Here is a 54,694-nt window from a genome sequence, read left to right as displayed (position 1 = left end):
CGAGCCAGTCGCACCAGTAGAGCCGGTTGCTCCGGTCGAGCCGGTGGCGCCGGTCGCTCCCGTATCGCCGGTCGAACCTGTGGCGCCCGTTGCACCGGTCGAACCAGAAGCACCCGTCGCGCCAGTCCCACCTGAAGCGCCCGTGGCGCCGGTCGCGCCTGTGTCACCAGTTGCGCCAGTGGCGCCCGTTGCACCGGTTCCGCCTGAAGCACCCGTGGCGCCGGTCGCGCCAGTTGCGCCCGTTGCACCGGTTCCACCCGAAGCACCTGTCGCGCCAGTCGCACCGGTCCCGCCTGAAGCACCCGTGGCGCCGGTCGCGCCAGTTGCGCCAGCACCGGTGGCGCCCGTCGCGCCTGTAGCGCCCGTCGCACCTGCGCCGGTCGCTCCCGTGGCGCCTGTCGCACCCGTGGCGCCGGTCGCACCCGTGGGGCCCGTGGGGCCTACTTGACTCGTGATGTTGAAACTGCCCCCATTGAAATTATTGTTGTTGGTGGGATTGGCAGCACCGGCCGTGAAAATATAAGTGTTACCGGCACCAGGTACAAGTGTACCCATTACACCGAAGTTGGCATTGTAAATGGTATAATTGTGAGTAGTGTCTGGTATCGTTATGGTTGCAGCAAACGCAAATACCAATCCGTTTGTTGCGGATGGAAGTTGGAAGCTACCAACCACTGTATCGGGGTTGAGTGATGTATCCACGAGATAATACGTGTTAACGTTACTGCTGTTGCCCGAACCAGTAATCGTACCCGTGAGTGTCAGGTCACCTGCTACCAGCACCCCGCTGTAACTTGCCACGCCAACTGAGGTCAGCGGAGGTAAGGGCGTGGACGCACTCACGTGTTCCGACATCCCCCAAGAGCCACCTAGCTTGGCTGCGCCAACCAGCGATCTCGATGCGCGGACGTCCGCGCCGACGGCCTGTTCCAGCGCCGCAACGAAGGTCTCGCCAGCATTCCCAAAAGCTGTCTCGCAGCTCCACAGTCGGAGTTCGCCGTCCGCGGCAAGCGCCCTGCCGATTGCGGCAAGATCCTCAGCATCTTCCTTCAGTGTGGCGGCCGACCACTCTCCGGCTGTGAAGCTAACCCGGCCAGGCGCGCCGTGCGCCATAATATGGATCGCGTCGAGCCCTTCGTGCCCTGCGAGCGCCGCAGCGATCTGCTGCGCCGCCGGCCAGCGGCCGTCGAGCACAATCGCTTGAACCTCGGGGCGCACGTTGCCGAAAACTGTCTGAAGGTCGGAGACCGAAGGATCGACAAAAAGAATTTCAGTGGCACGGGCCATGACTGGCTCCTGTTGGCTTCGAACTCAGTTCAAGCTGAAACCGCCCACCGGCCTGGCCGGTGAGCGCTCGGGATCAGCGACTTGAGAGGCCTCATCTTCCGGACGGTCCGACGGCGCTGTCGGGATGTTCGACAGCGGGGCTCTCTACGCGGAGGAAGCTGCAGGCCTGGAAATTCCCGCCATCGTCAAACGTGCCAATCGCCAACGAACCGGCTGCGGCCGGAACCTTGACGGTGACAGCGACGGCGAGGCTTCGCTTGACGGCCTTGGGAAGAATGACCTGACCGACGACGGCGCTCTTGGTCGTGTCCAGGATAAAATATGGCACATTCTCGGTCGTGTCGCCGATGGGCAAGACGCCTCTCACGGCAACTTCCATGACCGCAAACCCCGTTATATAGCTCATGATTTCCTCCTCGGTCGGCAGCGGATGCGCTGCCGTTTGTCTTGTTTCGTGCCTAGGTTTCTATCGCTGCCGGGCGCCCGCGCCCGCTGAGGCCGGTCGCAGCTTCTACCGGCGCTCGAGCCGCGTGCATTGAGCAGCCAGCAGCTCCGTAAACCGGCGGGCGCCGCGCAGAGCGACGAGCCGGGCGCTCAATACTTGAAGGCCTCTTCGTGCCGGCCGATCGAACGGCGCCCCGCTTGTCTTCAATGAGATGAGTGTGGAGTTCGCAACTGGACGGCGGTCCACAGGGCACCGAGCAATACTCATCAATCGCCAGGCAATCTTTGCTGGCGGCCAGGTGCAGATAATTGGGGGATTGATCGAAGCAGAAACCTGCGTTGCGGACGCATCGTTTCGCACTTGGTATCACACCGACCACAGCCAACTCCCAACACGCGTGTCAACTTGCGAGGGAAATCGACTACTTGCGAGGGAACATCAGGTTGGGAAAACGTTGGATGACGTCTTCCTTGCGCCAAACACTTTCTGCGCCCTCACGCACGAAGTGGCACTTGCTCCAGATACTCTCCTGGCTTCGCAGACAGCGCGAACCGACAGGCCTACTGCCCGGTCCACGGAAACCCTCCCATACATAAGACATTAGTAAATTATAAAATTAGCAACTTGTAAATAACCTGTTTACAATTTGTTAATTGCCCAACCACGATTTACTACCTTGGAAAACATCGAGATGGCGCGGATACGGCCAAATGCATCGAAAAATCCGGGGCTTAAGATACACCACCTTCGTTATCGACGAACGCTTGATATCGCGGCGGGGGTGTACGTAGCGATCGAGCCTACAGGGCAATTCGCAAAGCCTCGCCCAAGGTGACCGCGAGACCCTTGCTGCGGCGGAAGGTGCTGGCTAACAATGGATCACGCTGAGGTAGCATCCAGATGGCCGAGGCAGGGGAAAATGTGCATGGGACATGAAGGCCGGATAAGTCCGCACTGGAACGGATCCCTGTCCCCGACGGCACCATGGCACAAATGTAACCGCTTCAGCCCGCAGTCATGGGGGTCGAAAGTCAGCATATGACAAGCGGTAAGCGCCTCTGCCTTAACATGATCGTCAAGAACGAGATGGCGAACCTTCAACGCTGTCTCGGGGCGGTTGTCGACCACATCGACTGCTGGGTCATCGGCGACACCGGCTCGAACGACGGAACCCAGGATTTCATCAAGGCGTTCTTTGCCGTCCACAACCTGCCTGGCGAGCTGCATGAGTTCCCGTTCCACAATTTCGAGCAGGCCCGCAACGCCGCGCTCGATCACGCCTATGCCTCGCCGCTCGCCTATGACTATCTGCTGTTCGACGATGCCGACATGGAGCTGATGGTTGAGGATACGGGGTTCCGCGAGGGGCTCGACGGCCCGGGCTACCGGCTGTTGCAGCGGTCGGATTCCGGCCTGGCCTATTGGAACACGCGCCTTGTCAAACGCGACGCCGGTGCCCGCTACCATGGCGTGACCCACGAATATCTCGACGTGCCCGGTGGCGTGCAGGAACTGAGGGGTGCCTGGTACAAGGACCACGCCAGCGGCTCGAACCGGGTGGACAAGTTCGAGCGTGATGCCAGGCTTTTGCTGGACGCCCTTGAGAACGATCCGGAAAATCAGCGCTACTGGTTCTACCTGGCGCAGTCCTACCGCGACGCTGGGCGGACGGCGGAGGCGGCGGTGGCCTACGCCAAGCGTGCCGCGATGGGCGGCTGGGACGAGGAGGCGTGGAATGCCCGCCTGCAGGAGGCGCGCTGCCTGCGCAAACTCGGCGACGAGGCTGGCTTTGTTCAACAGGCGCTTACCGCCTTCAATCAACGGCCGCAACGCGCCGAGCCACTTTATGACCTGGCACGGTTTTACCGCGAGAAGGGGATGAACGACGCCAGCGTGTTGTTCTCCGAAGCAGGGCTGGCGATCAAGCGGCCGGAGCAGGACATCCTGTTCCTCGAGGATTTCGTGTACACGACAGGCCTGCGCGAAGAGTATGCGATCGCGGCGAATTATGCGCGCGACCCGGTGCGCAAGGATCGCGGTTTCGCGACTTGCAACTGGTTAGCGCTGGACCGCAGTATCGGCGATGGACCCAGGGATCTCGCGTGGTCCAACCTGTTCTTCTATATGCAGCCAGCCAAGACAACGATGCCGTCGTTCAGCGCTCATCCGATCGTTTTCGCTGCGCCCGAGGGCTACAGGCCGTCAAGCCCCTCGGTGGCGCGCCTGGGCAAGGAGATTGTGCTTGCTCAGGCAGCGGTGAACTACACCACAAGCGAAGACGGCGTCCATCTCCGGACGAAAGGCGGCGAGGCGATCCTCGCTCGGAATTTCCTTCTGCGGTTGACCAATGGGCTCGCCGTCCGATCGACAACCGAGATGCTGCCGCCGACAAACATGCGCGAGGCCGGCGTCGAGGACCTGCGTCTGTTCGCCTGGAAAGGTAAGCTGTGGGGCTCGGCCTCCGTCCGCGATCTGGCGGACAGCGAGGGCAAGCAGGTCATCATGCGCGTCGACGACAGCGAAACCGGCCACCACCGGATGACCGACCTGCGCGTGCTGCCCGCGACGGGGCCGAGTGCGCACGACAGGAAATGGATGACGCAGGTCACATCAGGCGAAGCCGGCGAGGAGCGGCTGCAGTTGGTCTGTTTCGGCGATCCAATTCGGGTGGCGGATGAGCGAGCTGAAACGATCAGCGAGACCTCTCCTGGAATTGCGGCCCAACGATTCGGCGGCGTAAGCCAACAGGTCGCTTTCGCCGGCGGTTGGCTAATGTTGATTCACGAGGTGCAATGGAGACCCTCCGAGAACAGGCGATACTGCCTGCATCGATTTGTTTGGTTCGACGCAATGAACCTGCTGCAAAAGGTGAGCCGTCCCTTTTACTTCAACGAGAAGGGCGCCGAGTTCGCTGCCGGCTTGGCTTGGCATCCCGATGAGAAGCGCTTGCTGATTTCCTACAGCGTTGCCGACAGCGAGTGCTGGATCGCGACCGTCGATGATGCGGATGTGGGAGGGATGCTAGAGGATGTGGATCGCCTGTCGTCGGTGGCTGATCCAGGGACGAAACAGACACTGTCGACGCCGGCCTTGCGCGCCCCTCCAACGAAAGCCGGGATCAAGCCTGGCCGCGCCGACGGTGGGGCCATGGGTGATGCAAACCGGGCGCCGTTGGAAGGTAAGGACTTCGGCACCGGCAGCATGAAATCGACAGAAGAGATCTTTCATGAGCTCGCGCCGTTTCTGCGCGACGCCGATTCTCCGCTGGAACGACTGCAACGATCGCGCCAGTTCGACGCGCGGATTTATCCCTTCCTTGGCAGCGACGACACCGCACTTCCGCAGATCAACTGCTTCTATGAAGTGATGTCCGACAAAGCTGAGCATCGTACCTTGATTGGCGCCACAACGTCGATGCGAGCGGCTGGCCATCCGGTGCGGGTGTGGAGCTATGCGCCAGAGAAGCTCGAATTCCTCGTCCCGCACGGGATCGAGGTCCGCAATGCCGACGACGTCATGCCGCGGGCCCTGTTCGAGCGCATCGTCGCCGGCTCCGAGATCAGATATTTCAGCGATATTTTCCGCTACGCCCTGCTCTACGAACATGGCGGCCTGTGGATGGATTCCGACGTGATCCTGCTGCGGCCGTTCCCCTTTCGCGGCGATCATTTTTTCAATCTGCAATGGCGGGGAGCACACAAGGGCCACTTCATCTGCGGCAACGTCATATACGCCAAGCCCTACAGCCGCCACCTCAGGGCGCTATACGAATTGTCGCTCGAGCGTTTCCAAGAAGCGCGCGGCAAGGAGTTCGGTGACATCGGCCCGAAGCTGCTCTCTGACTACATCGCGACCGCAGCCGGCGCCGAGCTGCGCGACCGGATATTCAGCCCGATGTTCTTCAACGCGATCGATTGGACCGAGATCGACAGGTTCGATAGGCCGTTATCGGAATTGACCGATTATCTGAACGATGCCCGCGTGTTCGGTATCCACCTGTGGACGGCCCGCAACGACGCCCGGCCGGGCGGCGAGGAGGCACCGTTGATCTCGCAGCTGATCAACCCACTCGATAGTTTCCCGGCATTCACAACTCTCGCCGACCGCTTCAATACCGACAAGAACCGGCATACCGGCAACCGTCATGCCTATGCCAGGGTCTACGATCGCCTGCTGTCGGGCAGAAGGCTGGCCATGCGGCGGCTCATGGAAATCGGGCTTTGCCGCAGGCTGGCGGACAACCACAGCGAGACACCTTCGGTCGCGCTATGGCAGAGCTACTTTCCGTTTTGCCAGGTGGTCGGCGTCGACCTGACGGACTTTTCCCGCCTGAACAATGAACGTTTCAAGTCGTTCGTCGGCGACCAATCCAAGCTGGATGATCTGCGCGGAGTCGCGGCGAAACTCGAGCCGCGCTCGTTCGACGCGATCATCGACGACGGCAGCCACGCCTCGTTCGACGAGCAGCTCACCCTGCGCGAGTTCTTCCCGCTGCTCGCGGAGGGCGGCTGGTATTTCATAGAAGACCTCGACTGGCAGCCGCCGGGCGAGGATCTTGGCAAGATCACGCTGACGAAGAACTTGCTGCGGGAAATCCAGCAGTACGGCAGCGCGCGCTCGGTCGATCCGCTGGATGTGAGCGCGCTTGCCGGTCAGTTCGCCGAGATCCTGTTCTTCGACAGCCACTACGAGTTGAATCGGGCGAAACTGCTGGGAGGCCTGGTGGCTATCCGCAAGGGCGCGTCGGGCATGTCCGCCAGGCGAAATCTTGCACCAGCGCGTGAGTGAGCAGAGCGCCGTGAAAGTCGCTGTCTACACCATCGCCTTGAACGAAGCCGCAAACGCGGAGCGCTGGGCCAATTCGGCCGTCGACGCCGACTATCGCATTGTCGCCGACACGGGCAGCACCGACGATACAGTAGAACGGCTGACCGATGCCGGCGTTACCGTGCACAGGATAGCGGTCCGCCCATGGCGTTTCGACGATGCCCGCAACGCTGCGATGGCACTGATCCCGCACGACGTCGATGTGTGCTGCACAATGGACATGGACCGGTTCCTTGAACCCGGCTGGCGGGCAAAGCTCGAGGCTGTCTGGACTCCGGAGACGACTGCTCTCTATTGTCAGACAGTGTACAGAGCGAGCGTCGACGACCCGACCCCACTTCGCAACTGGCCAGCGAAAAACTTTCATCATCGCTGGGGGTATCGCTTCAAGAGGCCTGTTCACGAAGCCCTGGTCTTCACGGGAGAGAGGGAGGTCACGGCTAGCAGCAGCGACATTGTCATGTTCGAGGTGCAGGACCTTACCAAGCCGACAAGGAGCAGTTACCTGCCGCTGATGGAAGTGGCGCACAAGGAAGACCCCGCCGACGCACAAATCTGCTTCTGGCTCGGGCGAGACCTGATGTGGGCCAACCAGAAGGATCGGGCTGTCGAGTTGCTTGAGCGTTATCTTGCCTTGCCGACAAGCACGTGGGGCGAAGAACGAGCCGAGGCCATGCGTTATATCGCGCGTATGCGCCCAGAACAGAGCTTGTCCTGGCTGGACAAGGCGCGGATGGAAGCGCCGCACCGCCGCGAGATCTGGGCCGACCTGGCCGAAGAGCTCCACGGCAAGGCGGACTGGTTGAATCTGTTTTGGGCTTGCACCAACGGTATCGAGAGGACACACCGCACCGGAAGCTATCTGGACGATCAGAACTGCTGGGGATTTCGGCTGTTTGACCTCGGCGCCATCGCGTCATGGCACCTGAATGCGATGGGCCGTGCGGTAGAATGGGGGCAAAGGGCGCTTGAACTGGATGCAGGCAATCAGCGGTTAAAGGACAACCTCGATTTCTTCGTTCGGCTGCAACGGAAGAATTAATGAGTGAGTTAGAAACGATGTCGTCAGAAACAACGCCTGCGGTATTCCGCCCACTTGTATACACCGTTGCTTTTGGTGATGGTACGTACTTCGAATGCTTGAACGTTATGCTAACGTCCTTGTTAGAGGTCGGACGCTTCTATGGAAACGTTGCAGTTCTCTCTGACCGACCACTCAGTGATATCCTCCCCTACATTCCCCACCAATATCGATCGCGTCTCCACCACGTCCTTGTTCCTTCGATAGATATATCGCAACGTTATATCATCAATGCGCGATTTTTCGAAAATTATTCCCCTATTCTGTATCTTGATACAGACATAGTTATCGATACTGAGATCGAGTCGACTTTGAAAGCAATTGTTGAAGCAAATGGCGTCTGTGTTACCACAGAAAGAGCTATTTATCCTGAATTAGCCTCCTCTAAGATTGCTGATGTCATCGACTCGCGCCGAATTGGAAATTGGTTCGGGCTCGAACTCTGTCGCGCCGATCCCGCATGCGCACAGGAATTTTTGCCATGCGCAAATTCCGGAATTATCGGCTACAAAGACGCAGCGCTCTTCCGTTCAATCGGCGAGCAAATTGCGACCTTGTGCCAAGCCCCCGCGAATCGAGAGCTTACTCGATGGTTTGGCGATCAGCCGATATTAAACTACGTCCTAGTGCGGACACAAGCTTCGGAAACGGCTCCATTGAGCAACCGTTGCAAATTCGTGCATGGATGGGATCAGAATCCAGACAAAGCATTTGGATTTACGCACTTTATCTGGGCCCGGGGGAACAAAAAAATTCAACAAATGGCAGCGTATTTGGAAAACCTCCAGCGATCACGGATCGCCCATGATGGAAGGAAAAAAGAGTCGAATAGTCCGAGTGACTATTCACCATTTGTAAGAGAAAAATTAGAGACTAGTTCGTACATATTTGTTGTCACTTCTGCCTTGGCAACAAATCAAGGCGTATTGGAGCCGCAGGTGAGGTTTGTTCAGACTCTTCGAACAATCCAGTCTATAAGAGATCATGTTCCTGACGCCTTCATCCTTTTAGTCGATTCATCTCCAGTTTCCGTCAACTCCGATATAGAAAATGAAATTTGCGCGAAGGCAGACATTGCCGTCTTCTTGCATAACTTGAACCCAGGACTTCATCTCTCAAGAGAGCTCGGTGGGTTTTGGAATACACCCGACTACTCCAAAACTCTGTCAGAGACCTATGCGCTATTTCACGCCCTTACGCTAGTGAAGGTGATTAGCTCTGGAAGAATGAATAGAAGAATATTTAAAATTTCCGGAAGGTACCATCTTTCCGAAAATTTTGATATAGGAGAATACGATAGAATTGAGTTGCTTGGAAAGTATGTTTTTAAGCGCAGGGGGCTCTCGTGGCTTGCAAGCGAGGCGGGATACCTTAATACGAGACTTTGGTCATTTTGCTCGACCACTATCGATGAGACTTTAAGTTTACTTGTTTCGGTATTTGTTTGCAGCATCGAAGCTTCGGTTGACGCTGAACATGCCTATTTCAGAAAGCTGCTCGACTCTAGGGTCCATGAGGTGGCCACCATCCATGTTGCGGGGCAGATCGCATCTACCGGAGAAGAGCTGCTAGAATGAGGGCTTTGGAAGAGGGGTCTATTATGGGCTAGGCCGGATCAAGGTCGAATTCGGTGGTGGAGAGCGAAGCTGATAGTAAAGGAGTCCGGTCAGATCTTCGGGGGATCTAGCGCTGGAATGCCGCTGGTGTGATCCTCTGACTTATCTGTGAAGGCACGCTAGGTTCGCATTTTAATTCCTCGCAAGCAGGGATCTCCATCTCTCCGAGGTGGAGATCCGCGGGGTCCAACAGCGCGACGGTGGCAACCCGCAGGATTCGGTTGTTCGTGAGCGGAGCAATCGTTTTTGCGCCGGCGGCCGGGGTCACATGCTGCACGCTCAGCCGTTCAGGTTATCGAGCGGATGCGGCAAGCCTGCTTGGATCGGGCGCGCCTAATTACTGGTCGACAGCCGAGGCGCGTCGACGAGCAAGCGGTGATCCTGGCGCGTTCGGCTCTCGCTCACGGGAAGCTGAACGTCGCGCCGGCATCGATAAGGTATTGCCGATTCGCCCGGTGAAGAACCTTGTCAATCGTGATTCGCAGTTTCGGAAACCCTCCACCACACCGCATAGCCATCGATTGGAATTAATGGCGAGGTAATACCCTCTCTAGTCCGGAATTCATTAACAGCTTGAGCGCATGGGGCGAGGAAGTAGTCGTCAACGACTACAAATCCACCCTGCGATAGCTTACGATAAAGCGCGTCAAGAGCTTGAATTGTTGATTCATACATATCTCCGTCGATTCGGAGAATCGCCAATTTTTGTGTCGGAGCATTTGGGAGTGTGTCCTTGAACCAGCCCTCAAGAAAGACAACTTGCTCGTCAAGCAAGTCATATCTGCGGAAATTTTCTTCTACGTCCTTCCGGGAGATCGCCAGTTGCGTATGCGTGTGGTGGATATCTCCAGCGTCCGCCGCATAGATGTCCGGGCTTGGGGGAGGAAGGCCGGCGAAACTGTCGGCGACGAAGACCCGACGTTGAGTATCGGAGTACGAGGCAAGAATACCTCTCATAAAAATACATGCCCCGCCGCGCCAAACTCCGGCCTCGATGAAGTCGCCAGGAACATCATTTAAGATGACAGTTTCGCATAGATGCCGCAAATTGCGCATACGGGCCGAACCAATCATGGTTTGCGCCAGTCCTGGCCAATCCCGCCCAAGGGCACGCTTGTTCGGGTCGTATTTCCCACCCGTCCACGGATCAATAGGCGCGTCGCCATATAAGGTTCCGGTCAGCGATGCTTCCAGAACATTAAGGTATCTATTCCGCATTTTCATTGCGGCGGTCAAGAAGTCATGACTGTCATTCAACGTTCGCCTCCTTCTGAGAGCCTGACTCGAGCCACGCTTTTCGCGTTGGGATTTCGGATGCGAGTGCAGCTGGTTGAACGGCTACGCTGTCGCCGTAGCCGTGACAGATAGCGTTCGAACAAGGCGTCGAAAATTTTGTTGACCGAGATCTCTACTAATACCATGGTTAACCATTGTGCCGTCTGCAGAGATTTCTGCGACGTCCAAAGAGATGCCAGCAGTGCCGCTCCGTATCTGAGACAACAAGAGCTTCCTCTTCAGCGCGGACTGACGTCTCGTGGGCCACCTGCCAGCTTGACACAGTTTCTCCGCAGTGCGTTTGCGAAAGATAGCCTCGCCCACTCCTGATGCCCTATCTGCTCGCCGAGCCTTCGCCATTGCTGGATAGCATGGTAGATTAAATCTGGGTGGTCGGACATCAGGAATCGAAGTGCGACGACGAGATTTCGTTACACTCTTGGGAGGCTCGGCGGCCGGCAGCCTGATTTCTGCGTCGTTGACCGATCGGGACGCCCTCGGGGAAAGCTACGCGACCATGGCACCGACTACTCCGTTCCCGTCCCTCCTTTCCGCCCCGATCGAACTCGCCGGCGACTGGGGTCACATGCTTCCGCGCTCCGCAGATCAGGTCGTCGAGCGCACGCGGCACGCCTGCCTGGATGGCGTCCGCCTGCTCTCCGATGGCCAGCCTACGCGACTTCGTGTCGACGAGCACACTTCGGGACAGCCGGCGATCTGGCTGCACCCCGACGGAGGCAGCATGGCGTGGATAATTGTCGACATTGGCGAACGGGATTGGTCGAAGCTCGCCTATCAGTTCGGGCACGAGCTCGGCCACGTCATGGCCAACAGCTGGCAGGCGGACGCCAAGCCGGCGCCGCCCTGCCAGTGGCTGGAGGAAGCGTTGGTCGAGGCCCTCTCGCTGCGCGGTCTCGGTCGGTTGGCGAAGGACTGGAAAGAGAGTCCGCCATTTGCCGGCGACAACGCGTTCGGCGATGCCATAGCGGCGTATCGCGACAACATCGTCCGCGGCTACGCCGCGCTCGCCGACAGCCAGGGGCTGAGCCGCGACCCGGCCGCCTGGTTCGCCGATCATCGCAGCGAAATCGAAATACCCGGTCTCAATCCGTTTGCCCAAGCAATCTCCCAGACCATCCTCACTGAGTACGAGGCGGCGCCCGACTGTGTCGAGGCGCTGGGCGCACTCAACCGATGGCCCGGCCGCACAGGTGTTCCGATCGCCGAGTATCTGAATCGATGGGAGGCGAGTTGCGCCGAACTGCAAGCCTCGCCCCGACTGCCGGTCCGGCTGCGCGAACTGCTGCACATTGCTTGATGGGTAAGGGGGTGAGGAACAAACCAGCCATCTCTGATGTTCGGAACTGCACCGAAGGAGGTAATTGCGAAGCGTTGACGCGCACGAGACAGCATCCTTCTGCGAAGCCTTGCACGGGCCACGGCAGAATCCACTCCGCTAGAGCCAGCGGGGGAGGAGGAGAGGGCGCCGCTCGCCGCCTGTAGTATGCTGCGGTTGGGCAAAGGGATCGCCCGGCCAAGGCCCGATCTCTATTATAGATCGGGCGCGGGTGAACTCGACCTCGCAGAGTATATGCGATCGACCATGTGGGAGGGGATGATACGACCGGGAACGTGGACGATCAGCTGCGGATTGTCTGGTATGCGCCTTATGATCGGCGCCTTCGCGCCAATGTCGGCCGTTGAGGCTTCCTTGATCGTCTCCCGAAAGAAGACGTTCGACTTGGCGGCATGATCACCGGATTGATCCGAAGCAGGCACTCCCCCTTTGCGAGCGTACTGCTTTAGAATGATCTAATATAGTCGATTGCATGGCAGTCGTCGTTCCCGGAGCGGTATATGGTGTGTAATCGTTGGTTGCCAAACCATCTATTCAAAGTGGTGCGCCGGGAGAGCTTGTCATGAAACTATCGAACCTGATCAAACGTTACGACAATGTGGAAAGAGCCGCCGAGGAACTCGAGACAGAGCTAGTCGAGGCTTTGAACATCTCCCTGAGCCTTGACGAGGTGTCACCATCAGACGACGGCAGTGCCTTGAAAGACAGCCTCGCAATAGGGACCGATGCCCTGCAACCCGAGGGCACTCCCAATGAAACCCCTTGCCAGCTAACTTCGCATACGCAGAGCCGGCTGGCTGCTTTGAGCTCATTTGAAATGCTCTTTCAGGATGCGGAAGGCCATTTGGAGGATGTCAAAGCCAAGCTAATGGAGGTTGCAACTTCGCTCCACTACACACGCGATTTTTTTCAGATCCTTCAAGCGGACTTCTTTCGTGCCAACGAACTGGAAGTGGCAAATGCCAACCTGACGAGACAACACATGGTCCTGTCCGAACAGCTGCACGATGCGATCAGGAAGCAACGTGAGCACGACAGCGCGTTCGGAGCCATACAGCAGCGCGAAGTAAGCTTGGTCCAGGACAGGGACGCTCTTCGTAGTGCGCTCGCCGCCGTAAGGCTGGAACTTGTAGAAGCGGCCAATACCATCGCAATAAGGGAGGCCGACTTCGGCGAGGCGGCCAAAGCTCTTTCGGCCAGAACAGCCGAGGCCGATAGACGGGCGCGCGAAAACGATACCTTGCGAGAAAAGCATGTCAGACTCTCGATCGACCTCGACAAGGCGCAAAAGCGGGAAGCTGAGGCGAGGCGGAGGCTTGATGAGCTGTCGACGATCCACGCCAACGATGCGGTGTGGCATTCCGAACTGCTGGCTGCGCTCGGCAAGAGCGAGAAGGACGAAACGCGGTTGCAGAAGTCGCTTGAGATCGCGCAGGCGAAACTGTCGGAAATGGCAGAGGCCGCACGCATCATGGAAGATGACACGGGAGCCGAACGTGCACGCAGTCTCGCAGAGATGCGAGGTTTGCGATCTGAAATTCAAAGTCTTCAATCGCGACTGGATGTGGCAACGAACGAGGCAAGTGTAGCATCCAGTGAAATCGCCAGGCTGACGGCCCAATGGAGCGATACCTTGGCCGAAAAGCAGGTTGCGGATGAAAGGCATTCTGATCTCTTGAAAGAGAGCGAAGCCGACATGACGAGCCTTTCGAAGCTGACTGCGGACCTCTCACACATCTCGGCGCAATACGCCTCCGAGCAGATGCAGCACGAAGTCCAGAGGCAGGAATGCGAAGATTTGCGGGCAGAAATTGTTGCGCTTGGTACGCGGGTCAAGGAGTTGCTGCCCTATGAGCGTTTGCACAAAGTAACGAGTGCAAGGGAGCGTGAGGGCGTTGTTGGTGTTGGCAGCATGGCAGTGGAACCAACCCGCTCCACAACCAGACGACGTTCCCGCCCGAGCTTGCGTGCAGCGTCGTAGGGAGCGACGGCGGTACTGATGCTGGTGGTCACAAAGTGATCCTTTTGGGCGCACAATCCAGCGCCCGGCGTCCCGTTCACAGTTGGCTCTAGTAGAACCGAAGACAGCAAAGCAGGCGTGCGAACTTTGGTCTGGCTCTCTCGTTTTTTGCGGCCTCAAGGAAGCAGCGACGCAACCGCCGCATCACAGTTCCGCAGCGCAGCAAGCGCGGGTAGTTGAAGTCGATCTTGCCTTCGAGAAGTTTGGCAGCGACACATCTGCTCACCACCAGCAGAGATCACGAAGGTCATAGAGGAGGCCTTCGAGCAGCAGGGCTGATGGGTTGACAATTGGTCCGGTGTGATCGTGCTGCTCCGGTGCTACTACAACCATGCTGCTGATCGCCGATGCCGTTGCCCGATTGGTCGTGGCGCCGGCCGAACTGCCGATCGGCATCGTCACCGCGATCGCCGGCGCGCCGTTCTTCCTCTGGATCCTGCTGCGCAAGCGCGGCGTGATCGACTTGTGAGATTTGAAACCTATTAGGCCGGCATGATCGAAGCACGCGACGTCACCGTAGCGATCGGCGGCAACGGGCGATCTGGCGTCTACGGGGACAGTGGCCAACGACCGCGACCTCTCCGCGATGAAGCCAGTGAAGGCCGCGACCGTGCGTGCCGTGCTGGCGCAGGCATGGTCCGATCCTGATCGAACGTATTCGATGTGAATCCCTCTTTTGTTCCCATGGCAGGCCGTTTGCACGCGCAGTAATAGTTGATTCAACCGTTGCTGGTATAATATGGGATGTGGGTGGCGGCTCCGACAGTTCGGCGGGCGCTGAGTGCCGAAGCCGCCTGCGCAGTCCGGTTGGGGTCCGACCGCGCCGTTCTATTCTGGGACAGCGCGGTCAACGTTTCGTTAAAATATTATGGAGATAATTAAGTGCGTGCTAATTGAATCGCCGTTCGCGATTCGGTGCATGCATGCTTGTCCCAGCAGTTGGTTTCGCTGCGCTGGGTTGGTGGTCCTGTGAAAACTGATCCATTTCAGCGCTAACAAAGTGACACCGCTCTTGCATACCGGCTGACCCTGGTCCTGATCCGATCATTGATCCAGGTCAGGCTCGCCGGGCTCGAGGTGGTTGGAGCCCGGCGAGCTGTCTACCAAGCATGGAACGATCTGGCCGCGGGGACGGCCCGGCTTTCTTTGGGGGTAGAGAGCAGCCGGGCCTAACCGGCTGGGGACTGGGGACATGGCCGGCTGCCTAGTTATATATGCTCATGCTAATATGAACGCACCACACCTTTATGGACTAGGCGAAGGTGGAGCATGCTCGACGAGTCGGTGGCGACCGGTTGTGAGCGTGTTTGAAGCGCCTCACTGCTCAACGGTGTTTGACCACGAAAGCCAAGACCAAGGCGCTGGCCTGGGCGAGAGAGATCGGCGACAGGTGAGGGTCGACGAGATCATCCCGAAGCGCTAGTCGCCATTCTGGGCGGAAAAGTCTGGGGCCGGCGCCCTCCTTTTGAACCTGAACAAACCAGAAGGGCGCCGAGCCTTTTTACCAGACAGCGCTTTGAGGGAAGCGGCGCCGAGTAGCAGGAGTGTATCTCTCGCGTTAGAGTTGTTGGAACACAGCCTTTTGGACGATGGCCCGCAGCGAACGCTCGAGAAGATGACCGGCGCCAGGGGAGATCAGCTGGGCTGTGCGGCGCCGGCCAAAGCAGACATCTGGTCCGCCGCAGTTGAAGTCATGACCTATTCGGTCGATCGGCGTTATGCAGTGATCACCTAGGAGGCCCCGCGCGCAAGCTGGCTGCCGCCGGGATCGCTTGACATCTTGGGGTGGAGAGCGGTCAGCGGGAACGCGCGCCCGCAGAACCCTCCGAGTGAATTCGAGGATGACCTTCTACACGCTGAGTTCGGAGCCCCTGGACCAACATCGACGCTGGCCTAATCCACCTTTTGGATGAACTCGTGGGTGCTGAGTGTTTGAATGGTGTTGTCGTCGGTGAGTTGACAGCGCCGCCATTCATTAAGCGAAGCTTTCGTTCTCGGTCTATCCGTCGGCCACTCATGGCGTCGAAGCCGACCATATTATGGTATTCAACGACGGTATTCCTGTCCGCTGGTGCCACCGCATCTGTAGCGTCCAAGTTCCTGCGTCATTTGTCGTCCTATTCGGTCAGTCGCCGCGATCCCCAGGGCAGCATTGCCGATCATGTGCAAACGCAAGCCCATCGACGTGAGGCACCTGCGCCGCGAGGAAGGCTTGCGTCATTCCTCTGCAAGATTCCAGGGAGGCGCTTGCCGCCCAAGGATGGCGCGATTTAAGACGGTCAACCTTCCCCGGCGATTTGACGATGCTGCGTGGCCGGCTTGTCGGGCATCATCGGCCGCCTTTAGATGAGACACCACCGTCTCGACGGGTAGGCTCGGCGGTGTTCGGTTTTTCTTCGGTTCTCTTCGTCCAAAGCGTGTTGAAAAGTGCGAATGAAAACAGGAAATATCCAACCTGGAATATGACCAAAATCAGCAAGGTCCATGCAAGCGACTTCCAGAACGAACCCGTCGCTAGGTAAATCCATAACGCCACCACGGTCGACGTGGCAAACATCCCGACCAGGAATCGCGGAAAAAACATTTATGTTCAATGCCGCCCCATATTGGACCGACCGGTCTTTCGTCTACTCCCAGGAGCATTTAAGGTTTCACTAAATTAGTTATTGCGCAAGCGCCATGCTGAGTTAATGAGTCCTGCGCCAATCTGGATGACGCCGGCCAGCACGGTTGCAGCCAGCAGATACTGCAGGAGGTGGTCGCGGACCACCGTGACCAGGACCACCGCTGTGGCCGCCGTGGCCGCTGAAATCATGCCCAGCCGGCCGCTGGTTATTGCGGAAATCACGCAATCGAAAACGAAGCATAGAGCCCGATTTTTTGGTCAACGCCGGCAATCATCGAGAACGCGATCGCCTCGGGGATAAGCGCCGGCGCGACAACGAGGCCTGCGAGCAGGTCACCTCGGATGTTGCCGAACCACTGGTCGCGATAGCCATGCAAAGAAAACATTGGATTCTGGTCGAATTACCAACCGCACGGACCAAACGGGGCCTGTCCTGCAAAAAGCGTCATGCGGTTGAGTTGTCCGGCGGATTGGCGGCCGGAAGAGCCACCCGGAGTTTAACCGGGTCCAATCGAGATGACGCACTTAACACATATCCCGCACCGCGGAGCGGTTCGATGCGCAACGCGCCGTCAGGTTTGGCAAAAGTCGACTACGCTGAGCCGCTAGACGGACATGAGTTCCAGCACGTGATCACTGCGAGCTCGTCATTTGAGACCGTCCTCGAGGCCATTCGCGCCGTGCTACGCGAGGCGGATATCTGGATCATTTATGAAATCGATCCTCAGATGCTGCTTAAAGGTGGCGGCTATATCATCGCGCACGAGGCAGATCCTCTTCTTTCAGCCGCGCTACATGGTTCACCTGTTGGGTGCTGATCCGGCCGCGCTTTTGGAGGCGCTTCTGAAGGCAGTGGTCATGAAGGATGCGAATGGGATTACGGTGAGCACATGTGGGCCAAGCTGGCGGTCACGCTGGTCTTCATCGCGCCTGCGATCGATGCCGGCTGCCATGCCGCCCATGGCATCGCGAAGCACATGATGCCTTTGGAGACCTGGCAGGATCGTCTTTTCCGTCATTGGCGCGACCGCCGTCGGCGTCACGGCATATCTCCGGGTCGCGGGCATGACAGCCGCCGGCCAATCCGGCAGGGATGTGGTTCGAGCCTAGACCCGCGCGGGCGAGGCGGGTAGACCAGACCGACGAAGGCCTAGCCACCTCCTTATCGGTGGTTGGAGCAATCGGGTTCCATGCAAGGATCGAGCAACGGCCACGTGCCGGCGCGGCCCCGTCTGTGGAATTGGACTTTCTTCGGTCGATGCCCATTGCAGACCAACCAGTGCACCATCAGCCTGCAGCCGACCTCGTGTCGCTCCTCAAGGAACTCAAGCTTCAGGCAGGCAAGAACGAATGGTCTTCCCGACCGAAGCGGGCACGCCTTGGTTATTGTAGAACTTCTACGCGCGGGTCTGGACGAAGCTTTTGAAGGATGCCGGCGTCAAGACGTTCGGCTTCCACAGTCTGCGGCATTTTCACGCCAGCATGCTCATCGACAGCGACGCCAATCCGAAGGAGATCCAGACGGAACTCGGCTTCGATCCAGATGACCTATGACCTTTATGGGCACCTGCTCAAATCGAAGGATAATAACGCCAGGCAGAAGGAACGCGCCGAGGCTCTGGCGAAACGCTTGTAGAACGGCACTTCGACATAAACGGCCGATTTTGCAACATGGCCGTTGAAAACAAACCGCTTTTCGGCCTCATGAGCAGATCAGGTATCTTCGATTTTCGAGATAATACATATGAAACAATCGATTATGTCTGATTATGGTCTATTTTCATGTCTCGCCATGTTGCAACTGAATATGCTTGGTTTTCAGTGATTTTCACTGCCACGCGGCTACCCGACGCGACATGAAGTGCGACATGAGAAGCCCGCCACCGTGAGAGCAGCCGGGCAGTTTTTGCCCGTACGGAATCGATCTGTGAGGTTTGTCACAGACGCATCGACGCATCGGCGTAGGCTACGTGCAGTTTCCTGCAGCGGTAAAGGGAGTGGTCCGATGCTTGTGAACTTTCCTATGCTTGTGAATCTTCCTCTTGTCGCAGTTGGTCCCCTTGCCGATTGGGTCCGTCATCGAGCCGAGCAGAAGGCGCTGTTGAAGGCAACGGACGAGTTGAGCGAGTCACCAGACGACATGCTCAGCGACATCGGGATTTCCCGTGACGACATCACGACGTTTGCGTTTCGCAGCCCGGCGTCGAGATGAGGCGCCTTTTACCGCCGGCCTTCGTGGGGCGGGGTTGCGGATGTCTCTGGCCGGACATTCGACGTCAGTGAAGCGAGGCACCCCTCCAGACGTTCCAGCCGCGCCTTCTGGCATCGCAATGTGTGCGCGACGTCATGCAGCCTGGATTTACCTTGAGAGTTGGCGGCAGCGATCAAGTCCATTTCGAGCCGACTGATCTCGCTCCGCAGCTCGCGAGCCTCAGCTTCCCTTAGACCCTTGATCCATCAGCCCCGCGCATCGCAAACACCATCCAACGACACTAGGTGGCCCGATAGCAGCGAGCTTGCTAACAACCATGCCATGGATCTTCTCGAGTTTTATGCATTGCTAATATAAGGAGCCCGCCATCGAAGCAGCGGGCCAAATGCGACACGGTGTCGTATTTAGAGCGAAACCAGCACTTCCTGAGATTTCAGGTCATCGCCCCCCATCGCGGTTTCGCCGTAAGTGTCAGGGCATGGCTCCGCGTCCGCGCCTTCCTCGTAGTCGGCGTTGTCTAGCTCTAGATCGCATGTGTCGCCGGCCGGCAGGTTGGGAGCGGTGCCGGACAGGAATGACTGCCCGCCGTTATGTGCCCAGCCGAGCGACGGCTCGTCGTCGCCGGTTTCCTCATCGTCGCAAAAGTCCGCCTCCATCAAATCCAATGCCGTCACCAGCGACATCGCCCGGTCTAGAAGGTCGTTGAGCCGTTTCTCGATAGATTGGCGCCAAACGCGCGGGTCCGTTCCCTTGGGCATGCCGTTGGGGCGTAGCGTCCTAACCAGGGCGGTCATGACACGCGCTCCCGATCGAGGAAGGCCAGCGCCGATATCAGGATGGCTTCTGCCACCCGATCAATCAGCGAGTGCTCCTCCAGAGCGTAGCGGATCGCTTCAGCAACACCCCGATTGCTCGTTGCCGGCGGTGTTGCGTGCCACAGCTTGTCATCCAGCGGCCCATAGGTTGCCGCGACGAGAGCATCCTAGTTTTCGCTCGTGATCTCGCCGTTCGGAATTGCCATGAACTCTGCCATCTTGGCATAGTATTGGGCGATGGTGTCGGCGAGCGGGTCAGGAGCCCTCGCTCACCCCGCCAGCGCTACAGCGCCTCCTATGACTGGAAGCGAGGCAAAGGTGCCAAGCATGGCACGGCGGGAAAATCTCCCGATGACTGCGGGCATAGCTTCGCCGGCAGCCGGAACAAGCGTGTTCGGCATTGTAAATCCCCTTTGGGTTCGATATGCTGTTTACAGTGTAAACATGCCATTGCCTGTATACAGTGTCAACAGGTGCGCGAATGATCACACCATCACAGTGCCGAATGGCTAGAGCCGCGCTTCAGATTGGCGTGCGCCAACTGGCTCACAAAGCCGGCATCTCATCCATGACGGTTACTCGCTTCGAAAACGGCCATTCTGCCGGCGCACCTGAGACGGTCGCCGCATTGCGTGCTGCCCTCGAAGCTGCCGGTGTCGAGTTCATCGCCGAGAATGGCGGCGGCGCTGGCGTCAGGTTGAGGAAGTAGCTGACCTATGACCTCTGCGAAGCAAGCTATCAGCGATGCGATGGACAGTGCGATCCGCAAGCGCGTGCGCTTCACTGTCTTCGCGCCAAATGACCTGTATTCATGGGTGTGGGCAGCGTGGGCACACGGCAACTCGTTCTACCTTATGCCGACAGGATTGGGGCCGGCTCAAAAGGTAAGCCTCCATGCCGACCACAAATTCCGGCTGGCCTTCGACAAGAACGATGTCGAATACCTTCGCTCACGCAACAGCCGGGGGTTATTTACGAGCGCGCAACCGTGGTCTGGGAGAAACCCATGTTGCCAGAAACGGGCGCCGTCGAGGTTGTGTCGCTTACTATCCCCGCAAAGCATCTTGCCCTTGGTGAGCAAGTAGGGAAACCGGGAAAGTGCCTATTTGCTTTTGGCATAAGAAATTATGAGAACGCCGCGCAATTCCGTTTCTTCATGTCCAAAGAGCCAGCCGCGACCCTTGAGCCAAAATTGAGCATGATGGGGAGGCCAACATTTTTCTTCGGTTTGGACAATGGCCAGAACGTTAGCATGGTTGTGCGCGAGGTGCCGTTCACTCCACCCACCACGTGTGACCGGACCGGCGCAGAGCCATGACCAGAAAAGATTTTCGGCGTTTCGATCTACGCTGTTCCTAGGCCTCGCAATTGGCCTAGGCGTTGGCATTGGATGGCAATAGCTGGATAACGCCAATCTACCCCGGCGATGCGCGGTCGGTCAGTCCGCCAAGCCGGCATCGCGATGCTGCATCGCGTCGAGGTAACCTCGAACACGCTGCCCACTTCCTCAGTGATCTCATCGACGCCGATGCCCTCACTGTCGGCGGCTTTCATCACTTCATCGGCCAGATCGCTGATGGCGACAGGATCGCCGGTTATGGCGTCGGCCAGATGGTCTGCCATCCATTTCCGCTACTTGACCCCTGAGACGGCCGCACCAGACTCCAGTGCATGGTTAGTGGTCTCAAGATCGGCGATGAGGTGGTGATCGACGCCACCATTATTCGACGCGTCACTGACCACAGGATCAGCGTGTCAATACCGACTTACGGATTTCCGCATTCCGTTCGGGATAGCACCACGAAGGTGGTCAAAGGTCAGACCATCGAACTGATCGGCAGCGTCACGCGGGTCGAGATGGACGCCGTAACGGTCAGCCTGGGTGGCCCGGTGGTGACGGTCGCGCTTGACGTTGTGCGGCCGGTGAAGCTCTAGCTTTCCCGACTTTACCGCCCTAACGGCTGCTTCGAAAGCGAGAGAAGTTCGGCCTCATCTTTTATCCCGGCCATGTAGTTGGCAATGATCCGAGAGGCCAACCGGCCCTGCGCATCGGGTGATTGGTCGTCGACGAGTTTAAGCTGCTCGAAAACGCGCCCTAGCAAGGCCAATTCGGCAGGCTTAAAAATCCCGGCATCCACGGCTTTTCGTCTGATGGGCATGACTAGTGTTCTTCCCTCACCGTCTCAAGCCGCCAACCTGAAATCGGTTCCGGAACATTTTAGCCAAAGTGAATGTTTCAATGGTTATGAAGATCGAAGCCGACGAATGCCGGGCAGCGTTGACGCTCATCCGGCGCACAATCGAGGATCACTGCCCGCCTGGCGTGTTGCCAAGCGAAGAGATGGTGAATGGCCTCTATGGGCCGGGACTGATCCATGAGGCGGAAGCACTAGCGGCTGCCATCGTCGCAACCGTTGACCAGAGAATTGCGTGTGATGATGAAACCGCCGTCTCCTGGTATTAAATAGAGACCGACACAGGGAAGCTCGCTTGGTCGCGCGACGGTGGGCTCGCACCGACCGGGGCAGGTGGTGCGAGCCCGGCCGAGTCTTGCGGGACCTCGACCAGCAGCGAACACCCACTCGCTGCCGTTCTATGAACAAGCCCCAAATTTCAGGTTCCGCTAATGTACAAAAAAGCCCACCAACCGTTGAGGTAGTGGGCAGTTTTGGGAGACACTGAAATGGGAACAGTGCGACCGCCCGAAGTGTTTCGAGCGACGATGTTCCAAGGGGGGATTCACAGATCCGCGCTTTCGATGTTCAGAGAAGGGTGGTCCTAGCGCGTCGCTCGCTGACTTCGTCAAGTTGCTCGCTTCGGGGGAGCTTCCAATCCTAGACGAGAAGACTGATCGCCAGCGAAAGCGACGGCATCTGTCTCATTTTCGAATGCTCGGGAATACGTTTCACCGTTCCTCCCTATGATGCGAACAACCCACTCGCCCAACGATTGGCGGATCTCTAGGAAGAGGGAAGACGAAGACGGCGGCCGGTACGTGACGCTGTCCAATGCCCTCGGGAGGCTTGTCCCGCCAAAATCGGCTCTATCATCGGAGGAATGAACTTCACGCATGCACTGACTCCCGAGACCGCGAGTCAATTAGCGCGTGCTTAATTAGTTCCGCAGCGTTTTAACGAATCGTTGACCGCGCTGTCCCAGAATAGGACGGCGCGGTCAAACCCCAACCTTGGCTGCGCAGGCGGCTTCGGCATTGAGTTCCACCCCGAACTGTCGAAGCCGCCACCCACCCACACTTATACCAGCAATGGTTGAATCAACCGTTACTGCACGTGCTTTCCAGGGCGCTCGCCTGATCGTTAGACTTTGACGGAAGAAACCGGGGAGTCACATTCGATCGATTCCGATCTAGAATCCGGTCATGGACACGGTATTCGATGATATCGCCAACGTCCCGTGGCGCCCTGTCCGCGCCTTTGCCTTCGACATGGCCGGTAAGCTTGTCCTTGGCCTTGCCATAGGTCTGGGCGTCCGCATTGGGATGGCAACAGCTGGTTAGCGCCAATCTACCCCGGCCATTTTCCTGACCGCAACAGTCAAGCACTCCTGTGAGCCGAATTGCTTTCGCGCCTCAGCGGCGCGATGCTTTCTCCGGGGAATAAGCGCAGGGGGACTTCTCGATGTTCGTAGACCTGTACGAAACGCTGGAGATCAGCCCAAACGCCAATTCGGAAACCGTGGAGCGCGTGTTCCGCTATCTTGCGATGCGCTATCATCCAGACAATCAACAGACTGGTAATGAGGCCCGCTTCAGTGACCTAGTGGAAGCCCATAATACGCTTAAGGATCCGGTCAAGCGGGCGCAATATGACGTGGCCTATAAAGAGCATGCCGGCCGTCGTCGCGAATTGACCGAGGAAGCCAGCAACAAGAAAGGGCTTCGGGCTGGATTTTGAGATTCAATCCAAGCTGCTCTCGCTTCTTTACACAAAGCGCCGGCACGAGGTCCGCAATCCTGGTATCGGAGATGTAGAGCTTGAACGACGCTGCCTAGATGTTTGATCCCAGGCTTTGATGGCGCATACTTTTCGTCCGAATCAAAGGATGCGCTATGGGCCAGGTTCTTCATGGGAGCGCCACGACGACAAAGGCGATCCGTCGAGCGATACAGCATAGTCAAGAGAGCCTGAGGGCGCTGGCGAAGCGCTACGGCATCAATCAGAAGACGGTTAGGAAGTGGAGGAACCGGACGTCGGCCGCCGATCTTCCGACTGGCCCCAGAGGTCCGAAGTCGACAGTGCTATCGACTGAGGAAGAGGCGGTCATCGTCGCCTTTCGGCGTTATATGCTGCTGCCACTGGACGATTGCCTCTATGCTCTCCAACCGACGATCCCGCATCTGTCGCGGTCATCCTTGCATCGCTGCCTGCAGCGTCACGGGATAGGCAGGTTGCCGGATGTCGAGGGCGACAAGCCGGCAAGGAAGAAGTTCAAGGCCTATCCAATCGGCTACTTCCATATCGACGTCGCCGAGGTCCGAACCGAGCAGGGCAAGCTGCATATGTTCGTGGCCATAGATCGGACCTCGAAGTTCGCTTTCGTCGAGCTGCACGAGAAGGCAACGACGGCGGTCTCCGCCGATTTCCTGCGCCATCTTCTTGATGCTGTCCCTTACAAGATCCACACAGTGCTTACCGACAACGGCATTCAGTTCACGACCCCAGGTGCCGGCGGCTCGGCCGTTCCGCTGATCAAGGAAGCCATGGCGGCGGGAGAAATCATATGGGCGCACGCCTTCGAACATACTTGCGCCAAGGCCGATATCGACCACCGAACGACAAAGCCAAGGCACCCATGGACCAACGGCCAGGTCGAACGCATGAACCGCACGATCAAGGATGCGACCGTCAAACGCTTCTACTACGAGAGCCATGACCAACTGCGCCAGCATCTCGCCGATTTCGTCTTAGCCTATAATTTCGGCCGTCGACTGAAGACCCTCAAGGGCCTCACGCCCTTTGAATACATCTGCAAAATCTGGACAAAAGAGCCCGAACGATTCAGGCTCGATCCAACCCATCAAACCTTGGGACTAAACATCTAGCAGCTGGTCTGCCGTGAGGCCGGAAAAATAGACGAGATCGAACGCCAGTACAGCCATCGCTCTAGCCACTCATTGGAACGCTCAAACTAACGCTAGAGCGCGCTAATGTTCCGTCTGGACTCAATGTCGCTTTGGAAGCATTCTGTCACCGGGGGGTGAGGGGCTGAAGCCCATCGAAATGGCACTGGTAACTGCCGGTCGTCGCCTTCATTGGCGCTGGCGCCGGCATTTACGTCGCCAGCGCGGGTTTGCCGGCGGTGAGCCTTCCGAGCGCATTCAATTCGGCATGCAACATCAAAGGCAATGTCTCCATCAACACGGGTGAACGGATTTATCACGTGCCTGGAGACGAGTTTTATGCGGCAACCATCATCCGGCCTGAATACGGCGAAACATGGTTCTGCAGCGAGGCTGAGGCTCGGGCAGCGGGATGGCGGCACGCCCGGCGCTGACCCGGGCGGCGGCGGCGACGGGAAGTTTGTGCCGGACCAGCCTTCGTTGCCGCTTGACTCGGACGTCTCGCCAGCGTTCAGGATCAGCCTGAACGACCCCGCCCCTTTTTTGCCTTCGGAGCATATACATCGGCGGAGGATACGATCGTCGGCAAGACATTCGGCGGCAGCGGGCTGGTCGTGACATACCAAAACAAGACCTTTCACGCCGTGGCGACGGCGCTGGACGAGCCGAACGATCGGCTCTGGGTCCTGTGCGAACGTTCGCCGGACGACGATGTACGGCGTGATGGCCGCTTGGCTGACCTTCACCTTGGCCGCTAGCGTCGTGCTGGCGCTGGCTTGGTGGCCTTGGTAGGCCTCATACGGTGTAAGATTGCGGCCAAGGGTAACGCGCGGCGGCGACCGGGGCCGCTCCTACGCATCCGATGCCGGCGTGCCGACTGCGGCGTTCGCGCGTTCCTGATTCCTGCGCAGAAAAGGATATCCAATCTGGCCGAGGTAGCTTGTCGGGACAGGCTCATCAACACCGTACTTCTCCGGCAATGCCGAGCCCGGAACGTGAAACGTACCAAGTAAGGCGTCGATGATCGAAAGCTGGCTGGCGAAATTCTTGTCGTAGGCTTCTCGATGATCGGCGTGGTGCCAACGGTGGAATTGCGGGCTGGCGATCAGCCATTTGAGCGGGCCGAAGTTCATCCTGACGTTGGCATGCAGTAGCAGGGCATGCCCGGTGTAAATCAGGAAGTAGATTGCGATGGCTTCGGTCGAAAACCCCAGGAACAATATGGGCAGGAGCGATACGGATTTGGTGATGATCTGGTCCACCGGATGCGCCCGGAACGTGGCCAGCCAGTCCAACTCATCGATGCTGTGATGGATGGCATGGAATTTCCACAGAGCCGGGATCGCATGGAAAGCGCGATGTGCAGCATACACGCCGAGATCGGCTATGATGATGATCTCGACAATCTGCAGCCAAGTCGCTTGACCACTCACTATCGGGCCCAGTCTTTCCGGGACCAGCAGCCCTGCCAAGCTCGCCGCGGACGCCGCGACCAGAATCATGACAACTTTCAGGATGAAGCTGTTCAGGAGCGCGTAGATCACATCTATGCCGAGGCTCTTTCGAAGGATCTTTTGCTGCGGATGCAGAGCAAGAAGTCGTTCCAACGGTACGAAGATCAAAGCGCAAATTATTAGCGGCTTTAGAGCAAAAATATCCACCAACCCCCTCCTAAAAGTCAGTCATTGAACCACTTGACTGCACGCCGCGCAACTTGATGGTTGATAAACGGTTAAGGGCTACTGCGCGGAACTAATTCTTAACGGAAGACGTTCATCTTCTTGCAAAATAGTTCGGGAACGACCGATGCTGAAATATGCCGCCAAATTGATCTACCTCGCGCCCGCACTGACTTTTGGTCTTGGCGCGGCGTTCGTCGCGGCCGCCTATCGGCTTGGCGCGTCACCCGCCGATCCAGCCGCCTGGCAGGGTTTTACGGCTCTCGCCCCGCTGGTCCGCGAGCCGGTCTATCTTGTTGCCGGGTTGCCGGGCTCCGGCTATGCCGCTGCCTTCGTCATCTTCGCGGCCGCCGCGCTCATCGGCGTGGTGATTGCCTTCTCCTCGCGTCCAATTTGCAGGGCGCGGTTTGTCCATGCCCATCTTGCCTTCCTGATGCTCTTCCTGTCGATGGGCCGGGCAGGGGTATTCTCGGCAGGTAACGCCGAGATAGGTGTCGCCCCAGCATCGCTGACTGACTGGACGCTGGATTTCAGCAGCTTTCCCGCTATTGGTGTCGGCCTTTTTGCAGTCGTCGCGCTGGCCTGCGCGGTTAGCCATCGGTCCGTCATACGTGACATGATTGCGCGGGCGGCCGCCATGCAGAAGGTCGAGAGCCGGCGGACCAGACATTCCGTGGTGATGGCTGGTGCCGCCCTCGCTGTGGTCGGCGCCATCGCTACCGCCGCGTGGACCAGTGAGAGGGGGCCGTTGCCCCTGAATGCATGCGAGCAGATAAAGGGGCGTCTTGTCTGCTGGCAGTAGCTTAGGCCCCGGCGTCATCTGCCAGCCGGAAGCCGGCACGCCGAAGAAGCTGTTCACCAGTTTGCCCTGCGCGTCATAAGTGATCGAATCGACCGTGTCGGGCAAGCCGCCGGGGATCTCGACCAAACCCTCAGAGAGCCCCGCCAGGACGTATGGCGCCCAATCCGCGCCTTCGCCCTCGACATGGCAGGCAAGCTGTTCCTGGGCCTCGCAATAGGCCTTGGTGTCGGCATCGGGATGGCAATCGCCGGTTAGCTCTTCGCCTTGCCGTAACCGGTCGGGCTGGTGTCGGGCGTATAGATCAGGCCGACGTCATTCCCGTTGCATTTCTTGCAGCGAAGCTTGGGGCGAATATCCCATTCCATGGCCGGCGCGTCAGGGCCGAAGCCGTCGCGAAGCTTCGCAAGGTCGAGCACCCGCTTATGATGGCATGCTGGTGTGTGGCAGTACGCCGTCACCGTCACCGTCATCTTGTGGTCTATCAGCGATTGAAAGGTCCAGCCTTTTGCCATATCTGGTCCCCATATCGCGGGCGCGCTCACTCGTCGCTGGCCGGAGTCAATTCCAGCTCGGCCGGGGATAGGCCTTGTCGCAACTGGCTCAGCCGAAATTCGACGAAATAGGCGTCGCCATCGACCAGCACACGAGCGCTATAGCTACCGCCAGAAAAGCTCTGCCCGGTTATGTAGACCTTGTGGCGATCAAGGCCCTTGCGCACCGCAGCGCGCTTGGAATTCTGGCTAGAAGTGGGATTGGCCACTGACTCATTACTCATACAAAACATGGCCCGCGCCCATTGGCAGTGCGGGCGCGGGTCGACCAAGCGTTGGAGCCTTGGCCAGCAGCCGGGAAGTGAGGCCGACCTAGCTGCCGTACATGAAACAGGCCGGGGGCCAGCGAAGTTCCGAGTGGAAACAAAAAAGCCCGTCGCGCCGGAGCCAGCGGGAGTTCTAGAGCCTGTCGCGATTTAAGGGATTCAGGATTCCCTTTGGTTTGAGTTCGTGATTCATTGCGGTTGAAAGGAGACCGCGATGGGCAAGCCGCTACCGCTTGAGTTGCGTCAGCGTGTTGTTGCGTATGTCGATGAGGGGCATGGTCACCGCGAGGCAGCTCGCCATTTCCGCGTTTCGCCTCGCTTTGTGAACAATCTGATCAACTTGCGGCGGCAGACCGGTTCGCTTGAAGCGCGCCGGCAGGGCCATGTGGGCGGCGGCAAGCTTGAGCCGCATGCCGAGTTTGTGCGTTTGCGTTGGCCGAGACCGGCGAACTGACGCTGGATGAGCTTTGCGTCGAACTGGAGGTGCGTGGTGTGAGCGTGCACCGCTCCAATGTCGGGCGCCTGCTCCATCGCCTTGGGCTCAGTCATAAAAAAACTCTACTGGCCAGCGAGCAGCAGCGGGCCGACGTGCGCCAGGCGCGTGAGCTGTGGACCGGGCGGCGAAAGCGCTTCTTCAACAAGGCTTTGGCGCGGCTGATCTTCATCGATGAGACGTCGACCAACACCAAACTGACCAAACGCACCGGCTGGGCGCCGAAGGGCGAGCGCTTCAGGACCCATGCGCCCTCGGCAAATGGCAGACGCAGACCTTCATCGCCGGGCTACGATGCCACGGCCTTGTCGCGCCGTGGATCGTCAACGCGCCGATGAATGGCGCCATCTTCGAACACTACATCGAAACACAGCTTGCTCCCCAACTGTCGCCCGGCGATATCGTCATTCTCGACAATGTTGGCTTCCACAAGAACGAGCGCGCCGCACAACTGGTTCGCCAAAGGGGCGCTTGGCTCCTGTTCCTGCCGCCATACTCACCCGATCTCAATCCGATCGAGATGGCCTACTCAAAACTCAAGGCGCGGCTGCGAAAGAAAGCGGCCAGAACCTTCGACGCACTCTGCGAGGCTCTCGGCGATATCTGCCACCTGTTCGAACCAGTCGAATGCAGAAACTTCTTCAAGGCTGCAGGATATGAGACTAATTAATCGCGACACGCTTTAGAGTAAGCCAGAGTGGGTTTTCTGGCCGATCGATAAATCCCAAGCTGCTATCGGTCGACTGGCAACCGGCGAGCACGAAAAGCAACACGCTGGCTGCGGCGGTGAGACGTATTGGCCCTGTCATTTCGTTCCCCAGGGTTCCTCCCTTAAATCGCGACAGGCTTTAGTTTTCCCAGGCCCCGTGGTCGCGGTTTTTGTTTTGGTGACTTGGGCCCGGCGATCTATGGCTTTGCCGGCGTTGACGCGCGTACGCCCCTGTGGCGGGATAAGCGGGTTGCTCTGAATTGGGCGCTACCCAGGCACCAGCGTCTTCAGCATCGAAGCGACGCGCATAATGATGGGGACCAAGACGATTATCAGGCTCAGCGGAAACAGACATGTGGCCAGCGGAAAGAGCATCTTGATAGGCAGGGCATTGGCCTTTTCCTCGGCGCGCAGGATTCGCATCTGGCGCATTTCCTTGCTGTACACGCGAAGGCTCTTGGTTACGCTAGAGCCAAGTTCTTCCGACTGGCGGAACAGCACGGCAAGCGACCTGGCCTCGTCGATGCGCAGGCGGGTTGCAAGGTTTGTCAATGCATCGCGCAAGCGCCGGCCGCCGCGAACCTCAAGCATCATGATGGAAAGGTGCAGCCCGAAATCGGGCCGGGTTGACATGAACTCTCGTGCGACACGATCGGCCGCCGCTTCGACGCTCAGGCCGGCGTCGACGCAAACGATCAACATATCCATGAAATCGGGAAAGATCCTGCGATAGGCTCTCTCCTTGGCAACTCCCATGCGTTCAAGCACGACGCTGGCGATGAAAAAAACAAGGCCACCGCACAACATGGATATCAAGATTGCGAGCGTCCTGGAAACGCTCACCAAGGAGTGTTCGAAAACCAGGAATATGCCAAGCAACACCAATAAGGATACCACGGCACGCGCGGTCTGAAATATTGCACTCGCCCGCGGCGAAAAGAACCCGGCTCGCAAGAGCCGGTTCGGCAAGGAATTCGAATTCGTGTCCTTCCTGACTACATTGAAATAGTTTTTGACGAAGGCACCATACTTGTCATCGATTATTTCGGAAGCGGGACCGTAATAGGAACTGCCACCTGCCTCGGCTTCGGTCGCGGCATCTGCCAACCTGGACGCCACTTCGCGTTGGCTCGCAATCCTTCCAACGATGACCGTTGAAAAGAGCAGAACGCCGGCGAAAGTAGCGAGGAGGATCAGTGTTTCAGTCATCTATCGCACTCAAAAGTCGAAATTCACAAGTTTATAGAGAATATAATTCCCTATAGCCATTACCGTAAAGGCAATCGTTAAAATAACGTTGCTATATCCACTTTCCCATATAGGATCGAAATATGTCGGCACGAGTGTGCTGATCATGAGATAAAGGCCGAACGGGAATGCTGACATAATTATGGCTGTTATCCTGCCTTCAGAGGACAGGGCCCTTACCTTCGCCCGAAGGATCGCTCGTTCGCGGATCACGTTCGCCAGGTTCTCCAGGATCTCGACAAAATTGCCCCCTGTTCCACGCTGGACGCTCATCGAGATTGCCAGAAGCTTCAGGTCCTCCGCTCCGACGCGCTCGATCATGTTGAGCATCGCGTCGTTGAGATCGGTTCCGTAAGTGAGTTCGTCACTGAGCATGCCGAACTCCGTTCCGATGGGATCGGGCAATTCCCGTGAAATCAGGGAAATCGATATCGGCAATGGATGTCCGGCCGAAAGGCTCCGGGTCACCACGTCCAGGGTGCCGGGTAACTGGGCCGTGAATTTTCTTATCCGCGCCCCCCGCGCGCGCATCATGTAGACAAACGGCAAGGCGACCAAAAAGAAGACTATGAGGATGATCTTCGGAATTGTCGAAACGCCGAAGTAGCTCAGCAACAACCAGACGAGCACCGCAGCCACGGGCGCATAGATCGCCAACCTTAAAACGTTTATTTTCAGCCCGGATTGTGCGAACAGCCGCCGCAGCTGGACCACCGGCTTAATGCCGCCTCGATCATAGTCGAGCGCCCTTTCGCGAACCATCCCCTTGAAGACGCCAAGACTGTCCTCGTTGCCTTGCAGAAGTTTGAGGCGGTAGTTCAGCGCGCTGCTTCGCCGGAAGTGGTTCGCGATGGTCCCCGTGACCCGTTCGAATATGATCAGGCCACCGATGAAAACCGCTGCGTAGACGAGCACGAGTTCCATCGCACACCTACACCAGGGAGCGAGTCGGATCGAAAATATCGCCCGGCAGTTGGAAGCCCAGTTCGGCGATATGCTCGAGGAACCGCGGACGGATGCCGGTTGCCCGGAACTGTCCGTTCACCCTGTTCAAGTCGTCGACGCCAAGCTTCTGGAATTTCATGATCTCCTGCATCTGGACGACATCGCCCTCCATGCCGGTGATCTCGGTGACGGAAACCAGACGCCGCGTGCCGTCGTGAAGACGCTCGACCTGAACGATCAGGGTGATTGCCGAAGCGATCTGGGACTTGATGCTCAACTGCGACATTGGCATGCCCGCCATGCCGACCATCTGCTCAAGTCTCGAAACTGCATCCCGCGGCGTGTTGGCGTGAATCGTGGTCATCGATCCTTCGTGACCGGTATTCATGGCCTGCAGCATGTCGAAAGCTTCCTCGCCGCGGACCTCGCCGACGATAATCCTGTCGGGCCGCATGCGAAGTGCGTTCTTCAGGAGCTCGCGCTGGCGTATTTCGCCGCGTCCATCCAGCGTCGGCGGCCGCGTTTCGAGCCGGCCGACATGGGGTTGCTGCAGCTGCAATTCGGCGGCGTCCTCGATCGTGATCAGGCGCTCGCGATTTGAGATCTGCGACGAAAGCGCGTTGAGCATGGTTGTCTTTCCGGAGCCGGTTCCTCCGGAGATGATCATCGACACCTTGCCCTTGACCGCCGCGGTCAGCAGAACCTGCATTGCCTTGGCCATCGAATGACTTTCAACAAGGCGGTCGAGCGTGTACGGGCGGCGCGAAAACTTGCGGATCGAGACGAGCGGACCATCGATCGCGACTGGCCTGATGGCAGCGTTCACCCGGGATCCGTCGGGAAGTCGCGCGTCGACCAGCGGGGACGACTCGTCCACACGTCGCCCGACGGTCGTGACGATCTTGTTGATCACGCGCATAAGGTGATCTTCGTCCTTGAACCGGATAGGCGTATCTTCGAGCTGGCCGTAGCGCTCGATGTAGACGTGCTCGTGGCCGTTGATCAGGATATCGGAAATCGTATCGTCCTTGAGCAACGGCTCTATCGGGCCGAGCCCGAGCATTTCGTCGGTGATGTCGCTGATCAGCGCGTCGAGTTCACGCGCATTGAGCGGGAAATTCCGCGCCCGCACATATTCGCGCACCAATGGCCGGATCTCGGCGGCGAGTTCGTCGTTCTGCGCCGTCTCCAGCAGTCCGAGATTGATACGATCCAGGAGATAGCGGTGCAGGTTCACACGCTCGGAAACCAAGTCGGGGCCATGAGAACCGCGCTCCGCCGGTTTCGGATCCTCGGTCTGCGGCGGCACGGAAGGAACGGGTTCGGGCTTCTCGATGAGCGCAAGGTCCGGCGCGGCAGGTGCCCGAGCCGGCAGATCCTCGGATCGCGACCTGTAAAACCGCCCAATGATTCCGTTGGCCATGCCGTCCGCTCTTCCTATTCGACAATCACTTTTGCGCCGATGCGCACCCGGCTGTAGAGATCCAGCACATCGGCGTTCGTCAGGCGAAAACAGCCGGAAGAAACGAAGCCGCCGATCGAGGGAGCATCGTTGGTGCCATGGATGCGGTAGAGTGTGTCGTGCTGCCCCTTGAACAGATAGATCGCGCGTGCGCCAAGGGGATTGTAGGGGCCCGCCGGCATCATTTCAGGCAGCCGTGGATCGCGCTGGCGCATCTCGGCCGGCGGCCGCCATTCCGGCCATTCGGCCTTGCCGCCGACCCGCACGGTTCCGGTCCATACGAATCCATCCTTGGCCACGCCGATCGAGTATCGGACGGCCTTGCCCGGTGCCAAGACGAGGTCGAGCGTTCGCGCCGCGGTTGAAATCAGGATCGTCCCCGGCTTCTCACGGGTCTCGGTAGCAACCGCGCGACCCGTGATAGGTCCAAGGCTCTTCGGCACCCGGTCGCTTCGCCGTTCCTTCGCGTCGGCACCGCCGATGCCGGCAACCGCCAGCAACAAAAGAGCGGCGCCCGCGCTGCGTGTGAAAGAGCGTATCGAACCCAAACCCGTCATTTGACGGCCTCGGCTAGTTTTTCGATCTGGCGGACGAATTTCGAGCGGGGGTTGACCTCGGCCGGAAGCATGCCGCGATTGATTGCCTCGTTCATCGTGCCCCAGTCATCCTCCACGACCATGGCGCTCGATTGCTTGAAGACATTGCTGGCGTCCTTCTTGCCGATACCAAAGCTGAAGAGACGCCTGCGATGCTTGTTGGCGATGACCCTGATTGGGATATCGTCACTTCTGAGCTTCTTGATCCGGTTGTAGACCTCCTTGGCCTGCTGCAGGCCGGGAATGGTCAATTCGGTGACCAGATGGATGGAATTGACCGCAGCCAGCAGTTCATCCTTCCAGCTCGTCTCGTAATAGGGGATATCGACCACGGTGTGGTTGTTCTGGAGAGAGATGACGTCCAGCATGCGCAGGACAAGCTCGCCGCCGGAGGGAGCCATGGAGACGCCGGGTTGCCGGAACGACAGCAGTGAAAAGCCGCGCTGGTGCTTTTTCTTGATGATATCGATGAATTCCAGATCGACCCGCGATGGTTGGGCGATGATCGGCCGCAAATCGTAGTCATTGGGCGTATTCAGGTAATGACCGCAGGCGCCGGTCGTAAAATCGAGGTCGAACAGGGCAACGCTGACTTGCGTTTTCTTCGCCGTGCGGGCAAGCGCATCGGCCAATGAGATGGCGACGGAGGTTCCGCCGGCTCCGCCGACCGCCGAGACGACCGCGTGCACATGGTTGCCGCCTGAATGCGCCATCTGCACATTTCCCGTCACGGCTTCCAGGAAGCTCTTGCGGTCCAGCGGCTTTCTCACCCAGTCACTGCCGTTGAGCTTCAGCAGCAGCCGCATGCGCTGGTCCGTCAGCGGATCGGAAATCACGATCAGCGGGAGCGTGGCGAACTTGCGCCGCAGTTCCTGTGCGACGCTGCTTTCGAGGAGGGCGCCATCGCCTGCGTCAAGCACCAGCAAATCATAGCTTGTCGAATCGACCGCTGTGCGCTTGTCCAGCAGCGCGCCGTGATCCTTCACCTCGGAATCATACTGCGAGAGCGCCGACAGGGAGCTCTGCATGAACTCGGACGCCGCCTGGTCCGCCGAGGCGATCAGCACCTTTATTCTTCTCGAAAAATTCATATGGCTTGTCATCCGAGAATGCCCGATCTTTCCGCAGCTGTGGTCAGCTACCCGAGTTTGTGTTCAAGTCCTCGCTTGTGACGGTCACCGGCAAGGCTGGAACCGTAACATTATTGAGTCCTAATAAAGCCCCGAGTAAAGGCAGATTGAAGGTGATGCCGAGAACTTCCATGCGTATGGTTAGCACGGCGCCCGAAGGCCTTCCGTAATAGCCAAGTCCCGACATCATGTAGGTGACGCGAACATTATTGATACCGATGCGCGGGTTCAGTTGGCACATTGCCGGGCTTCCGGTTCCGACCGCCCGGCAAGTTGTCGCCCCGGGGGCGCCATACACGATACGCTGGAGTTCAGAGGTGCAGGCCGATCCGGTGCATGTCCAGGGGCCGAGAGCGCCGACCGGTATCGCCACGCCGCCGTTCGTGGTGCCGGCGGCTGTCACCGTGACGGGGTTGAAGCCGGTTACGATCGAACTCGAAACCGCCGCCCTGCGCGCTCCGAATTGCAGCGCCTTGACGGTCTGGTTCCACTGGAACATCGCATAGCCGAACTCGACGAAGGCGGCGAAGACCAGCAAGACCAAGGGAAATACGATCAGCCCTTCGGCGAGCGTGGCACCGCACTCCTCACGAACGAAGGATCGGAACGGAGAGGCCCTCACCATCCGATATACCTCTCTTCATGATAGGCCTGGATGGTCATGTTGGCGAGGCCAAGCCAGCCGAACAGCGGTGAATTGCTGTAAGCAAGCGACGTGCTCGCGACGATGACTTTGTCCCCTGCCTCACCGCGAGTAACCCTGGCGAAGACGATCGCACTTCCGCTCGGTCCCCATCCTGGCACCCGCAGCGCTGTAGCAGCGGGGTTGGACGTCCCGTAGTAGGCGATGCGCCGAGCAACCGTGTCGCTGCATTGCGACACGAAGCTGGGACTGCTTGGCTGGCAGCGGGCAAGATAGCGCGCCGCGTCACGCAGTCCGGTCTCAACCTGCTCCTTCTCCCAGAACATGTTGCCGAATTCCAGGATGCCAACGGAAAACACCGTAACGAACGGCACTATTATCAGCGCTTCGGCGAGGACTGCGCCGCGCTCGTCGCGGTGGAATCGTCCCAGAATCCGCTTCAGCCACGTGATCATCGGACCAATTGAGACTCCTCACGCAAAAACGTTTCCAGCGTCCCATTGCCGTGGAACCCGCTAACATCGACAATCTCCGCCGAGACGGTATTGGTGCTCCCGCTTGTGATCATCGGTTTCGTCAAGAACAGGCTGACAAACGCCTTTGGCTTGGTGATCGCGGAATGGCCACTGCCCAGGTCCGTACTGCAATTGATCACCGCCGCGAAGATCACTCTTGGGTCCGGCTGCTTTGTGATGCTTCCGGTCCCTTTGTAGCATACGTTCGACGACCCTTCACCGTTATCGCCGTTCGGCGCTTTGTTCGCAGCGCCTGTGACCAGGTCGTTGTTGTTCTCGTATGTGTAGACGTCATAGCGCGAGGGCACGGTCTTGCTTCCTGTCGGGTCTGTCGGCTTGGGAAATGTCGAGGGCGGGACGACGCCAGGATGGTTGCGAGCCCAATATGTGGTGTAATCCCACTTCTCACCCCTCATTATCCCACCGCCCAAAGTCTGGTCGGAATAGGTGCCACCTGGAAGAGACTTGTCCAGGAGCGCCATCGCCTTGGTTGTGTCGAGCTCCTCGGCATAGCCCGTACACTTGGAGCTGTTTGCCGGATTGCCCGATTTGATTGACTGGTCTTTTTCGCCTCTGCGGACATTGTAGGCGGGACGGGTGTCAGGGTCGCTGTTGCTCATCCCGCCAGCGTAGATGCCAAAGCGCGTGTTGACCCCTTGTTCCGCCGGGCCGATGGTGGCGCCCGTCTTGGTTTGCAGGCCACGCATGCCGTAGCAGAGTCCCGGCTTCGATGTAGCAAGCGCATCGCGTAACGCGTTCCCGCCGCTTGCCGCGACCTCAAGCCAGCCAAAATTGCCCGGTACCGGTGACGAACTGCCGTTGAACGAGAGGATCAGTTGCCGGCTATAGGTCGCACCTTGGGCGAAGTTCTCCTGGAATGTAAGATTGTTGCCTGACCCGCCTACTGGCTCAAAGGGATTGCAGATGAACAAGGGCGTCACGTCGCAGGCCGAGGCGTCATAAACGGCCACCGCTTCGGCCTGAAAATTCACCGTTGACCTCGTCAGCCCCACGGGCAACGGAAACAGCGATGTCATGGCGCGCGGTGTGGACCTCACAAGCAAATAGACCGCCTTCGTTCCGTCTGTCGTCTGGTGAGCGGTTACCCAAGCACTGTCGATCTTGGTGTCGTCGCTGGGCGGAATGGCGTCGAGGTAAGCCTTGCTAACCTGCGTGTTGTCGATGATTGCCGTACCGCTGTTTCCGCCCCGCGCCTGGTTCTTCACCAAAGCGGCGAGTGCTGCATTGGCCCTCGTGATCGAATCCGTCCCGCCGTCGAGTTCACGGGCGCCGGCGAGCGCGAGAGAATCAGCCGCATTCTGCAGATCGGTATGGAGATTGTTGCCGCGCGCCACGTCGATGACAAGCAGGCTGAAGCCCAGAAGCATCGGCATGGCAATCAGCGTCAGCGCCGTGACATAGCCACGGTCGTCGAACAGCACATCGAATATCTTCCGTTTCATACCCAGCCCCAACGTCGGTTTTCGCCGCACTCAGCCTCGCAAAACCCGGAGCCGCCGCTTGCTCCCTAACTTGTCCTCGTGTTCGTCCTCAGTTCGTGGTCTCCATTGCAGCCGGGGCGACCGCCGCCGGCGCTGGCACGATCACCGCGGTCGGTGCATAGCGCTGCTGCGCCTTCGCAACCACCCGTCCGTCGCCACGGATTCTGGTATTCCACGCTTCCGGCGGGAACGGGTCGATCGTCTGGATGCCGATATTGGCCTGCGGGGCATCGCCAAGGCCTAGCGTCACCGAATCCCTGTGCGCCATGTAATCGGCGCAACCGCTCATCGGCAGGCATGCGCCGAGCACGGCGATGGCCATCCTATTTCTTGCCGACGGCATACGCGCCTCCGAAATCGAGATCGATGATGTGGCCGTAGGGACCGATGACGCCCTTTCCGTCCTTGAAGCTCCGCATCATGTCCTTGTCGACTTCCAGCATGCCGAGCAGGAACATATCCACGTCGTTGCCCGGCCGCGTCTGGTCCAGCGGCGAATGCAGCTTCTCGTCGGGCGCGGTCGGCCGCACGATGCGTGGCGTCACCACGATCACCAGATCGCTCTCCCGCTTCTGGAACGAGGTGGAGCGAAACAGCGTCCCGAGCACGGGGACCTGGCCAAGCCAGGGCATTTGCTGCACGTCGCTGGCGTTGACCGTCTGCAACAGGCCGGCCATGGCGAAGCTCTGCCCGTCACGCAGTTCGATCGTGGCTTCGGCCTTGCGCGAAATGAAGCCGGGATTGCCGTTGACGGTCACCGAACGGTCGATTTCGCTGACTTCCGGCTCGATCACGAGATTGATGAGGCCATTGTCAAGGACGATCGGGGTGAAGGAGAGTTTGACGCCATAGGGCCGGTAGCTGATTTCGGTCGCGAGTTGTCCGCCGTCGGTCACCGCGCGCGTGATCGGCACCTCTCCGCCTGCATGGAAGCTGGCGGTCGTGCCGCTCATCGTCACAAGATTTGGCTGCGCCAGCCGGCGGACGAGACCCTTTGCCTCCAGCGCGTTGATGACGACATCGATGCGCCAGCCGGAAACTTCCAGCACCTTGGCGATCATCTCGCCGAATGGCGTGCCGTTCTGCGTGGCGACGGCGCCGAGTTCCGGCTGGAGTTGATGTGTGTCGTCGTTGACGCCGATGTGAAGCCGGGGCGCCGCGGTAAAGAGACCGCCGCTGGCGCTTGCGCCATTGAACCCGATCCCGAGATCCCGCCCCGCGCTGCGCGATGCCTCAATGATGCGGACCTCCAGCATCACCTGCTGGGCGTCGGCAACGCGAACCTGGTTCAGCACGGGTTCGCTCGAATATTGCTGCGCGATCTCCAGCACCCGGGCAAGATCGACGCCGTCCTTGACCACGCCGGAAATCCGTATGCGGTCATTGACGTTGGTGACTATCAGCTTCGAACTCGGCACCGCCGAGCCGATCGCCGCCCTGATTTCGTTGAAATCGAGCATGATACGGACGTCGATGACACCGAGAAGATTTTTCGCGTCGTCATAGATCGAGATGTTGGTGGCACCCGATCCCTTTCCCTGGATATAAAGCGAGTGTTCCGTTAGCGGGACGACGTCCGCCACAGTCTGATTGCCGACGACGAGATCGGCGAAACGGCGGCTGGTGGTGATCGTCAGCGTGCTGCCGGGCGCGACCGTCACATGAACGACGTTTCCACCGCCGATCGTGATGGCCTTTTGCTGAGCATACGCAGGCGCGAGGAGACCGGCAAGAAGGGAGATCGCGGCAGCCAGGAACGCAATTGCGCCGAGAACGCACGTCAGCCCCGGGGCCCGTGCGCCCCTGTCTTCAAGCTGGCGATTGCCCATGCCTCGTTACCCCTTCCTCGTCCGCACCCGAATGGCTCTTAGTCCAGCACCCGGACCCGATATTCTTCCCGCTTCGTATTGCGCGAAACGCCAATCACCACGAAGTCCGGTTTCGGCGCCGCAACCAGAACCGGTTTTTCCACAATAGCAGGTTTTTGCTTAAGCTTGTCTTCCATCGCGCCGAGGCGCGTGCCAAGCGTGTCGCCCACCTTTCTTACGAGCTTCTCCAGATCGGTAAGTCTGTTTTCCTCGGCGCCATCGTTCTTCAGCGTCTGCGCGACCGGTCCGCCGCCGAGATCGGCCAGCGTCACCGGCTGCGTCTGTTCCACGCCGGAGGAAGCAACATTGCGCAGCGCCAGCGACAGCGTGCCGACATTGGCGGCCAGCGTCAGCTTCTGCGCCTCGGTGGTGGTGACTTCGAAGGTCACGGTCTTGACGACCGAGGGCTTGTCGGTGCGGTCGTCCGCGGTCTGGTCGGCGGCGAGAACCTTGACCCCCTGGAGCAGCACGTCGACAAAAGTCTGGTCAGCGCCGGAATCATCTTTGACCACCCGCGTCAGCATGATGTCGACGCGATCGCCCGGCAGCACAAAACCGGCGACGCCGAGCACGTCGTTGACGCGGATCGAGACCGCCTTCATGCCTTCGCCAAGCGCCGCCGACAATGTCGCGCGCTGGCCGGCGCCGGTGATCTTGGAGGCGAGCACCGGCTCGTCCTTTTCCATCGCCGACATGACGTAGCGAAGCTCACCGTCCTTGCCGAGCAAATCCTCCGGCTTGCGGAAGGCGCCGGCCGGCAGTTCTCCAGTCGGCCATGCAAGAGCCCTGACATCCTCCGCCTTGACCGCCTCGCCAAAGCGCAGTGCGCGGGTGGCGACAAGAATCGTATTCTCTGATGCAGGCTCGGCCAGGCCGGCGCGCTGCGCGAGAAGGTCACGCTGGGCGGCGAGATAGGAACGGACGCCGAGGACCGCCAGCAACGCCAGCGCGACCGAGACAAGCAGACTCATAATGGTGGAGCTTTTCATTCAACGGCCCCCGCCGTAGTGTTTCGCCCAGACGACAGTATCAACCAAGTCAAATAATAATAATATAACAAGCGGCCGACAAAGCCGCTTATTATCTATGCAGCATTTTTGTGCCGCCATCAAAAGGCGGCAGGCAAGCCGCCTTTTTGGCCGTCGATATCACGCCGGGGCGGAGAGGTTAGTGCCGAACCATGTGCCCCAAGTCGTCCACGCGCCAGCCAGGTTGACACCAACCGCCAGCACTGCGGCGATGACGCCTCCAACAAGCAGGCCCAGGAGAACGAGGTATTCCGAAAGCGCGATGCCGTCCTCTTCGCGGGCGAAAGCACGGAACATGTTGGTCAATTTGGTCATGATGATACTCCCTTACATGACGTTTCCATTTACCGGTCCGCGAGAGGAGCCCCCCCAGCGCCAGACAGGTATATTAATATCCCATTAACAAGCGTGTAGTCAATTAGGCAATCCTAATGGTACCTTTCCGACTTGGTTTATGGTAAATTAACGACAGGCCCATGCACCTGCTCTTACTTGGCTGGCGAAGTAGCTCCAAAGGAGTAGCTCAAAAGGAGTAGCTCCAAAGGGGTGCGTCGAACACAACACGGACCATCCGTTTACGGCCGCGGCGCAGCCCCGCGGCGACCTTCAGCCTAAGCTATCCGCCTGTTTCGCTTGCCGGTTCCCTTGGCCCTATCAAGTTGCCGATCGCTACGATCGCGGCGGATGCGCCGGCGGCTTCCGCCGGGCATAATCATTCCGCGTGATTCGGCCGGTCAGGCGTCCGGCAAACGCCAGGGTGTAAAGGGGGCAGGCGGGATGGAATTCCTCGGGGTGTTGGCTATCGCAGCAGCGGCGGGATTGATCCTCATCGCCGCATGGCAAGACTTCAAAGCTTGGAAAATACGCAACTGGACGGTTCTGGCGCTTGTGGCGGACTATGCGCTTCTGGCGTTGATCCTCTGGGCGGGACCACCAGGGGCCGGCATTCTGGCGGGGACCGATAGTGCTTCGCCGCTCCTGGGTGACCTTGCCGCCGGCATGTTGCTGCTGACGATCGGCTTCGTGCTGTGGGCCTTGCGGCTGCTGGGAGCCGGCGACGCGAAGCTGTTCTTCCCCATCGGCCTGTTCGTCGGGCTGAACCATCTGTTCTCGTTCGCCGTGGGGCTTGCCGCCGGAGGGATTGTCGTCAGCCTGGCCTTGCAGTTTCCCGTGCCGCTGCAATACCAGGCGTGGCTGGCGCTGTCCCGCATCGAGGAGATACGAAAATCGCGCAAGGTGCCCTACGGCATCATAATGGCCGCGGCGGCGCTCGTCGCCATGTACTTACGATATTTCGGGGTTTGACAGGTCGGGTTGTCGTCAAGCACGACGTGGCGCTGGCGAGCGAACATACAGGACAGTTCGCCTCAAGCGAACTCGCGCAGAGCGGTCAACAGCCGGCTCTCGACCTCTCGCTGACGGCGGACTGTGCAATCATGTCGCGTATGACGAACAGATGGGCCAGCGCGACGACCGCGAAAAGGCCCACGCCAAGGGCGGGAAAGCTGGTGAAATCGGGCGTCCAGTCGATCCGCGGTGCCGGGCCGATGCCGCCCGTGTCGGTGCCGGCTGAAAACACTCCGGCGCGACCCATCGACAGAAAAAGCATCAGGAAAGCCAGATGGGCTTGGAGAAATAGTGCCCTGCCGGCTGGACGGGACGAGAAGGCGATCACGGCGCCGGCGAGTGCGGCGGCGGCGAAAACGACGAAGGCGGCGACGTAACCGGAACCCGGCAGCCCGGCAACCAGGTAGACCGGCTCACGGACCAGCGGGGCGATGGTCATAAAACCTTGCCAGGCGGCTGGGTCAGCGGGTGAGGCGCCAAGCCGATAGGCGCACGCAATGAACGCTGCGCCGAGGCTAAAGGTCAGCGTGGGCGCAAAGTAGATCAACTGGCGGTATATTTCAGCATCGGTCGTCCCAGCAATGTCTGCGCCGACGATGAACTTCTTCGATTAAGAATTGGTTCCGCGCAAACCTACTTGCTGACTTTGCTGTAGGTTACTTTTCCGTCGGGCGACACGGTCCGCTCGAACTGGACCGGGTTGGCCGGACGGGCAGGTTCGGAACGCACTTCTCTCGGTTGCGGCGGGGGAGCCCTCAGGACGATTTCCTTTGGCGGCTCCCCGACGATAACCGCAGGGTTGTCGGCTTCTCCGAGCGCCTGTAAACGACCGGCCATATCCTGGTTTTCGCCGGTGAGCTTCGCCACCTGCTTCTCCAGCTGCGCGGTCTGGTCGAGCAGCGCTGAGATCCGCCTGTTCAGTTCATCGAACTGGCTCTGGACACCCTGGTTGACCGTATCCAACTGCCTGGAAAGGCGCGTCTCGAATTGGCCAAGGCCGGAAAGGCGATCCTCGATCGTGGCAACTTCGCGGATCGACTGGACGAGAAAGATCAGAATGACGACCATGCCGATGGCGAAAGCGAGCGAGATGACATTCAACGTGATGGCTATGCCACCGGCCACGCCGGCCTTCTGCATCAGCGGCACTGGCTCTGGCGGCTTCGAGTTTTGGGGATACGCCAGAATTGCCGGTTCACTGTCGACGACGAAGTTAAGCATAATCGCCTCGCCGGACCGGTTCTTTCAAGGGAGGAGGCCGAGCCGTCCGGTCCATGTCAGTGCAGCCGTCCTTCGGAACCCGCCGCGAAGACATGGCGTCACGTCCGCTTCGCCAACGACGTGCTGTTGGCCAGTAGCTGAAGGTTGTTTGCGGTCGTCTGGTTCGAGGGGTCGAGCTCGTAGGCTTTCAGGAAATTGCGACGAGCCTGCTGGAGATTTCCACGCAGAAGATAGGAGTAGCCGACATTGTTGTAGTATTCCGGCCGCCCGCCGATCATCGTTGCGAGCTGGCGATAGGCGAGGTCGGATGTATCGAAACGGCCAATCTGATCGGCAGAAGCCGCAAAGCCGAGCCATGCCTGCGGGTCCTTGGGGAAGAGTTCGACCGAGCGCTTGAAGAGCGCGTAGGACATTCCGTAGTTTTTTTCCTTGAACTGGGTCTTGCCCAGCGCGAGCAGCTCATCGGTCTTGTAGAAGGACACGTCGGGGAGGTCCTTCACGGAGGCGGCGCTGTCGCCATAGGACGACATATCCTCGGTCTGGCAACTGGCCAGAAACAAAACGGCGACGGCAACTGCCGCCAAACTCCCCAGTCCCCTGAACACGCTTCTGGACCTTTCCCCGTCCCCAAGACCCAATCTTACCTTCCCCAGACCCATCTTATCAAAGTTTGCTATAGGCCGGATAAGCGAAATCCAACAGCGCCATACAGTTTATTAGATATTTCTGAACAAGATGTTGCAAAAATGCCCCGCTTCCCGGCCGGACTACGACATGCCGACTAAGAACCTGTTCGTGTGCGCCGCTGCTGAAATCGACCGGGCGGTGCTTTCGCGCCGCCGGCATCGTCTGAGTGAAGCAATAGGCCTTGACCATTTCTTCCAGCGGAGAATAGCGGTGCGGGCTGGGCTGGTGCTGATGGCCTTGATGACCCTCACCTTTCCGCCCCAGGCGCTCGCTTTCAAGCCCGGCGGCTGTCTTAGGGTGGTTGGAGTCGATCGTTGGGACTTCCTTTATATACGGGAGCGACCGGACCACCGGTCGGCGAAGGTAGGAGCGATCGACCCGGAAAGCATCTCTCCGATTGTGATCACCGCCGCCTGCACCCCGGCCGGCGCGCCGCCAAGACAGCTTTGGTGTCCGATCAAATACTATGTCACCAAAGAGGCAATCCGCAGGGGATTCGTAAAGGCCTTCTATACGAAGGAAGTGCCCTGTCCTCCGAGCCTTGACTTCTATCGGGAGTGACTCGAGCCGGCCGGATCAGGCCGAGGCATTCAGCCGCTTCGTCGCAAAGCGATCTCCGTCCCGGATGATCGCGCGATTGACGCAAGCGCTCATGAGGCCGGTGCCAAGCTTCCACTCGCATTGAGCAGGAAGCCGGCCAATGAAAACGCCGGCCGCCACGATCAGGACGCTGACAAAGACCACCAGAATTCGCACAGATTGCCGAAACATAAGCTACAGCGCCGCAAGGTCGATCCACCCAAGTTAGGGAGCTTCGGCTAATTCGACGTTAAGAGCAGCGTTAACGCTTTCTTAAGAGCGAAGTTGCGGGAACGGCTAAGAAATGCTTCATTCTCCGTTGGACAGGGGAGGGTGGATCATGAAAATCTGGTCGTTCGACTTCGCTGGGCGCCTGATCCTCATGCTGGTCTTTGCATTTTTCGTGCTTAACGGGGTTGGGCGCCTCGTCGCACTCTTTGGCGACGCGCAAATGTCTCCAGACGACTTCATGCTCCAATTCGTCTCGCGGGCGTCTTCGCTCGTCTTCTCCACGCTGTTGGTGACATTTACCATCATCCGGCTCCCGCCTAGGGATATCAGCCTTGGCTGGGGGCCGCGCATCGCAGCTGTCTGCGGAACTTTTATGCTCGCGACTATCGCCATCATGGTTCGCCCAACACCGACAGAGGGCATGCAAACCGTCGCGGCATTGCTGGTTTTCGCGGGCATGACGGGCTCTGCTTATTGCCTTCTCTGGCTCGGCCGATCGTTTTCGATCGATGCGCAGGCCCGCCGATTGGTAACGCTCGGTCCTTACGCCGTCGTCCGTCATCCGCTTTATCTCGCGGAATCGCTCTTCATGCTCGGAGCCGTCGCGGCCAATCCGTCAGCCGTGGTCATCACGTCGGTCGTGGTGAATTTCGCCATTCAATACTGGCGGATCTTGAACGAAGAACGCGTCTTGTCCTTGTCCTTTCCCGAATATGACTCGTACTCGCGAAAGGTGCCGATGCTCATTCCTTTTTCGCGAAGGTTGACGCTAGCCGCGCGCATTGAGCGGCAGCAGTCGGAGACGGTTCCGGGCAGGGCGCCCGACATTCATCGCTGATCCGGTGCCGCTTGGCATTGGGGCCTTTCATTGGAATGGGCTGGGACGATCCGCTCACGGGACCTGGACCCCCGTTATGGCGTGGCGCTGGTTTGCGGGATTGCAAGACGATACCAAGCTTTGGCGTGTTTCTCGAAACCGCCGTCCCTAGTAGCAAATAGAGGCCGACACAGGTCTCAGCGCGTCGCAGGGCGTCATTCGTCTGCATGCTTCGCCGATGTCCAAATGGTGCGCATGTGGCCCCAGCCGGTTTCCCGATAGTCCACTTCCGGCTAGGCCCGGCGCGTACTTGGTGGAGCCCCGCCAAGGTGCCGGGCCACTTAGAACGGCTACCAGGGACAACACCACGTGACGGGTAACAATTATTGGGTGTCGGCCGGATGGACGCGCCAGCTTACCGCCAAATCTGCCAGCAGGCAATGCGCGCCCTCATCCGTTTCGGCCATGTCGCGAATTGTGTGACCTGAACGTCCGGTCTTGACATCCTTGAAGCTAGAGGCCCCCGAATTCGCTTCCGAATGGCAGTAACTGCGAGAGCGCTTCGGGCAATCCCGGAAAGAGCAATCCCACTTCAATCGCGATTACCGCGAGGACTTGGAGCAGGACGATGCGAGCGAGGCTGTAGCGGAACGGCTCCTTGCGCGTCTTGTGCCGGATCGTCTTTTGCGCGATCACAGTCCCGATGCTACCGCCAATGATGGCGAGTGTAAGAAGCGTCGACTCTGGAATGCGTTGGGCACCGTTTTTGGCCATAGCCTTGTCGAACGCCATGGTGGCGTAAGCCAGCAAGTTTACCGCGACAGCGTAGCCGATGACCCCGATTGCAAACTGCCCCGGCATGCGCTCCTCCACCTTCCGGCCAGTATAACCTAAGCCCGCTGAATATCGGATGGCAACGGGTCCATCTAAATGGGCTATCTGAAACGTCGTCATGGTGACCAAGGGCGACTTGTGCCAAAGCCGACCGACCGCTCTCGGCCCCCACGCGGACGTCAGACGGTTCTACAGGTTGTGTCCAACTTTCGGGGGTCAGTTCACGGACGACGCTCCGGGAGGCCACGCGCAAGGCCAATCGGGAGGCGCGGTCATGAACGCGCATCTGCGCCTCTCTGACCCAACCGTGCGTCGCTCGATCGAAGATGAGATTGAACGCCTGATCTCGCTCCTGGACTTCGTAGAGCCCGACCCGGATCTAGAAGCGTATCTGGCGGGCGGTGGCGAAGTCGTCGGCACCGACGACAGGGAAGGCGACGACGAGCGCGAAGCAGACGACGAACGCGAAGCCGATGATGCGGATTATGACTGTCCAGGCTTCATATCGGGAGGGCAGGGCCTAATAATTTTTCCGGTCGAAAATGATTAGCCCGCTGCCTCGCGGTGGCGGGTGTTTCATATTAGCAATGCATAAAATTCGAGAAGGTCCAAGATATGGTTGTTAGCAAACTCGTACTATCGTGCGACCTAGTATCGTTGGATGGGTGCCGGGGATGCGCGGGGCTGGTTGGATCAAGGGTATAAGGGAGGCCGAGGCTCGCGAGTTGCGGAGCGCTATCGGTCGGCTCGAAATGGACCTGATCGCCGCCGCAAGTTCTAAGGGTCAGTCTAGGCTTCTCGACGTCGCGAACACACTGCGATGCAAGAAGGCACGCTTGGAACGTCTGGAGGAATTTATCGCCTCAATGGCAAGGCCGGCCAGCGACATCCGCAACTCCGCCCGGGGGTAAAAGGCGCCTGACCATTTCCGAAATAGAACGATTGGCCCGCTGCCTCACGGTCGCGGGCCTTTTCCAATGCGGGACAAGGTGGATAGGGGGAGGATCGGTGAAGTTTGGCTTGTGCTAAGTGACGGAATTCATCGTTCCTTCATGCCGCAAATCATGAAAATGAAGATCGTGGATGCCCAGGTCAGCACATCCTCTACGGAAGGCAGTTCCAACTGACCGATGGTTGAACGGGAAAATTCGATCGTCGTCATTGCTGCGCTTTATCCGCCGCTCTTCAACAATGGCCCATGCATCAAAGCCAGTGGCTGCGAACAGCGGTATGCGCTGATTGTTACCCTTCTTGTTTCGAGGGTCCTTCCTGTCGCGGACCAGGAGCATCCGCGTGCGAGATTCCAAATCGGACCAATGCGCCTTGCAGATCTCTTCCTGGCGCATGGCGGTTGCGACAGCGAACCGAATGATCTGGCCAATCGGTGCAATCTGGCGAGGGTTTGCCTCGAAGTGACCGATGAGCCTGTCGAGTTCATCCTGCGTCGGGCGCCTGTCGCGCTGATGGCCTTCCAACCACGCGAAACCTCTTCAGGGCAATACGCGCGAGATCAACCGGTTCGACCTTGACGGGCAGACCGTGCACCGCAGCGGCATGAGCCAGAATGAGTGTTACAAAGCCAATGTCGATGCCGAGCGTCATCGGTCCGGCACCTTGGGCGGCCCGGTTGCGACCAAAACGAATGAGCCGTTCGCGATCAAGGGCAGCTATGTTGCACTTCCCCAGATGTCTTTGGAGCATATCGAGGGCTGCGGCCTTGGAGCGGCGAGGGGACTTGCCTACATCGCACATGTCGTCGATATGAAGGTCGATGGGTTCGCCGAAAGTTTTCAGGCGCGCTATACGGACTCGGTCGGCGTCTCACCGCGATCGACTTGGCGCTCGGTTTAGGTTGCCCAGCGCCTGGCGTCGTCTCGGCGCAGAAAGGTCTCGCTAACGTAGCGACCCTTGCGACGGACTTGGACACGCCATGAACCGGACGAGAGTTTTGTGTAGGTGGCCATTTTCTCGTGTGCGCTCCGTGTGCACTGAGAGATCGAAACGTGGCGAAAAGGGTCGTATTCTGGCGTAAATTCGCGTGCACTCGGGCTGCTCTAACGATTTGATGTTAAAGAAAAAATGCTGAAAAATCAAGATCATAGACTGGCTATTGCACCCATGATGGACTGGACCGACCGGCATTGCCGGTTCTTCCACCGCCAGTTGACGCAGCGTGCGCTGCTCTACACCGAAATGGTGGTGGCGGACGCTGTCATCCATGGTGCGCGCGAGCGGCTGCTTGGTTTTGACGAGACCGAACATCCGGTGGCACTGCAGCTCGGCGGCTCCGATCCGCAAAAGCTGGCCGAGGCGGCGCGCATCGGCGAGGGCTTCGGTTACGACGAGATCAATCTCAATGTCGGCTGTCCGTCCGACCGCGTCCAGTCCGGCACGTTCGGCGCCTGCCTGATGAAAGTGCCTGACCTCGTCGCCGATTGTGTGGCGGCGATGAAGGCGGCGGTGAAAATCCCGGTGACGGTCAAATGCCGCATCGGCGTCGACGAGCAGGATCCGGAGCCCGCGCTCGACGCGCTGGCCGACGGCGTTTTCGCGGCCGGCGCCGACGCGCTGTGGGTGCATGCGCGCAAGGCCTGGCTGGAGGGGCTGAGCCCGAAGGAAAATCGCGACATCCCGCCGCTCGACTATGACAGGGTCTATCGCCTCAAGGCGGGAAAATCGAACAAATTCATCGGCATCAATGGCGGCGTTCAATCGCTCGAAGAGGCGGCTCGCCACCTCGATCATGTCGATGGCGCCATGCTTGGCCGCGCCGCCTACCACACGCCAGGCATCCTGGCCGGCATCGACGCGGCATTCTACGGCGGCAAGGCCGGCACCTGCGATTTTGCCGCGCTGATCGACGCGGAGGCCGACTATGCGGCGCGGCATATCGAGCAGGGCGGGCGGCTCGGCCACGTCACTCGCCACATGGTCGGGCTGTTCCACGGCCTGCCCGGCGCGCGCCGCTTCCGGCAGATACTGTCCACCGACGCGACGAAACCCGGCGCCGGACCGGATGTGCTGAAGGCAGCGTTCGCTGCCGTCGATTTCGACCGTGTTGAAAAGGCCGCTTAAGCAGTTCAGTCGCGCAGAATCATCCGGTCGCCGCGCACGTCGAAACCCGACAGGGAACCGATGAAGTTCATGCCGAGCAGGCTCTGGCTGAGCGCGCCGGGCGCGGCGACCATCACCTGCATGTTCTTGCGCACGATGCCGCCGATCGCCAGTTCGTCGGTGCGCACCGAAGCGGCGCGTGCCATGCCATTGGCGGTCGAGACCGGGACGGTGAAGCTCAGCGCTGCCGGATTGAAGCCGGCCGCCTGCGCGTCTTCGGCGGTGAGCACTGTACTGGTCGCGCCGGTATCGACGACGGTGCGGATCGGCGCGCCGTTGATCGTGATGCGGGCCTCGAAATGGCCGCTGTCGGCCTTGTCCAGGGTCACGGTGGCATGGCCGTCCTCGACGCCGAGCGCCAGCGGGCTGCCGGGAACGAGGCCCGCCGTCACCCGGCTGGCGAAATCCTGCAACTCGTAGCGGTACTGGTAGCCGGCGACGAGCGCCAGCACGATCAGGGCCCACGTGCCGAGATTGCGGGCCATGACGCCGAGCGGCCTGCCGGACCGGACAAGGCCGGCGCTGACGAGCAAGCCGATCGCCCCCAGCCAGACCAGACGGCTGAAATCGTAATTCTCGATGCCGAACGTGCTGCCGGCGTCGTTGTTGATCATAAGCAGCACCAGCCCGAGGCCGATTGCCGCCATCACCATCCAGAACAGTCGGTTCATTGGAACCTGCCGTTTCAAGAGAGGACGCCGCGCTCGCGCGCCATGCGGCTGCGGCGTGTTTCCCGGCGCGGCCGGCGCTCGACCGTTTCCAATCGGGCCGGCAACTCGGCCATGACGCTGCGGCGTAGCTCCGGCGTCATGCCCATCCAGGCGCCGATTTCATCACGCGTGCGGCCACAGCCGAAGCAGAAGCCGGTTTTCATGTCGATCGAACAGACCAGGATGCACGGGGATTCGATGGCCGTCATGACTTTCTCTTGCAGGTTCCGTCCGGAATCCCTCGTTCCATCTCCACATGGTGCAACGGCAAAGCCAATGCAAGCCCTTCGGAATGCGGCGCGGGCAACCGCTTTCGCGCCAATGTCGAGGGGAGTTGTGCAGGCCGGGCAAGGCGGTTATGCCGCTGATCAACCACAGGGGATGATCAGGATCGACATGACCAGCGCGCTGCCCTTCGACGACTTTCGCAATCTGCTGGCGAGCTTGCCGCCTGCCGATACAGTCGCGGAAAACAGGGTGCGCACCCTGTTTTCCAAGGCCGACAAGCCGAAAGCCTCGCTTGGCCGCATCGAGGACATCGCCGCATGGCTTGCTGCCTGGAGCGGGCGCGCCCCGCCGGCGGTGAACCGGCCCCTGGTGGCGATCTTCGCCGGTAACCATGGCGTGACCCGCCACGGCATCTCGCCGCGCCCTGTCGCTGCGACCGCCAACGCCGTTGAGCTGTGCGCCGCCGGCGGTGCGGCAATCAACCAGATATGCGTCGCCAACAATCTTGGCCTCAAGGTGTTCGACCTGGCGCTGCACATTGCGACCGCCGACATCACCGAGGACGCCGCCCTCGACGAACGCGGCTGCGCCGCCACCATGGCCTTCGGCATGGAAGCCATCGCCGGTGGCGCCGATCTGATTTGCCTTGGCGATCTCGGCGTCGGCAACTCCACCGTTGCGGCGGCCTTGTGCGCTGCCCTGTTCGGTGGCAGCGGCGCCGACTGGGTCGGCCCCGCCTCGGGCGCCGACGCGGCCATGCAGGCGCGCAAGGCTGATGTAGTCGATAAAGCCGTCGCCTTGCATGGTGCGGCTCTGAAGGACCCGTTGGAGGCACTGCGCCGGGTCGGCGGCCGCGAATTCGCGGCCATTGCCGGCGCCATCATCGCCGCGCGGATGCAAAAAATCCCGGTGCTGCTCGACGGCTTCGCCGCGACCGCCGCCGCTGCCGTGCTGCATGCCGCCAAACCGGGTGCGCTCGACCATTGCCTGCTGGCCAGTCTGTCGCCGGAGCCCGGCCAAAGGCTTGCCGCTGTGCGGCTCGGCCTCAGGCCGCTGTTCGATCTCCGCATCAGCCACGGCGAAGGGGCAGGGGCCGCCCTTGCCGCCGGTCTGGTCAAGGCGGCGGCGCTTACCAGTTCGGGCATGGCGGCGGCGGTCAAAGCCTAGAACAAGCTGTCAGCGTCGGCGAGCCGCCGCGACCGCCTTTGTCGGCAGCGCCGGCAGTTCCTCCATCACTCGGGCGAGCGGGAAGATGGCGATTGCCTCGGTGCCTTCGCGCAATTTCGACTGAAGTTCGAATTCGCCGCCATGCATGGCGAGCAGGCCCTGCACAATCGGCAGTCCGAGCCCGGTGCCCTGTTCGGCGCTCTTGATGGCGATCGAGCCCTGGCCGAAGGCGGACAGCACGATCGGGATTTCGTCTTCCGGTATGCCCGGCCCATTGTCCTTGACCGAAATGTACTGGCCGCCGCCCGCCGTCCAGCCGACGCGCACGCGAACTTCGCCGCCGGTGGCGGTGAATTTGATGGCGTTGGACAGGAGGTTGAGCGTGATCTGCCGCACCGCGCGCTCGTCGGCGAACAGCCGCGGCAGGGCACTTTCGAAATCCTGGACGATGCGGATGTCCTTGTTGCGCGCCTTCAATTCCATCATGTGGCAGCAATCTTCGGCGATGTTGAGCAGCATCACCGGCTCTTCGTTGAGCTGATAGCGGCCGGCCTCGATGCGCGACAGATCAAGGATTTCGTTGATCAGGTCGAGCAGATGCTGGCCGGAATCGTGCACGTCGCGGGCGTAGTCGCGATAGGTGGGGTTGCTCATCGGCCCGAGCACCTCATTGGCCATCACCTCGGAAAACCCGAGAATGGCGTTGAGGGGCGTCCTCAGCTCATGGCTCATAGAAGCAAGGAAGCGCGACTTCGCCAGATTGGCGTCTTCGGCCCGCCGACGAGCTTCGTCCGACATTGATTTCGCTGTCTCCACCTCGGCGAGCAGCGCGTCCTTTTCGGAGCGGAAGGACAGAAGTATCAGCGACGAGCGGTTGAGATGGCGCGCGATATAGGCAAAGAACGGCAATGCCGCGACCAGCAGGGCGACCATGATCGTCCCGACCGGCACCCAAAATTTCGTTTCAGCATAGGCATAGACCGCCACCGGAACGACGAAGGTGGCAAGCAGAGAGCCGCGCAAGGACGACGCCATGATAGCGGTCGCCGCCATGGCCAGCAGCAGCACCACCGCCTTGGCGGCCTGGAACTGGTCGATCTGGCAGGTGGCGCAGCCGAGCCATGCGAACCACGCCCAGCCGAGGCCGCACAGCGAATGTCCGATCAGGAAATCCCTGCGGGTGTGAACAGGATTGAGCTCGGCGGCTTCGGTGCGCTCGACGCGGCGCGCCATGAAGGCGACGATCGAATAGCAGATCAGGGTGAACAGCGCCCAGACGCTGATCTGTTTGTCCACACCGGCCAGCAGCCCGGCCGCCGCGACCGCCAACACCAGCAGTGGGATGACGGCTGCGCCGCGCACCATGGTCCCGGCATGCAGCTTCAGCAGTTCACGGTCGAAGTCGAGATTGCCAACCTGCTGCGAAAGACGGTCGCGCGTCTTGCGCACCGCGCGCGCCACATCGCTGTTGCGGTGCGGTTTCCGGCGGTCCACAATGAATTTATCCGCTGTGTTCGAGCGTAGCAGAGGCATGGAAACTTCGATTTATGCGCGCAGCGATCTCAATTCGTTAAGCTACGTTCGAATGATTAAGAGACTGTTTGCCATATGAGCCGTTCGTGGTCGCCAAGGCCGCGCCGGCGATACTATCCGCCGCCGCCGCGAAGCCTGTGGCGCAAGCTGCTGGATTACGCGCTGACGGTCATTCTGCTCGGCCTGCTGATCCTGCTCGCCGCACGCCTCGACCGTTTCGAGACGCGCAAGGCGGAAGGGGTGGCGATCGTCAACGATGGCGATTCACTCACTCTTGGCACCGAACGTATCCGCATGCGCGGCATCGACGCTCCGGAATACCAGCAGATCTGCCGTAGGGATGGCGCAGACTACGCCTGCGGCAGGCTGGCGCGCCAGGCGCTGGTGCGGCTGATATCAGGAAATCCGGTGACCTGCAGCGGCTGGCAGCGCGACCGCTACGGCCGCCTGCTCGGCGATTGCAAGACCGGCGGCAAGGATCTCAACCGGGCCCAGGTTGAGGCCGGCTGGGCCATTGCCTATGGCGATTTCGACACCGAGCAGGCCATTGCCCGCGCCGGCAAGGTTGGCATCTGGGCCGGCACGTTCGATGAGCCGCAAGACTGGCGCGAAAGCCACCACGGCGGCCCGCTCGAAAGAAAGCACGGCACCCTGGCTTCGGTCGGTGACGCCTTGCGAGAGATGTTTCGCTTCTGGTGACGAGCACTATAGTTGAAGGACCAGATCGGGAGGATAAGCATGAAACTGTTCGACGGCGGCCGCGCCCCCAATCCGCGGCGCGTGCGGGTTTTCCTCGCCGAAAAGGGCATCGCAGTGCCGCTGGTGCCGGTCGATATGAGTGCGATGGGGCACAAACAGGAGCCGGTCAGGTCGCGCAACCCGCTGCAGCGGCTGCCGGTGCTGGAGCTCGACGACGGCATCATCCTCACCGAATCCGTCGCCATCTGCCGCTATTTTGAGGAACTGCATCCCGAACCGGCGCTGTTCGGGCAAGGCGCGCTCGGCAAGGCCAAGGTCGAGATGTGGCAAAGGCGCATGGAGTTCAATCTGCTCAGCTGCGTCGCCCAGGCCTTTCGCCACATCCATCCGGCGATGAAGGAATGGGAAATTCCGCAGATCCCCGAATGGGGCGAGGCCAACAAGGCGAAAGCGGTTGAATTCCTGAACCTGCTCGAGCCCGAACTGGCAAACCGCGAATTCGCCGCCGGTGACGCCTATTCGATCGCCGATATCACCGGCATGATCGCCATGGATTTCATGAAACCGGCGCGCATCAAAGTGCCGGACGAGTGCACAAACGTGCTGCGCTGGTACAGTGCCGTCTCCAGTCGCCCGAGCGCTTCCGCCTGATGGAGGCGGAACTCGAACGCCTGACGGCAAAGGTCCGCGCCTGCCGCATCTGCGTCGACACTCCAGTCGGCAGGCCACTGCCGCACGAGCCGCGCCCGGTGCTGCTGCCATCATCCAGCGCCCGCATCCTGCTCGCCGGCCAGGCGCCAGGCACAAAGGTGCATTTGTCGGGCATGCCGTTCACCGACGCGTCCGGCGACCGCTTGCGAAGCTGGCTGGGCGTAACCAGCGAGGAATTCTACGACACGGAAAAATTCGCCATCGTGCCGATGGGGTTCTGCTTCCCCGGCCAGGACGCAAAGGGCGGCGACCTGCCGCCGCGCCGAGAATGCGCGCTGGCCTGGCGCGCGCCGCTGATGGCGCTGATGCCGCAGATCGACCTCGTCTTGACAATCGGCTCCTACGCGCAATCCTGGCATATGGGCGCCACGCGCCGGCCGTCGCTGACCGAAACCGTGAAGGACTGGCGCACCATCTGGGATGCGCTGGCCAGCCCGAAAGTGCTGCCGCTGCCACACCCGTCATGGCGCAACTCAGGATGGCTGAAGCAGAATCCATGGTTTGAAATGGATTTGCTGCCGTTTCTGAGATCGGAAATCCGCTATCGCATAGATTAGACTTTAAGCAAGATATCACTCGCTTTTGTGCCATCCGGCAGAATTTCTTTCTTGTGAAAGGTCGAAATAAGAGGGAATATAGCCAATCTATTCCCAAAGCGCGTCGCGCCCGAGGGAACGCGGCCTGCACCAGGAGCACCTCAATGGATCGCCTCGACAGAAAAATTCTCCGCCTCCTGCA

Annotated in this window: 60 protein-coding genes, 4 pseudogenes and 1 other annotated feature (2 of these 65 only partly in view); of the genes and pseudogenes, 31 read left to right on the top strand and 33 right to left on the bottom strand. The window is 59.5% G+C overall.

The features are described 5' to 3' along the window. Together NKH54_RS23545 and NKH54_RS23540 are read right to left on the bottom strand one after the other, a co-directional pair. The coding region annotated (locus tag NKH54_RS23545; RefSeq protein WP_353029031.1) for a DUF4347 domain-containing protein crosses the window boundary (this coding region is incomplete at its 3' end): on the bottom strand, window positions 1–1,287 show 1,287 of its 1,588 nt. Its footprint begins 301 nt before the window's first position. Between the two features lie 91 nt (window positions 1,288–1,378). Continuing rightward, window positions 1,379–1,693 (bottom strand): hypothetical protein, encoded by a 315-nt coding sequence (locus NKH54_RS23540; protein WP_023730058.1) that lies wholly within the window; start codon window positions 1,691–1,693, stop codon window positions 1,379–1,381. Between the two features lie 1,107 nt (window positions 1,694–2,800). Between NKH54_RS23540 and NKH54_RS23535 the strand changes: the two genes are divergently transcribed. Genes NKH54_RS23535 through NKH54_RS23525 form a run of 3 tightly spaced genes read left to right on the top strand, consistent with a single transcriptional unit; the run spans window position 2,801 to window position 9,217 of the window. Then, complete coding sequence (locus NKH54_RS23535; protein ID WP_353029030.1) at window positions 2,801–6,520, top strand: glycosyltransferase; 3,720 nt, start codon at window positions 2,801–2,803, stop codon at window positions 6,518–6,520. A 10-nt stretch (window positions 6,521–6,530) separates the two neighbouring features. Beyond that, complete coding sequence (locus tag NKH54_RS23530) at window positions 6,531–7,601, top strand: tetratricopeptide repeat-containing glycosyltransferase (protein WP_353029029.1); 1,071 nt, start codon at window positions 6,531–6,533, stop codon at window positions 7,599–7,601. Continuing rightward, window positions 7,601–9,217 (top strand): hypothetical protein, encoded by a 1,617-nt coding sequence (locus NKH54_RS23525; protein ID WP_353029028.1) that lies wholly within the window; start codon window positions 7,601–7,603, stop codon window positions 9,215–9,217. The genes NKH54_RS23530 and NKH54_RS23525 overlap by 1 nt, the downstream gene beginning before the upstream one ends. 507 nt (window positions 9,218–9,724) lie before the next feature. Here the strand turns inward: NKH54_RS23525 and NKH54_RS23520 are convergent. Next, the gene (locus NKH54_RS23520; protein ID WP_353029027.1) at window positions 9,725–10,513 is read right to left on the bottom strand and encodes a TylF/MycF/NovP-related O-methyltransferase; all 789 of its coding nucleotides are present in this window, start codon (window positions 10,511–10,513) and stop codon (window positions 9,725–9,727) included. Window positions 10,514–11,048: 535 nt separating this feature from the next. Between NKH54_RS23520 and NKH54_RS23515 the strand changes: the two genes are divergently transcribed. From NKH54_RS23515 to NKH54_RS23500, 4 genes and pseudogenes are all read left to right on the top strand, one after another. Continuing rightward, complete coding sequence (locus tag NKH54_RS23515; protein WP_353029026.1) at window positions 11,049–11,849, top strand: hypothetical protein; 801 nt, start codon at window positions 11,049–11,051, stop codon at window positions 11,847–11,849. Window positions 11,850–12,450: 601 nt separating this feature from the next. After that, entirely contained in the window at window positions 12,451–13,869 is a 1,419-nt protein-coding gene (locus tag NKH54_RS23510) for a coiled-coil domain-containing protein (RefSeq protein ID WP_353029025.1), read from the top strand. 367 nt (window positions 13,870–14,236) lie between these two features. Next, window positions 14,237–14,377, top strand: a pseudogene (locus NKH54_RS23505) (iron chelate uptake ABC transporter family permease subunit); the annotation flags it as partial. Window positions 14,378–15,373: 996 nt separating this feature from the next. Next, window positions 15,374–15,643 (top strand): hypothetical protein, encoded by a 270-nt coding sequence (locus tag NKH54_RS23500; RefSeq protein ID WP_353029024.1) that lies wholly within the window; start codon window positions 15,374–15,376, stop codon window positions 15,641–15,643. A gap of 594 nt (window positions 15,644–16,237) precedes the next feature. Here NKH54_RS23500 and NKH54_RS23495 read toward each other — a convergent pair. Then, complete coding sequence (locus NKH54_RS23495) at window positions 16,238–16,465, bottom strand: exopolysaccharide production repressor protein (RefSeq protein ID WP_353029036.1); 228 nt, start codon at window positions 16,463–16,465, stop codon at window positions 16,238–16,240. Window positions 16,466–16,597: 132 nt separating this feature from the next. Then, window positions 16,598–16,866: pseudogene (locus tag NKH54_RS23490) on the bottom strand (SulP family inorganic anion transporter); the annotation flags it as partial. Here NKH54_RS23490 and NKH54_RS23485 point away from each other — a divergent pair. After that, window positions 16,789–17,352, top strand: coding sequence for a hypothetical protein (locus NKH54_RS23485; RefSeq protein ID WP_353029037.1), 564 nt, complete (start codon window positions 16,789–16,791; stop codon window positions 17,350–17,352). The pseudogene NKH54_RS23490 and the gene NKH54_RS23485 overlap by 78 nt on opposite strands. Next, window positions 16,991–17,046: a sequence feature (sul1 is cis-regulatory element that is thought to sense ions involved in sulfur or methionine metabolism; They are found in Alphaproteobacteria), on the bottom strand. Its footprint overlaps the gene before it by 56 nt. On the opposite strand, the gene NKH54_RS32535 is transcribed toward NKH54_RS23485, so the two are convergent. Beyond that, window positions 17,335–17,577 carry a hypothetical protein gene (locus NKH54_RS32535; RefSeq protein WP_502907563.1) on the bottom strand — a complete coding sequence of 81 codons (243 nt, stop codon included), beginning with the start codon at window positions 17,575–17,577 and terminating at the stop codon, window positions 17,335–17,337. The two genes, NKH54_RS23485 and NKH54_RS32535, sit on opposite strands and share 18 nt — an antisense overlap. Window positions 17,578–17,950: 373 nt before the next feature. Between NKH54_RS32535 and NKH54_RS23475 the strand changes: the two are divergent. Next, window positions 17,951–18,088, top strand: a pseudogene (locus tag NKH54_RS23475) (hypothetical protein); the annotation flags it as partial. Window positions 18,089–18,539: 451 nt separating this feature from the next. Then, window positions 18,540–18,746 carry a DUF1127 domain-containing protein gene (locus tag NKH54_RS23470; RefSeq protein ID WP_353029023.1) on the top strand — a complete coding sequence of 69 codons (207 nt, stop codon included), beginning with the start codon at window positions 18,540–18,542 and terminating at the stop codon, window positions 18,744–18,746. A 404-nt stretch (window positions 18,747–19,150) separates the two neighbouring features. On the opposite strand, the gene NKH54_RS23465 is transcribed toward NKH54_RS23470, so the two are convergent. Further along, the gene (locus NKH54_RS23465) at window positions 19,151–19,540 is read right to left on the bottom strand and encodes a hypothetical protein (protein WP_353029022.1); all 390 of its coding nucleotides are present in this window, start codon (window positions 19,538–19,540) and stop codon (window positions 19,151–19,153) included. 589 nt (window positions 19,541–20,129) lie between these two features. Between NKH54_RS23465 and NKH54_RS23460 the strand changes: the two genes are divergently transcribed. Both NKH54_RS23460 and NKH54_RS23455 read left to right on the top strand, forming a co-directional pair. Continuing rightward, window positions 20,130–20,270: an XRE family transcriptional regulator gene (locus NKH54_RS23460; protein WP_353029021.1), complete on the top strand. Its 141-nt coding sequence runs from the start codon at window positions 20,130–20,132 to the stop codon at window positions 20,268–20,270. A 297-nt stretch (window positions 20,271–20,567) separates the two neighbouring features. Further along, entirely contained in the window at window positions 20,568–20,879 is a 312-nt protein-coding gene (locus NKH54_RS23455; protein ID WP_353029020.1) for a hypothetical protein, read from the top strand. 26 nt (window positions 20,880–20,905) lie between these two features. Here NKH54_RS23455 and NKH54_RS23450 read toward each other — a convergent pair whose 3' ends face one another. Beyond that, window positions 20,906–21,184 (bottom strand): hypothetical protein, encoded by a 279-nt coding sequence (locus NKH54_RS23450; RefSeq protein WP_353029019.1) that lies wholly within the window; start codon window positions 21,182–21,184, stop codon window positions 20,906–20,908. Window positions 21,185–21,232: 48 nt separating this feature from the next. Between NKH54_RS23450 and NKH54_RS23445 the strand changes: the two genes are divergently transcribed. Then, window positions 21,233–21,496 carry a hypothetical protein gene (locus NKH54_RS23445; RefSeq protein ID WP_353029018.1) on the top strand — a complete coding sequence of 88 codons (264 nt, stop codon included), beginning with the start codon at window positions 21,233–21,235 and terminating at the stop codon, window positions 21,494–21,496. 11 nt (window positions 21,497–21,507) lie between these two features. Here NKH54_RS23445 and NKH54_RS23440 read toward each other — a convergent pair whose 3' ends face one another. Beyond that, entirely contained in the window at window positions 21,508–21,720 is a 213-nt protein-coding gene (locus tag NKH54_RS23440; protein WP_023713651.1) for a hypothetical protein, read from the bottom strand. A gap of 80 nt (window positions 21,721–21,800) precedes the next feature. Between NKH54_RS23440 and NKH54_RS23435 the strand changes: the two genes are divergently transcribed. From NKH54_RS23435 to NKH54_RS23415, 5 genes are all read left to right on the top strand, one after another. Next, window positions 21,801–22,025 carry a hypothetical protein gene (locus tag NKH54_RS23435; RefSeq protein WP_353029017.1) on the top strand — a complete coding sequence of 75 codons (225 nt, stop codon included), beginning with the start codon at window positions 21,801–21,803 and terminating at the stop codon, window positions 22,023–22,025. Window positions 22,026–23,199: 1,174 nt separating this feature from the next. Continuing rightward, window positions 23,200–23,475 carry a J domain-containing protein gene (locus NKH54_RS23430; RefSeq protein ID WP_353029016.1) on the top strand — a complete coding sequence of 92 codons (276 nt, stop codon included), beginning with the start codon at window positions 23,200–23,202 and terminating at the stop codon, window positions 23,473–23,475. Between the two features lie 155 nt (window positions 23,476–23,630). Beyond that, window positions 23,631–24,623 (top strand): IS481 family transposase, encoded by a 993-nt coding sequence (locus NKH54_RS23425; RefSeq protein WP_353029015.1) that lies wholly within the window; start codon window positions 23,631–23,633, stop codon window positions 24,621–24,623. 227 nt (window positions 24,624–24,850) lie between these two features. Next, window positions 24,851–25,075, top strand: coding sequence for a sunset domain-containing protein (locus NKH54_RS23420; protein ID WP_353029035.1), 225 nt, complete (start codon window positions 24,851–24,853; stop codon window positions 25,073–25,075). 180 nt (window positions 25,076–25,255) lie between these two features. Then, window positions 25,256–25,399 carry a hypothetical protein gene (locus NKH54_RS23415; protein ID WP_353029014.1) on the top strand — a complete coding sequence of 48 codons (144 nt, stop codon included), beginning with the start codon at window positions 25,256–25,258 and terminating at the stop codon, window positions 25,397–25,399. 93 nt (window positions 25,400–25,492) lie between these two features. On the opposite strand, the gene NKH54_RS23410 is transcribed toward NKH54_RS23415, so the two are convergent. Further along, entirely contained in the window at window positions 25,493–26,302 is an 810-nt protein-coding gene (locus NKH54_RS23410; protein ID WP_353029013.1) for a sterol desaturase family protein, read from the bottom strand. A 145-nt stretch (window positions 26,303–26,447) separates the two neighbouring features. Between NKH54_RS23410 and NKH54_RS23405 the strand changes: the two genes are divergently transcribed. Continuing rightward, window positions 26,448–27,122 (top strand): hypothetical protein, encoded by a 675-nt coding sequence (locus NKH54_RS23405; protein WP_353029012.1) that lies wholly within the window; start codon window positions 26,448–26,450, stop codon window positions 27,120–27,122. Between the two features lie 251 nt (window positions 27,123–27,373). Here the strand turns inward: NKH54_RS23405 and NKH54_RS23400 are convergent, their stop codons facing one another. Both NKH54_RS23400 and NKH54_RS23395 read right to left on the bottom strand, forming a co-directional pair. Beyond that, complete coding sequence (locus NKH54_RS23400; protein ID WP_353029011.1) at window positions 27,374–27,634, bottom strand: hypothetical protein; 261 nt, start codon at window positions 27,632–27,634, stop codon at window positions 27,374–27,376. 26 nt (window positions 27,635–27,660) lie between these two features. Next, the gene (locus tag NKH54_RS23395; RefSeq protein ID WP_502907562.1) at window positions 27,661–27,897 is read right to left on the bottom strand and encodes a hypothetical protein; all 237 of its coding nucleotides are present in this window, start codon (window positions 27,895–27,897) and stop codon (window positions 27,661–27,663) included. A 256-nt stretch (window positions 27,898–28,153) separates the two neighbouring features. On the opposite strand from NKH54_RS23395, the pseudogene NKH54_RS23390 reads away from it, so the two are divergent. Then, a pseudogene (locus NKH54_RS23390) lies at window positions 28,154–29,102 on the top strand (IS630 family transposase). Window positions 29,103–29,408: 306 nt separating this feature from the next. Here the strand turns inward: NKH54_RS23390 and NKH54_RS23385 are convergent. From NKH54_RS23385 to NKH54_RS23330, 12 genes are all read right to left on the bottom strand, one after another. Beyond that, entirely contained in the window at window positions 29,409–30,350 is a 942-nt protein-coding gene (locus NKH54_RS23385; protein WP_353029010.1) for a type II secretion system F family protein, read from the bottom strand. Window positions 30,351–30,359: 9 nt separating this feature from the next. Next, window positions 30,360–31,313 carry a type II secretion system F family protein gene (locus tag NKH54_RS23380; RefSeq protein WP_353029009.1) on the bottom strand — a complete coding sequence of 318 codons (954 nt, stop codon included), beginning with the start codon at window positions 31,311–31,313 and terminating at the stop codon, window positions 30,360–30,362. 7 nt (window positions 31,314–31,320) lie between these two features. Beyond that, window positions 31,321–32,757, bottom strand: coding sequence for a TadA family conjugal transfer-associated ATPase (locus NKH54_RS23375; RefSeq protein ID WP_353029008.1), 1,437 nt, complete (start codon window positions 32,755–32,757; stop codon window positions 31,321–31,323). Window positions 32,758–32,771: 14 nt separating this feature from the next. Then, window positions 32,772–33,353, bottom strand: coding sequence for a L,D-transpeptidase (locus NKH54_RS23370; protein ID WP_353029007.1), 582 nt, complete (start codon window positions 33,351–33,353; stop codon window positions 32,772–32,774). After that, on the bottom strand, window positions 33,350–34,483 hold the full coding sequence (locus NKH54_RS23365; protein ID WP_353029006.1) for a pilus assembly protein: 1,134 nt from the start codon (window positions 34,481–34,483) through the stop codon (window positions 33,350–33,352). Before NKH54_RS23365 ends, NKH54_RS23370 begins: the two co-directional genes overlap by 4 nt. Before the next feature lie 43 nt (window positions 34,484–34,526). Then, a complete protein-coding gene (locus tag NKH54_RS23360) occupies window positions 34,527–35,147 on the bottom strand; it encodes a TadE/TadG family type IV pilus assembly protein (protein ID WP_353029005.1) in 621 nt (206 codons plus the stop codon). Further along, window positions 35,141–35,620 carry a TadE/TadG family type IV pilus assembly protein gene (locus NKH54_RS23355; protein WP_353029004.1) on the bottom strand — a complete coding sequence of 160 codons (480 nt, stop codon included), beginning with the start codon at window positions 35,618–35,620 and terminating at the stop codon, window positions 35,141–35,143. The genes NKH54_RS23360 and NKH54_RS23355 overlap by 7 nt, the downstream gene beginning before the upstream one ends. Beyond that, a complete protein-coding gene (locus NKH54_RS23350) occupies window positions 35,617–37,143 on the bottom strand; it encodes a TadE/TadG family type IV pilus assembly protein (protein WP_353029003.1) in 1,527 nt (508 codons plus the stop codon). The genes NKH54_RS23355 and NKH54_RS23350 overlap by 4 nt, the downstream gene beginning before the upstream one ends. Window positions 37,144–37,231: 88 nt before the next feature. Beyond that, window positions 37,232–37,504 (bottom strand): hypothetical protein, encoded by a 273-nt coding sequence (locus NKH54_RS23345; protein ID WP_353029002.1) that lies wholly within the window; start codon window positions 37,502–37,504, stop codon window positions 37,232–37,234. Between the two features lies 1 nt (window position 37,505). Next, on the bottom strand, window positions 37,506–39,011 hold the full coding sequence (locus tag NKH54_RS23340) for a type II and III secretion system protein family protein (protein ID WP_353029001.1): 1,506 nt from the start codon (window positions 39,009–39,011) through the stop codon (window positions 37,506–37,508). 38 nt (window positions 39,012–39,049) lie between these two features. Further along, on the bottom strand, window positions 39,050–40,039 hold the full coding sequence (cpaB, locus tag NKH54_RS23335; RefSeq protein WP_353029000.1) for a Flp pilus assembly protein CpaB: 990 nt from the start codon (window positions 40,037–40,039) through the stop codon (window positions 39,050–39,052). Window positions 40,040–40,198: 159 nt separating this feature from the next. Continuing rightward, window positions 40,199–40,393, bottom strand: coding sequence for a hypothetical protein (locus NKH54_RS23330; protein WP_353028999.1), 195 nt, complete (start codon window positions 40,391–40,393; stop codon window positions 40,199–40,201). A 480-nt stretch (window positions 40,394–40,873) separates the two neighbouring features. On the opposite strand from NKH54_RS23330, the gene NKH54_RS23325 reads away from it, so the two are divergent. Then, entirely contained in the window at window positions 40,874–41,383 is a 510-nt protein-coding gene (locus NKH54_RS23325) for a prepilin peptidase (RefSeq protein ID WP_353028998.1), read from the top strand. 85 nt (window positions 41,384–41,468) lie between these two features. On the opposite strand, the gene NKH54_RS23320 is transcribed toward NKH54_RS23325, so the two are convergent. From NKH54_RS23320 to NKH54_RS23310, 3 genes are all read right to left on the bottom strand, one after another. After that, window positions 41,469–41,864 (bottom strand): hypothetical protein, encoded by a 396-nt coding sequence (locus NKH54_RS23320; protein ID WP_353028997.1) that lies wholly within the window; start codon window positions 41,862–41,864, stop codon window positions 41,469–41,471. 194 nt (window positions 41,865–42,058) lie between these two features. Continuing rightward, a complete protein-coding gene (locus NKH54_RS23315) occupies window positions 42,059–42,646 on the bottom strand; it encodes a hypothetical protein (RefSeq protein WP_353028996.1) in 588 nt (195 codons plus the stop codon). A 98-nt stretch (window positions 42,647–42,744) separates the two neighbouring features. Then, window positions 42,745–43,230, bottom strand: coding sequence for a tetratricopeptide repeat protein (locus tag NKH54_RS23310; RefSeq protein WP_502907561.1), 486 nt, complete (start codon window positions 43,228–43,230; stop codon window positions 42,745–42,747). 190 nt (window positions 43,231–43,420) lie between these two features. On the opposite strand from NKH54_RS23310, the gene NKH54_RS23305 reads away from it, so the two are divergent. Next, a complete protein-coding gene (locus NKH54_RS23305; protein ID WP_353028995.1) occupies window positions 43,421–43,894 on the top strand; it encodes a hypothetical protein in 474 nt (157 codons plus the stop codon). 15 nt (window positions 43,895–43,909) lie between these two features. Here NKH54_RS23305 and NKH54_RS23300 read toward each other — a convergent pair whose 3' ends face one another. Further along, window positions 43,910–44,077 (bottom strand): hypothetical protein, encoded by a 168-nt coding sequence (locus NKH54_RS23300; RefSeq protein ID WP_353028994.1) that lies wholly within the window; start codon window positions 44,075–44,077, stop codon window positions 43,910–43,912. 175 nt (window positions 44,078–44,252) lie between these two features. Here NKH54_RS23300 and NKH54_RS23295 point away from each other — a divergent pair, with 175 nt between their 5' ends. After that, window positions 44,253–44,981, top strand: coding sequence for a methyltransferase family protein (locus NKH54_RS23295; protein ID WP_353028993.1), 729 nt, complete (start codon window positions 44,253–44,255; stop codon window positions 44,979–44,981). A 492-nt stretch (window positions 44,982–45,473) separates the two neighbouring features. Here the strand turns inward: NKH54_RS23295 and NKH54_RS23290 are convergent, their stop codons facing one another. Next, on the bottom strand, window positions 45,474–45,821 hold the full coding sequence (locus tag NKH54_RS23290) for a DUF1294 domain-containing protein (protein WP_353028992.1): 348 nt from the start codon (window positions 45,819–45,821) through the stop codon (window positions 45,474–45,476). A gap of 247 nt (window positions 45,822–46,068) precedes the next feature. On the opposite strand from NKH54_RS23290, the gene NKH54_RS23285 reads away from it, so the two are divergent. Beyond that, complete coding sequence (locus NKH54_RS23285) at window positions 46,069–46,344, top strand: hypothetical protein (protein WP_353028991.1); 276 nt, start codon at window positions 46,069–46,071, stop codon at window positions 46,342–46,344. A 475-nt stretch (window positions 46,345–46,819) separates the two neighbouring features. On the opposite strand, the gene NKH54_RS23280 is transcribed toward NKH54_RS23285, so the two are convergent. Next, window positions 46,820–47,269 (bottom strand): tyrosine-type recombinase/integrase, encoded by a 450-nt coding sequence (locus NKH54_RS23280; protein ID WP_353028990.1) that lies wholly within the window; start codon window positions 47,267–47,269, stop codon window positions 46,820–46,822. A gap of 79 nt (window positions 47,270–47,348) precedes the next feature. On the opposite strand from NKH54_RS23280, the gene NKH54_RS23275 reads away from it, so the two are divergent. Then, window positions 47,349–47,645, top strand: a complete 297-nt coding sequence (locus NKH54_RS23275; RefSeq protein ID WP_353028989.1) for a hypothetical protein — start codon at window positions 47,349–47,351, stop codon at window positions 47,643–47,645. A 228-nt stretch (window positions 47,646–47,873) separates the two neighbouring features. Beyond that, window positions 47,874–48,869, top strand: coding sequence for a tRNA dihydrouridine(20/20a) synthase DusA (gene dusA, locus NKH54_RS23270; protein WP_353028988.1), 996 nt, complete (start codon window positions 47,874–47,876; stop codon window positions 48,867–48,869). 5 nt (window positions 48,870–48,874) lie between these two features. On the opposite strand, the gene NKH54_RS23265 is transcribed toward dusA, so the two are convergent. Next, on the bottom strand, window positions 48,875–49,579 hold the full coding sequence (locus NKH54_RS23265; protein WP_023738817.1) for a TIGR02281 family clan AA aspartic protease: 705 nt from the start codon (window positions 49,577–49,579) through the stop codon (window positions 48,875–48,877). A 14-nt stretch (window positions 49,580–49,593) separates the two neighbouring features. Then, window positions 49,594–49,827, bottom strand: a complete 234-nt coding sequence (locus NKH54_RS23260) for a DUF1289 domain-containing protein (protein WP_031195677.1) — start codon at window positions 49,825–49,827, stop codon at window positions 49,594–49,596. A gap of 187 nt (window positions 49,828–50,014) precedes the next feature. Between NKH54_RS23260 and NKH54_RS23255 the strand changes: the two genes are divergently transcribed. Then, window positions 50,015–51,013 carry a nicotinate-nucleotide--dimethylbenzimidazole phosphoribosyltransferase gene (locus NKH54_RS23255; protein WP_352444260.1) on the top strand — a complete coding sequence of 333 codons (999 nt, stop codon included), beginning with the start codon at window positions 50,015–50,017 and terminating at the stop codon, window positions 51,011–51,013. 9 nt (window positions 51,014–51,022) lie between these two features. Here the strand turns inward: NKH54_RS23255 and NKH54_RS23250 are convergent, their stop codons facing one another. Continuing rightward, window positions 51,023–52,546 (bottom strand): sensor histidine kinase, encoded by a 1,524-nt coding sequence (locus tag NKH54_RS23250; RefSeq protein WP_023669017.1) that lies wholly within the window; start codon window positions 52,544–52,546, stop codon window positions 51,023–51,025. A 75-nt stretch (window positions 52,547–52,621) separates the two neighbouring features. On the opposite strand from NKH54_RS23250, the gene NKH54_RS23245 reads away from it, so the two are divergent. From NKH54_RS23245 to NKH54_RS23230, 4 genes are all read left to right on the top strand, one after another. Then, entirely contained in the window at window positions 52,622–53,245 is a 624-nt protein-coding gene (locus NKH54_RS23245; protein WP_353028987.1) for a thermonuclease family protein, read from the top strand. 39 nt (window positions 53,246–53,284) lie between these two features. After that, complete coding sequence (locus NKH54_RS23240) at window positions 53,285–53,896, top strand: glutathione S-transferase (protein ID WP_353002949.1); 612 nt, start codon at window positions 53,285–53,287, stop codon at window positions 53,894–53,896. Continuing rightward, window positions 53,896–54,513 (top strand): uracil-DNA glycosylase family protein, encoded by a 618-nt coding sequence (locus NKH54_RS23235; protein WP_023714215.1) that lies wholly within the window; start codon window positions 53,896–53,898, stop codon window positions 54,511–54,513. Before NKH54_RS23240 ends, NKH54_RS23235 begins: the two co-directional genes overlap by 1 nt. Before the next feature lie 143 nt (window positions 54,514–54,656). Beyond that, window positions 54,657–54,694, top strand: the beginning of a protein-coding gene (locus NKH54_RS23230; protein ID WP_023669013.1) for an Lrp/AsnC family transcriptional regulator. Its footprint extends 454 nt past the window's final position; the window shows 38 of its 492 coding nt (coding positions 1–38); the start codon lies at window positions 54,657–54,659; its stop codon lies beyond the right edge, outside the window.

The organism is Mesorhizobium sp. M1004 (assembly GCF_040318795.1).
Taxonomy (GTDB): Bacteria; Pseudomonadota; Alphaproteobacteria; order Rhizobiales; family Rhizobiaceae; genus Mesorhizobium.
Note: the sequence above shows the minus strand (reverse complement) of the source record. Positions and strands in the feature narration are given on the sequence as shown.

Excerpts from the sequence above, each read along its gene's own strand:
- NKH54_RS23540 (WP_023730058.1), bottom strand. The coding sequence starts at position 1,693 with ATGAGCTATATAACGGGGTTTGCGGTCATGGAAGTTGCCGTGAGAGGC.
- NKH54_RS23535 (WP_353029030.1), top strand. The coding sequence starts at position 2,801 with ATGATCGTCAAGAACGAGATGGCGAACCTTCAACGCTGTCTCGGGGCG.
- NKH54_RS23525 (WP_353029028.1), top strand. The coding sequence starts at position 7,601 with ATGAGTGAGTTAGAAACGATGTCGTCAGAAACAACGCCTGCGGTATTC.
- NKH54_RS23515 (WP_353029026.1), top strand. The coding sequence starts at position 11,049 with ATGGCACCGACTACTCCGTTCCCGTCCCTCCTTTCCGCCCCGATCGAA.
- NKH54_RS23510 (WP_353029025.1), top strand. The coding sequence starts at position 12,451 with ATGAAACTATCGAACCTGATCAAACGTTACGACAATGTGGAAAGAGCC.
- NKH54_RS23495 (WP_353029036.1), bottom strand. The coding sequence starts at position 16,465 with ATGTTTGCCACGTCGACCGTGGTGGCGTTATGGATTTACCTAGCGACG.
- NKH54_RS23470 (WP_353029023.1), top strand. The coding sequence starts at position 18,540 with ATGCTTGTGAACTTTCCTATGCTTGTGAATCTTCCTCTTGTCGCAGTT.
- NKH54_RS23465 (WP_353029022.1), bottom strand. The coding sequence starts at position 19,540 with ATGACCGCCCTGGTTAGGACGCTACGCCCCAACGGCATGCCCAAGGGA.
- NKH54_RS23460 (WP_353029021.1), top strand. The coding sequence starts at position 20,130 with ATGACGGTTACTCGCTTCGAAAACGGCCATTCTGCCGGCGCACCTGAG.
- NKH54_RS23455 (WP_353029020.1), top strand. The coding sequence starts at position 20,568 with ATGTTGCCAGAAACGGGCGCCGTCGAGGTTGTGTCGCTTACTATCCCC.
- NKH54_RS23450 (WP_353029019.1), bottom strand. The coding sequence starts at position 21,184 with ATGGCAGACCATCTGGCCGACGCCATAACCGGCGATCCTGTCGCCATC.
- NKH54_RS23445 (WP_353029018.1), top strand. The coding sequence starts at position 21,233 with ATGGTTAGTGGTCTCAAGATCGGCGATGAGGTGGTGATCGACGCCACC.
- NKH54_RS23440 (WP_023713651.1), bottom strand. The coding sequence starts at position 21,720 with ATGCCCATCAGACGAAAAGCCGTGGATGCCGGGATTTTTAAGCCTGCC.
- NKH54_RS23435 (WP_353029017.1), top strand. The coding sequence starts at position 21,801 with ATGGTTATGAAGATCGAAGCCGACGAATGCCGGGCAGCGTTGACGCTC.
- NKH54_RS23430 (WP_353029016.1), top strand. The coding sequence starts at position 23,200 with ATGTTCGTAGACCTGTACGAAACGCTGGAGATCAGCCCAAACGCCAAT.
- NKH54_RS23425 (WP_353029015.1), top strand. The coding sequence starts at position 23,631 with ATGGGCCAGGTTCTTCATGGGAGCGCCACGACGACAAAGGCGATCCGT.
- NKH54_RS23405 (WP_353029012.1), top strand. The coding sequence starts at position 26,448 with ATGCTGAAATATGCCGCCAAATTGATCTACCTCGCGCCCGCACTGACT.
- NKH54_RS23400 (WP_353029011.1), bottom strand. The coding sequence starts at position 27,634 with ATGGCAAAAGGCTGGACCTTTCAATCGCTGATAGACCACAAGATGACG.
- NKH54_RS23395 (WP_502907562.1), bottom strand. The coding sequence starts at position 27,897 with ATGAGTAATGAGTCAGTGGCCAATCCCACTTCTAGCCAGAATTCCAAG.
- NKH54_RS23385 (WP_353029010.1), bottom strand. The coding sequence starts at position 30,350 with ATGACTGAAACACTGATCCTCCTCGCTACTTTCGCCGGCGTTCTGCTC.
- NKH54_RS23380 (WP_353029009.1), bottom strand. The coding sequence starts at position 31,313 with ATGGAACTCGTGCTCGTCTACGCAGCGGTTTTCATCGGTGGCCTGATC.
- NKH54_RS23375 (WP_353029008.1), bottom strand. The coding sequence starts at position 32,757 with ATGGCCAACGGAATCATTGGGCGGTTTTACAGGTCGCGATCCGAGGAT.
- NKH54_RS23370 (WP_353029007.1), bottom strand. The coding sequence starts at position 33,353 with ATGACGGGTTTGGGTTCGATACGCTCTTTCACACGCAGCGCGGGCGCC.
- NKH54_RS23365 (WP_353029006.1), bottom strand. The coding sequence starts at position 34,483 with ATGAATTTTTCGAGAAGAATAAAGGTGCTGATCGCCTCGGCGGACCAG.
- NKH54_RS23360 (WP_353029005.1), bottom strand. The coding sequence starts at position 35,147 with ATGGTGAGGGCCTCTCCGTTCCGATCCTTCGTTCGTGAGGAGTGCGGT.
- NKH54_RS23355 (WP_353029004.1), bottom strand. The coding sequence starts at position 35,620 with ATGATCACGTGGCTGAAGCGGATTCTGGGACGATTCCACCGCGACGAG.
- NKH54_RS23350 (WP_353029003.1), bottom strand. The coding sequence starts at position 37,143 with ATGAAACGGAAGATATTCGATGTGCTGTTCGACGACCGTGGCTATGTC.
- NKH54_RS23345 (WP_353029002.1), bottom strand. The coding sequence starts at position 37,504 with ATGGCCATCGCCGTGCTCGGCGCATGCCTGCCGATGAGCGGTTGCGCC.
- NKH54_RS23340 (WP_353029001.1), bottom strand. The coding sequence starts at position 39,011 with ATGGGCAATCGCCAGCTTGAAGACAGGGGCGCACGGGCCCCGGGGCTG.
- cpaB (WP_353029000.1), bottom strand. The coding sequence starts at position 40,039 with ATGAAAAGCTCCACCATTATGAGTCTGCTTGTCTCGGTCGCGCTGGCG.
- NKH54_RS23330 (WP_353028999.1), bottom strand. The coding sequence starts at position 40,393 with ATGACCAAATTGACCAACATGTTCCGTGCTTTCGCCCGCGAAGAGGAC.
- NKH54_RS23320 (WP_353028997.1), bottom strand. The coding sequence starts at position 41,864 with ATGACCATCGCCCCGCTGGTCCGTGAGCCGGTCTACCTGGTTGCCGGG.
- NKH54_RS23315 (WP_353028996.1), bottom strand. The coding sequence starts at position 42,646 with ATGCTTAACTTCGTCGTCGACAGTGAACCGGCAATTCTGGCGTATCCC.
- NKH54_RS23305 (WP_353028995.1), top strand. The coding sequence starts at position 43,421 with ATGCCGACTAAGAACCTGTTCGTGTGCGCCGCTGCTGAAATCGACCGG.
- NKH54_RS23295 (WP_353028993.1), top strand. The coding sequence starts at position 44,253 with ATGAAAATCTGGTCGTTCGACTTCGCTGGGCGCCTGATCCTCATGCTG.
- NKH54_RS23290 (WP_353028992.1), bottom strand. The coding sequence starts at position 45,821 with ATGCCGGGGCAGTTTGCAATCGGGGTCATCGGCTACGCTGTCGCGGTA.
- NKH54_RS23285 (WP_353028991.1), top strand. The coding sequence starts at position 46,069 with ATGAACGCGCATCTGCGCCTCTCTGACCCAACCGTGCGTCGCTCGATC.
- NKH54_RS23275 (WP_353028989.1), top strand. The coding sequence starts at position 47,349 with ATGAGCCAGAATGAGTGTTACAAAGCCAATGTCGATGCCGAGCGTCAT.
- dusA (WP_353028988.1), top strand. The coding sequence starts at position 47,874 with ATGCTGAAAAATCAAGATCATAGACTGGCTATTGCACCCATGATGGAC.
- NKH54_RS23265 (WP_023738817.1), bottom strand. The coding sequence starts at position 49,579 with ATGAACCGACTGTTCTGGATGGTGATGGCGGCAATCGGCCTCGGGCTG.
- NKH54_RS23260 (WP_031195677.1), bottom strand. The coding sequence starts at position 49,827 with ATGACGGCCATCGAATCCCCGTGCATCCTGGTCTGTTCGATCGACATG.
- NKH54_RS23255 (WP_352444260.1), top strand. The coding sequence starts at position 50,015 with ATGACCAGCGCGCTGCCCTTCGACGACTTTCGCAATCTGCTGGCGAGC.
- NKH54_RS23250 (WP_023669017.1), bottom strand. The coding sequence starts at position 52,546 with ATGCCTCTGCTACGCTCGAACACAGCGGATAAATTCATTGTGGACCGC.
- NKH54_RS23245 (WP_353028987.1), top strand. The coding sequence starts at position 52,622 with ATGAGCCGTTCGTGGTCGCCAAGGCCGCGCCGGCGATACTATCCGCCG.
- NKH54_RS23240 (WP_353002949.1), top strand. The coding sequence starts at position 53,285 with ATGAAACTGTTCGACGGCGGCCGCGCCCCCAATCCGCGGCGCGTGCGG.
- NKH54_RS23235 (WP_023714215.1), top strand. The coding sequence starts at position 53,896 with ATGGAGGCGGAACTCGAACGCCTGACGGCAAAGGTCCGCGCCTGCCGC.